The sequence below is a fragment of the Methanocalculus taiwanensis genome, assembly GCF_024372745.1.
Taxonomy (GTDB): Archaea; Halobacteriota; Methanomicrobia; order Methanomicrobiales; family Methanocorpusculaceae; genus Methanocalculus; species Methanocalculus taiwanensis.
Genome location: NZ_VOTZ01000018.1, coordinates 1 through 50,084 on the forward strand (window position 1 = coordinate 1; position 50,084 = coordinate 50,084).

Sequence of the window (50,084 nt, forward strand, 5' to 3'; positions counted from 1 at the left end):
AGGCCCGTGACGAGATGTTTGCCGGGATGAAGAATGAGGACAAGGTGCGTGACAGAACCGGTCTTGGTGCAATGGATCGCGAACTCTCGCTCTATGAGATCGCACAGATGACCCGTGCGGGAACGGCAAAGACGCTTGGTCTCTCCCACATGTATGGGTCACTGACACCCGGCCTTGAAGGCGATGTTGCTGTCTATGATTATAACCCCCAGACCGCATCAGATCCGGAATCAATTGAATCTGCGTTTGGCAATGCCGCGTTCCTCTTCAAGCAGGGTGAGCTGATCATCAATGACGGCGAGATTGTTTCCAACGGCAACAAGAGAACACTCTGGGTGAATGTGAAGACGAACGAGAATGCACAGGTCGAGCGCGATATCGCCCTGAAGTTCAACAAGTTCTACACGGTCTCACAGAAGAACTACGAGGTGTATGCACACCACTATGTGCCTAACCCGTACGTATTCGAGATCGATGCAACTGTCTGAGGTTTGGAGTTGCGATGATCCTCTCGTCTGAATGCACCAGTCCAAATGACTCGAATCTCGCGTTGAAGCTGGGGGGGGAACCCCTCCCCCTCTGCCATACCCTGAAGGAGCGGGTCATAGTCGTTGGGGTGAACTGCACCGATCCGGTTTTACGGATGCTTCTGATGCAGGAGGTACTCGCAGAGCTGTCAGAAGATTTTGGGGAAGACAAAACCTGAGAAAAAGAAGATGGGAGATGATCAGGCTACAGTGAATTTTCTGTTTGCCTCAAGGGTCTCCTGGGATATCTCGGTGACCCGTGTTACCATGCTGGCAACCTCATCGACGCTTGCTGACACCTCTTCTGTACCGGCTGCGGTATCGCCAGCTTCATGAGCAGTCCTCTCCATAAGGGCTGCCACCTCATGGATGCTTGCAGTAATCTCCTCAACAGTCGCTGCCTGCTCTTCTGTCGCACTTGCGACTTCCTCGATGCTGCGTGAAATCTTTCCGACCGAGTCGACGATCTCGTTGAAGGCAAGAATGGTCTGCTGCATCTGATTGGATCCGTCCTTGACGACAGTATTGGCTCTCTTCATTGCATTTGATGCCTTTTCTGCGCCGGCCCTGAGATTTCCGATCATCTCGGTGATATGCTCGGCAGAACTCCGGGATTCGGTTGCAAGGGCTTTGACTTCTGCGGCAACGACGGCAAATCCGCGTCCGGCATCCCCGGCGCGTGCCGCTTCGATTGCGGCATTGAGTGCAAGGAGATTTGTCTGGTTGGCCAGATCCGAAATGACACCAACGATCTTTCCAATTTCCACCATCTGGGTATTGATATCCCTGATGATCCCGTCGATCTCAGCAGTTGCAGTATTGATCTCGCTCATTCCGGCATCTGCCCGTTCTGCGACCTTTGCCCCTTCCTGCGATTTTTCGTCTGCGTTTCGTGAGAGTGCAGCAACAGATTCGGCACTCGCAGTCACCTCCTGGACAGCAGCTGAGAGATCTTCCATTGCCTGAAGGACCTGCTGGGCTGAGTGTGTGGCCTTCTCGATATGGCCGCTGACATTCCCGGTACTCTTTGCAATCTGCTGGGTTCCGGTAGAGACTTCGTCTATGCTTGTTTCAGCTTCACTGGCAGCTTCAACCAATGCCTCCATAAGCCTGTTTGTCCCTGAAATCAGGTATGAGACATCTGCTGAGACTTTGTTTAAGGCATTCTTCACGTCAACGAGGTCCCCACGGACATTCAGTTTCTCATCGATGTGAGCGGTAAAGTCACCGTCTGCAAATGCCCTTGCAACGCGAGTGATCTCTTTGACGGTATTATTGAAGACCTTCCCCATCCGGTCAAGGGATTTCCTGAACTCTTCCCATTCCCCTTTCATCTGTATATTCGTATCAAAGGTCGCTGAGAAGTCTGCATGTGCAAATGAGCCGCATACACGCATTGCCTCCTGAACGGGTTTTGTAACTGCATCGAGCATTTCGTTGAGGCCAAGAATGCATTGCTGGAAATTTCCCTTATGGCGGCTGGTATCTGCCCGGATGGTGAAGTCACCTTCTCTTAATCCCACAGTCGTGGTCTTTGCATCTTCCATCAACTGGTCAAGCGATGCCTTGAGGGTGACCAGGCTTTTATCTATTCTGGCGATTAAAGAGGCGAAATTCTTTGTGTCCTCGTCTGATGGAGTGGGTTGAAGATTAAATGAGGTGTCGCCTTCGGCAGCTTTTTTGAGGTTTGCGATCATCCGGGTGACTTCAGTAACAACAAAAGTATCCTGTTTCATCTTCCGGTTGATCTCTACTGTCATATCACGGCCGCTGCAACGGATTCCAAGAGCCCTGCCATTTGTATCTTTTGCCACAGTGCAGAGAAGTCCCACCCACCGTTCACTTCCGTTCTTATGTTTAATCCTGAATTTTGCCTCTTTCTCCTCCCGTTCACGGACAGCAAGGGCGCCTTTTACCGCATCAAGATCCTCTGATTTGATGATTCTTGTGAACAGGCTCTTATCCTTCAGAAATTCTTCACGGGAATAACCTGTGATCCGCTGGCAGGATGGTGATGCATAGAAAAAAGTTCCGTCTGACCTAAGGAGAAACTCCCAGTCATGGGTTGCCTCGAGGACCTGGCGAAAAATATCGTTTTGTTCTGGCATTGTCATGTACTCTCCAACTCCTTTACTATTGCAGGATATTGATGTTTACGCAGTTGCGAATAGCTCAAGCAATGGGTAATATTCATGGGTTTTATTTGTAATGCTATAAATGTATCCTTCTCTCTTCCGGAAAAACGATATTTACCATTTTCCTGTTAATTTGGCGTATACAGTGTCCTTTCCTCACGACTCCCAATACGGATTATAACTATATGTGAGTTCTTTCTATGCTCCATCTTTCTATGTGCTTATATTCTCGTGATTGCCCTTCTCTGTACTGCAGGGTGCATCCAGCCCGATGCTACGATTCAGCAGCCAATGCCTGATCCGGTTTTAACCCCCTCAAAAGGAACCGGTGGTTCCGGTATCTTCACTGGTCATTCCCAAACCATATATCGTCAGAGAAAAGGATCTCTCCCGCAGACACAGGCAGAGGTGAGGGATCCGGGGATTCCGTACAAAGTCCGGAGAACAACGCTCTATCAGATGAATCTAATAATAGTCGCTGTGGAATAGCCGGCTGAATCATCACAGGATCGCCAGGATCTGAAATATCCTTATAATTATGGTACAACAATTGGTATTAGTATTTAAGTGTTGCAGTGAACGAAAACCTCAAATATCTTCAGGGCTAGTATAGTCCTATACTCATCTGGAGGTGTGAGTCATGACGATCCGAATAAAACCAGCCAAACCTGTGATATCATCAGATATACGGCCATCACGGAGGGTGCGGAGGCTCATGATGAACCAGACGGACTTTCCGGTATCATCTGAAGCTGTGATGAACCTTTTTGTACTTGGTCTTTTGACAATCACGGTTTCGATCACCGGGATCACCCTGGGTGTGGTTCTGAGAATGAGCGGTTACTGATCCTGATTCTCTTTCCCCTCTAAAATCATATTCTTTATGGGCATAGATCGGGGGGAAAACCAGTTATTTTTCATTATCTATAGGATATGGATTCTTTTGCTCCAGTCAGCATTCTCCATACTTTGCCGCTTGATAGCAACGATGACCGGGTCGATATCCCGCACCGTTGTTCCCGCAAACTTCGGTCCTGCTGCCTCTGCAAGAGCATAATGGCCATCGCCCCCGGATGCAAGCCAGCTATTGACAACGACTGTATAGTTCTGCCCCTGTTTTAGCTCATCCCACCCGAAAGTTCCTAAAACCTCTATTCCGCTCACCCGTCCGCCGGGAGTCATAATCTCTGTTAGGTTCTTCCCATCGTATGTGCCGCAGAAGGGCTCTCCTTCTGTATCAATGGTAAACCGGATCCCGGATACCTGGAGGAATCCTCCGGTCGGCGGCCGCTCCCCGGCAAAACTTTCATCCCCTGGAACCCTGAGCGCCGATGCCGAGATCTCGAGTGTCTCCTGGATCTCTTTCTCCGTCATATGTACAAGGACAAGTTCGCTCCCAAACGGAAGAATCTCCTGCATCATCCCCCAGGATACCGGGCCCGCAGGAAATATCCGGTCGCCCCGGATCGATCCTCCATTTATAAACGCAATATCTGCCTCAGGGAACCAGTCACGCCATGCATCGGTGATGAGATCTCCAACCGTGGCTTCGCCCCCTCTTACAATAAGCTTCCTGGTATCCAGTGGATAGGTGATCTCCCCGATTGGTTTCTTCATCTCATTTTTATATGAGGTAATGAAGGGTGCAAGTATTGCAGAAACGGATGCATCCTTCCCGTCCGGTTTGAGTACCTCAAAACTCCACGTGATCATCTCTCTGTCTCTAAGTGTCAGCCTGAGTATCCCGAGGTTATCTCCATATTGACCTGCCTGCACAATAGGAATAATCCGGTTATCCGGGTTTGGCACTTCTTTTTGAAGAACGATATGATCATGTCCGCCGATGATCACATGAAGCCCGGCCACGTTCTCTGCCAGGCGGGTATCCTCAGCTTCTCCCATATGGGAGAGGCAGATGATTACGTCAACATCAGCCTCCTGAAGGGATTTGATTGCATCTTCTGCTGCTTCCAGAGGATCAGTGACCACAATACCGGGTCCAATCGGTGCAATTGAACTCAGTCGTGGTGTCATCAGACCGAATATGCCTATTCTGAGGTCATTCTGCTCAATGATCGTCCATGGCCTTATGGTCTGATTCAGGGTTTCATTCGAACAGATCATATTTGCTGAGACGATAGGAAACCCGGCATAACCGACGGCCCTGGCATATCCACTCTCTCCAAAGCCAAATTCGTGATTTCCAGGGCAGACTGCATCATACCCTGCTTGTGTCATACCCCGATATTCGGGTTCTCCATGAAAGAGGGAATAGATGGCACCTATCAGGTCATCGCCGCTTGACAGAAGGAGGGAGTATTCTTCTTTTGACCGTATTCTGTTCGCTGTTTCAGCAATAGCTTCCAGGCCCGGGCTATCGATGCCCTCCTCTACTCCGGGTGGAAAGATTCTGCTCTTTAGATTGGAAGTCGTCAGGATTGTGAGGTGTATCTCTCTCTCCATTGCGGGCTGAGGGAAGGTAAGTGCTGCGAAGAGAATTATTCCAATAATAATAGCGGCAATAAGCAGGGTAGAACGTGGGGACGGCATAGTGTAGGTTCAGTTCGCCCAGAGAATGGGGATGCGGGGTAACCGGTTATCTGATCACCGGATCGCAGTTCTCCTCCTCGATATCGCATTTGCCGATATACTGGAGATTGAACTTATAGAACTGGGTAAACCCACAGTTCCTGCACCGCACGGTGAAATGGTTACACCCGACAAAGAGGTCATGGATGCCTGTTGTGTGGCAGTTTCTGCATTCAGCTGTCGGCTCAAGGTTCCAGACATCATAACAGGATATCGGTGTGAATGATCCGGTAGTACCGACTTCATGTATTCGGGGGATGAAGACCCTGGTAGCGCCGCAGTTTGAACAGATGACCTGGGCCTGCTGTGGCACCACTTTTATCACCTGATCAGCATCAACATGGCAATGGTAGCAGTCTGTCTTATATTTGGTGTAAATGAAACCGGTCTTCATAAAAGAGATTGAAGACGCACAAGAAGAAAAAAGTACCCCTCCCGAAAGGGTGGGGTAAGATGGTATTTTTTAAAAGGGGTTGTATGTGGGATCTTACATCATGCCGGGCATTCCGCCCATGCCGCCCATTCCACCCATGCCGCCGCCCATTGCAGCCATCTCTTCCTCGCTTGGCATGCCGCCACCCTTTCCGGATGAGGCGATGACATCATCGATCCTGAGGATCATGACTGCAACTTCTGCTGCTGAGGAGATTGCCTGGGTCTTGACGCGGAGGGGCTCAACAACGCCTGCTGCCTTCATGTCTGCGGCTTTTGCTGCGAATACATCAAGGCCGAAGGTCTTGTTGCCCTGCTCATGTGCGGCGCGAAGGTCAACAAGCATGTCGATTGGATCAAGTCCTGCATTCTCTGCGAGGGTTCTTGGGATGATCTCAAGTGCGCTGGCAAATGCTTCGATGGCAAGCTGTGCCCGTCCACCAACGCTGGATGCGTACTCGCGGAGACGGAGCGAGAGTTCAACCTCGGGTGCGCCGCCGCCTGCAACGACCTTTTTGTCCTCGACGACAACACCGACAACGCGGAGTGCATCTTCGATGGCACGCTCAAGCTCATCAACAACATGGTCGGTTCCGCCTTTGATGATGATCGAGACTGCTTTTGGATTGTAACACTCTTCTACAAAGATCATCTCTTCGCCTGAGACCTTGCGCTCTTCGATCTTGCCTGCTTTTCCGAGCTCTTCGGTTGAGATTGCATCGATCGATGAGATAAGGGATGCGCCGGTTGCACGTGCAAGCTTCTCCATGTCGGATTTCTTGACACGGCGGACTGCAAAGATACCTGCCTTTGAAAGATAGTGCTGGGCGATGTCATCGATACCCTTCTGGCAGAAGACAACGTTTGCGCCGGATGCGATGACCTTGTTGACGATTGTCTTGATCATCTTCTCTTCTTCATCAAGGAACATCTGGAGCTGGTCAGGGCTTGTAATGCTGATCTCAGCGTCGACTTCGGTCTTCTTAAACTCGATTGCTGCGTTTAAGAGGAGAACTTTTGCGTCTTTTACGACCTTTGGCATGCCGGAGTGGACACGCTCCTTGTCGATGATCATGCCTTCGATGATCTCTGAGTCGTCTATTGAGCCGCCGACTTTCTTCTCGATCTTGACGTTCTCGGTGTCAACGGTCCCATCCTCATCGGTGACCATTGTGATTGCTTTTACAATGAGTTCGCAGAGTTTCTCTTTTGAAGATTCTGCACCCTTTCCGGTCATTGCGGTCTCGGCGATCTTGGTGAGGATGGCTGTGTCACCCGGTTTAATATCAAAGGCGATCTCCTTTAAGATCTCCTGTGCCTTCTCTGCTGCCTGGCGGTATCCCTGCGCAATCACGGTCGGGTGGACATCCTGCTCAAGGAGGTCCTCTGCCTTCTTTAGGAGTTCGCCGCCAACAACGACTGCTGTGGTGGTTCCGTCACCGACTTCGTCGTCCTGTGTCTTTGCGATCTCGACCATCATCTTTGCGGCCGGGTGCTCGATATCCATCTCTTTGAGGATTGTGACGCCGTCGTTTGTGATAACAACATCACCGATGGTGTCGACGAGCATCTTGTCCATGCCTTTTGGCCCGAGTGTTGTCCGAACTGCAGATGCCACAGCTTTTGCTGCTGCAATGTTCATACCCTGTGCATCGCGTCCCCGTGTCCGGGAACTGCCTTCTTTTAGAATGAGAATCGGTTGTCCACCAAGTTGTGCTGACATGTAGTATCACCAGTGTTTGTTGATAAAGTTGCTTTGTGGTTCTATATAAACATTATTCGGGCATCAGGTCGATGAGATCCGATCCCTGTTCCAGAGAATAGAGCTGTTCTTCACCTATAACAAGCGTTTTTCCAATCTTTCTCTCTTTATTATAGTCGGAGAGGATGCAGAGGGAACGGGCGTGTGCGATCTGGGAGAGGTTCCCGATAAGTGCCGCGCGCCTGAACGTCTTCTGGGCCGTACCAAAACAGGCGAATATTGTGTTTTTTTCGAAGAGGGCAACAAGATGGAACGGAGCACGCCTGAATGGATGGAGTTCCAGCCCCATCTCTATGAGATGTCCTGCAGGCGAGACGGCTTCGATCTCATGGGAATAGATACTCTCTGTGAGATCGTGGGGCCGGTCCTTGAAGAGATCGATCGGCTGGACGATCGCCTCGTCAAAGAGCTCTTCCAGCTTCATTGCCATCTCAAGCGTTGTTCCCATGCCGCTCTCATATTTGCTGATGGTTCTCCGGGAGACGCCAAGGATATGTGCAAGATCCCCTAGCGAGAGATTATGTCGTTCTCTCATCTCGCGGAGGCGCGTCCCGTCGATACCGACATAGAGACCACCTGGAGAGGCATAGACGAGTGGAGGCACTCCTTCAACCAGGTAATCATAAAGTGTTGATGGTGCGACCGCAAAGAGGCCATATCTGAGGTAGACGGCACTCCGTTCAAGCGGTGCATCGCGTGCCCTCTCTCCGATTATGATCGGTACTGCCTTGAGATGGTGTGCCATCGCCTCGAGATCGAATGCGATCTCTTCAGAAACCGAATCAATCTGTGAGACGATCTTGATGATCACAAGCCCTTGTTTACCTGATGCGAGAAGGTCGAAGCTCCGGGGGCGGAGCAGGCATCGTTCAGAGACATCATACCCTGCGGTAAGGAGGATACTGATCACCGTTTGTATAAGCCGCTCCTGTACCATCTCTTCTACAACCTACATGGTGAATCTAAGATAATAAAGGATCTGACGATGTCCCTTATGGGCTGGGAGAGCAGATCTGTAGATATGTGGATCGGGATCGATGATACAGACTCTCCAAAAGGCATGTGTACTACCTACCTTGGTGCTCTCCTTGCCCGCCGCCTTGAGGAGTCCGGGATGGAGATCCGATCCCTCCGGCTCATCCGGCTGAACCCCACTATCATCTGGAAGACCCGTGGGAACGCAGCAATCGCCATTGAGGCAGAGGGAGATCCGGATTATGCATTCAGAATCGCATCAGATCTCATAGAGGTGCTTGCCGATCTCTCCTGCGATAGGACCAATCCGGGTCTTGTTGTCTGTGATGGAGATCGCCCCCCAGCTGCCTTCGCAGAGGAGGCAATCACCGGTTTCTGTACAATTGAAGGTGCAATTGCAGCCTGTAAGAGTGTTGGTGCACGGTATGCACTCTGGAAGAATGGCCGTGGTATCATCGGAGCTGTTGCGGCAGTGGCAGCGGAGCTTGAAGATGCCACATCCGAGTATCTCGTCTATCGCGATCTCCGCAGGCATGAGAGCAGGCGGTATGTTGATCCGTCAAGCCTCCGGCTTGCGGAGGAGATGACGTATCCTGGAACCTGGGATACCTGTGATCCTGGGAATAAGACGATTGTCTGTGTTCCGCATACCCCGGATCCGGTTCTCTTTGGAATCCGGGGAAATGATCCAGTCCATGTTTCGCTTGCAAGGAGCCTGGTCATCTCGGAGATTCCGGTACTTGAGGCGATCTTTGAGACGAACCAGGGAACCGATGCACATCTGATCGCCGGAAAAATTCCGAACCTTGAAGAGGGGAGATCGTATATTGTTGCCGGAACTGTTGCATCCTCTCCAAAAACCGGGATCGGAGGGCATGTCGCCCTTTTGATCTCTGATCATGGTTACTACCTCACATGCATGGCATATGAGCCAACCAAGGGATTCCGTGATATCATACGGGCTCTTCTGCCGGGGGATACGGTTATTGCCTGTGGAAGTTTTAAAAACGGTTCGCTGAATCTGGAGAAGATCCAGATCATCTCATCACCCCCGTTCCGGGTTGAGGATGCCCCTCTCTGTGATATCTGCGGTAAAAAAATGACCTCGGCTGGGAAAGGTAAAGGATATAAATGCCGGGTATGCGGGGCGAGGAGCAGGGAGCCCTGTATCAGCTATCAGGAGAGAACGCTTCATCCGGGGTGGTATGAGGTTCCTCCTTCTGCAAGGCGCCATCTTGCCCGCCCCCTCTGCAGGGGAGAGCCTGTTACTCCGGGTTTTCCAGAGGATTACAGTCGGGAGGATTATATCTGATCCCGTCGACTCTTTGCTGATATGATCGATCTCTTTGCATCTGCTGAGGAGTCGGCTGCATTTACCATAGCCATGATCCGGGATCATCCGGTAAGGGTTCCTCTTTTGATGGGTATGGTTGCTATTTTCCCCCTGATGTATGGGTATACGGCACGGATTTACCGTGGCGGATCAAAACCCCCGGATCTCTCAAAGCCCCTAGAACTCCTCATTGACGGAATCAGGCTTATATTCGTTTCATTCATTTATGCCCTCCCTTTTGTCGGGGCGGTCATCATCGTCGGATCACAGGGGGATCTCCTTCTGAATCTGATCACTCATGCTGAATCCGGCCTTCTCTTCTCAGAGATCGGTGTCGTCTTCTTTCTGATCGTTGGGATCATACTCCTGTATGCTGTTGTCATACTCTTCTCGATGATCGGGGTGATCCGAACCGCCAGAACGAAGAAGATCCGCGATGCTTTTGCATTTGCTGCGATATTGGCTCATATCAGTAGGATTGGAGGCGTCTCATATCTCTCTGCGGTTGTCTTCTATACCGTCATCGCGTTCCTTGCCTCTCTCCCGGCAGGATACATGATGGAACTCTCTCTGCTTGGGTATATCCCGGCATTCTTTATCTATGCAATGGTGACGGTTTTTGCGGCACGGTACTTTACCCTCGTCTTTGAATCCGGCCTCCCCGATTCATCTGATCAATAACCCAACCACGCTTTTTGGCAACAATTCTTCAATCAGAAGCGAGGTTTCATCTCTTCAGGAATAAAAAAACAACTGCATGTCACAGGAACTTACCCTTCATTTTACTGTCCGCGAGGATGCCCAGCAATCTGTTCGCATTCTGAAGAAGTCAGGAGCATCTGCCCGGCTCACCGTTGAGATGACCCTCTCCTCTCTGGAGGTCGCTTTTGGCACAATAGATTCGTTTGGGATGTTTATTGGTTCATTATCTCATGAGAATGAGGGGGATGAAGAGGCGCTTGGGCTCGCTTCTGAGATCGTAAGGCTTGAAGAGGAAGCATTTTCCCGGATCATTTCAGCGATCAAAGAAGATGGCGGCAGCTATCTCAGGACCGCATATGAGAACCCCGATTCACTCTCTGATGAGGAACTGGCTTCCCTTACGCAGGATGCCCGCAGGGTTCTTGAGTATGTCAGAGATGGGTATGTTGAGGAGACAGATGATCGCCTTCACCTCATCAGGGAGGTCGATCCCGGGAGCCATATGGTTGCAGTGCCGATCCCGCTCCTTCTCTTCCCTGAGAAAGAGACACTGGAACGTGCAGGGTTGAGGGGTGAGCGGGTTGTTTCATCAGAGACACTCTTTTCGGTTCATCCAGGGATCGATGTGATCTTCTGTTCGGATCCAACAGATCTCATTGATTCGATCCAGGCAACCAATCCTGAAGAGGAGAGTTTTGTTGCATTTATCGAGCAGTTCTTCCTCCTGCTTACCCTGGCTGATGAGATCGTTTCGGTGATACAGAAGGGCGCAACAACGTTACTTGAGATATCCAGAAGCATCCCGGCACAAACAGTATCCATTGATGAAGAAGCCTATCCTCTCAGGTTTGATGTATCACAGGAGATGGTGCAGCAGCTGGTGGATGCGCTCAGGTCTGCGGGGAGGATCAGTGGTAAGGACGGGCGTTTGAAGGTACGGTAATAACATTTATCATCTCTCCACCCCACTTTCGGTCTGGTGAGAGCATATGGCATACCGATGGAAGAACAGAATCGAGGTTGACGAAGCGGTTGTTGTGGTGATGAATTCTCTTGAGAAGGGTCCGGATATCTCCCCATGGCTCGTCAGAACGATGAACGCTGCGATCAAAGACTCAGATCCGGCTTTTGGCACCTACTTCTTTGAGGAGATTAAAAAGCATGCGCCAGGAGCTGTCCGGTTCTTTGTGACAGAAGAATAACACGTGAGCATAAGGTGGGGGAGATTATATCTCCTCTATTCTCTTGTGATAGAATCCATAATGCATGAAGAGCTAATGGCTTAATCATGCGGGAAGCTAACCTGTATATGGTTGAGTGAGGATGCGACACGAATGTAATGATCCGGTAAGCCAGATGCATATCCGGCCGGGGATGACGGTTTCCGAGCTTGTGGATGCGATGGGTGCAGCTGGTGCATATAACGGTGGATCGCTTGCCGAAGCCGTCTCTATTACCGAGGCGATGTTCTCTGATCCAAAGGCAACCCGGTTCTTTGGCCTTGCCGGGGCGATGGTGCCTGCCGGCATGGGAGGGATCGTCTCGGACCTCCTTGAGTGCGGATACATCGACATCCTCGTCTCGACAGGAGCCAACCTGACGCATGATATCATCGAGGCGATCGGCTGCCACCATTATCATGGGACTGAGATCTGCGATGATGTGGATCTCAGGCACGAAGAGATCAACCGGATCTATGATGTCTATCTTCCGACCGAGGCGTTCGAGCGGTTTGAGGAGTTTATGCAGGATGTTTACTCCGAACTCCCCGAGGGTTCAGTCATCTCAATATCCGCTCTCCTCCGCCATATCGGGGATAGGCTGGACTCCGGGATCCTTGCAACCGCTGCCCGGAAGAATATTCCCATCTATTGCCCGGCGATCCAGGACTCGATGGTGGGACTCCAGTACTGGCTCTTCTCACAGACCGGCGGGGTTGTCATCGATGCGTTCCTGGATATGAAGGATCTGATGAACCGGTGCTTCTCTCTTGAGCGTGCAGGGGCACTCCTTGTCGGCGGGGGTGTTCCAAAGAACTTCATCTTCCAGAGCATGCTGATGACCGAGAACGGTTTCTCCTATGCAGTGCAGCTCACCGGGGATCGCCCCGATCTCGGCGGACTCTCTGGTGCGACCCTTGACGAGGCACGTTCCTGGGGCAAGATTAACGAGGAGGCACGTGCAATGACGGTCTATGGCGATGCAACGATTACGCTGCCACTGCTTATTGCCGCAACTCTTGAGAGGCTGGTAACATGAGTGCCCTGATCCTTGCTCTTGATGCCACCTCACGGAACGAGGCTCTCGCGATTGCAGAATCAACTGCCCGGTATATTGATGCGATTAAGATCGGCTACCCTCTTGTCCTTGGAGCGGGATTGTCGGTTGCCGGTGAGATTGCAGCACTCGGCGTTCCGGTGATTGCGGACTTCAAGGTTGCTGATATCCCAAATACCAACACGCTCATCTGCGATTCTGTCTTTCAGGCAGGTTGTTCTGCTGTGATCTGCCATGCGTTTCCTGGTAGTGACTCGCTTGCCGCCTGTGTCGGGTCAGCACATGATCATGGAGGAGAATGTTTTGTGGTCTGCGAGATGAGCCATCCGGGAGGGGCGGAATGGTTCTCTGGCGGGGTGGCTGAGTCGTTCTGCATGATGGCGGCTGGTGCCGGGGCAGATGGGATCATTGCACCGGCGACCCGGCCCGCACGTGTTGCGGCACTCCGGGAGCTGATTGGGACACGGAAGATCTATTCTCCCGGTGTCGGTGCCCAGGGCGCATCTCCTGAAGATGTAAAAGAGCTCGTGGATGGGATTATCGTCGGCCGTGCCATCTATGGCGCAGCCGATCCGGCGGCAGCCGCAGCAGAGTACTCCCGCCGCTGCCGATGATGAGAAATTCGTTCTGACACCGGTTTGCCGGTGGATGAAGAGCCCTATGAGTCACTCTGAGGCAGCCTGATCCTCTGATGCCTGCTTTTCTTTTTATATCAGGGGAACATTGATGCTCTCTCCGGGTGCATGGCAATTATGCGGCGATGCCCACAATGTGGAAGCAATGATCTCTTTCAGCTCGCCGGCGGGTACCTCGGTGCGGAGTACCGGTGTAAGCGGTGCGGGTACCATGGAGCATTCGTTGTCGAATCCGAAGAGGAGATGCCTCATCCAAAGGCTCCGGATACCGAATCTCGCGGCATGGATATCCCGCTCTGGGTCAGGATACTCGCGATCATCTTTCTTCTTATCATCATCTGGATCGCCCTGCCGCGGTGGTAAGCGCCTTGCATCAACCCCTATCCTTTTATTCACCTTCTGCCTAATACTGCGCATGCACGCAACTGACGAACAGAAAAAGGCGATAGAGCGTTTTTCCAGCCTTGATGATATCCCGGCTGAAGAGCGGAGATATAAATGCCACACCTGCCATCACATTGTGGATGAGGAGCCATGTCCGGTATGTGGAGAGACGAAACTCCAGCTGATGTGCCCGGTTGACCACTGCCATTGCCCACATGATATCGTTGAATCTCTTGAATACTGCCCGCTCTGTGGTGCTCCGATCTGCCCCGAATGCGGATCACACGATGTCTCGCAGATCTCCCGTATCACCGGCTACCTCTCCGATGTCACCGGCTGGAATGCTGCAAAACAGCAGGAACTTAAAGATCGAGCCCATTACGATATTGGATGAGATACTATCTCCGTGATGGCACCCTTGTTGTACGGGGGAATTTCGATGGCCTCAGTTCAGGGGTCGGTGGCGGTTATGCCCGGGTGACGACACTCCTGAACCATACGGTGCCATATGGGTATGATGCATCCGAGCCCAAGCGGACGCTTGGTCTGGTTGCTGCATCGCTTGGGCTTGGGGACTCTTTTTTCGGGCTGATGACGGCAGTGCCGATGCAGCATCTGGTGGTGCTCCGATATGATTTTCTGACCCTCTTCATCACCGCAGGAACAACACACCCGACACCTGATGGCCCAGGCACCATCAATATCATTATCACGAGTATCGAAGGCTTCTCGCAATCAGCCCTTGCCGGGGCATTCATCACCGCCACCGAGGCAAAAGTGCTCGCACTCCGGGACCGGGATCGATCCTATACCGGGACAACATCGGATGCAATAATTGTTGCATCGGAAGGTGGGATGGAACACCAGTATGCCGGTCCTGTCTCTGAAGCAGGCCGCCGGATTATGAGCTGTGTCCGGCACGGGGTTGCAGTTGCACTTGATCGTTATGAAGGGAGAGTACCATCAGATAAGCCGGCCTTCATCATTTACAGCCGGTTTAATGGTGGGGGCTGGGTAGAATGGACGCCCGTAAACTGCCCGTATTATCCCTGCCATTTCAAAGGTCAGCGATGTGATTTCTGTTACTGCCCACTGTACCCTTGCGGAGATGAATCACTTGGTGGCTGGGTGGAGAGTTCATCTGGGGGGAGGGTGTGGGCATGTACTGATTGTACATTAAATCATGATCCGGAGGTTGTCCGGCATCTGAAAAGAAATCCTGAGGCGACCCTGAGTGAACTGAAGGCCGTCTCAATGAAAAAATAACGTTATTCGACTGCTATTCCGAGGGCAGCGGCAAGCTCTTCCAGCGGGATGCCATGAACCATTGCAGCTTCGCGGACGGTTTCATTATGTGCGATGGCGCACCCGAGGCACCCCATGCCAAAGTTCTGGAGGATACCTGCTGATTCGGGTTTCTCCTTAATGAGTTCCATTATCGTTGAATCGAGGGTGATCGACATAGGGAAAATATTAACCTGTGAGCTATTTATCTTTATTCTCCCCAACACTTTCACCCTCCGGTCAGATCTATTATAACCCCTGCCTGCAGATGCATTGTTGGAGATCATTATGGATACCCACGAGATAACAGCAAGAATCTCCCAAAAACTGAAAGCACAGGAGATTGTAGCAGATTCAGAGCGTATTGAAGCAAAGATTAACCGCCTCGTTATGGAATTCGGGGTGCCGCCAGCTGAGGCTGAACGGACCATCCTTTTGGATATCCTGAAAGAGCATGGCAAACAGATGCCAAAGCCCGCAGCTTCCTCTTCTGCGGATATGGTTGCCATAGCCGATATCGCACCCGGTGAATGGGTGACGATCGAGGGTAAGGTTGTCTCGGTCACCGATCCGCCATCGCCGGCGGTTGCCCAGAAAGGAGTAATTGCTGATGATTCAGGCGCCATCAGTTTTGTAATCTTTGCAAAAGGTGCGCCTGCCCTCCTCAGACAGGGTGAATGGTACAGGCTGGAGTCTGCCGTCGTCGATGAGTTTCGCGGCCTTGCGAACCTCAAGATCCATTCGGGAACGGTCGTCACTCCGATCAACGAAGACCGTCCTCTGGCTCCTGTCGTGACCAGGATTGCAGATCTCACGCCTGGTATTGCCTCTATAAGAGCCAAGGTAACCCAGAACTGGGATGTCAGGCATGATCGCATGCAGCAGACCGGGCTTCTTGGAGATGAGAGCGGAACTGTGAAGTTCACTGTCTGGAAAGGGGGATCAGATCAAAAGCTTGCAACAGAGCAGGCTTATCTAATAGGGTTTGCCTCTGTTGAGGAGTATAATGGCCGCCTCTCAGTGATTATCGATCCTGCATCCTGTTCTTTCCTGGAAGACGATGATATCGAGGCCAGAACAGGAAGTGCCGGTTCGATGGAGGAGGCGCTCCCCCGTATGGAGGTGAAGGTTGTCTCTCTTGAAGCATCTGCCTCTGATGCTATTGCCGCCCAGGGTATCATAGCAACTGCTGATGGAGAATATCCATTTACTCTCTGGGCTAATGCCGATATTTTGCCTCCTGAACAGGGACTGTGCTATGCGATTGAGGGTGCGAAGATGGGTTCGTTCCGCGGCGCATCCAGGATCTCTATAGGGGAAGGTGCACTGATCACACCGATTGAGGATCGTTTCTTTCCGCCCCCTCCACTGACAACAGTCGCTGATCTCTCACCCGGGATAGCCTCTGTACGGGTTAAACTTGTCCAGGAGTGGGAAAGCCGGAGTGACCGGATGCTCCAGACCGGCCTTATCGGCGATGAGACCGGTGTTGTGAAATTTATCCTCTGGAACACTGGGGGTGCCTGCAAACTAGAGGAGAATACCGTCTATAACTTCTTCTATGTTATCGTTGACGAGTATAACGGGCGTTTATCAGTCAACCTGACGCACGCGACAGCTCTTCCTGAAGAGGAGGGCGATATTGAGGTTGCCCGTGACGGGACAACGATCACTGGCGCACTCGTTCATATAGCCTCCGGATCAGGAATTGTGAAACGATGTCCCGAAGAAGGATGCAACCGCGTCCTCTCCCGCCAGAACTTCTGTCCTATCCATGAATTCAAGCCTGATTTCAAGTATGACCTTCGAATCAGGGGATCACTGGATGACGGGCATATCGCACGGAATATTCTGATTCCGCGTGAAGTGGTTGAATCCCTCTTCCAGATGACTCTTGCCGAGGCACAGGAGATTGCCGAGAACCAGCCGCTTGGAGCAGATGAAGTGATCCGTCAGCTCACCGAGCGGGCGCTCGGGCGATACCTGAAGGTCACCGCACGCCAGTTTGAAGATCTCTTCATCGCCAACCATGCCGACTGGCTCACCCCTGACATGAGCAGGCATACTGCCCTTCTGAACCGTGCAGGAGGCGATTTTTAAATGACACAGCCACGTACACAGAGTTATATTCGTGAACCTGCAAAACGGGTCTTTGCATCAGAGCTCCGTGATGCCCGGTATTCTTTCCGGGAAGGCGATGACGAGAAGAGCCCGACCTATATCCTCCTTCCGACAGGTGAGCGGTCAAACCGGATCTTTATCGTCGGTTCGCTCACCCAGAAGGAGAAACGGGGTGAACAGCACAGCATGTACCTGGCACGGGTTGCAGATCCAACCGGCACTTTCTTTGTCAGTGCGGGATCATACCAGCCTGAGGCAATGCAGCAGATCGCAAAGCTCGAACCGCCTGCCTTTGTTGCAGTAGTCGGGAAGCCGAATGCATACGAAACGCCTGACGGCAATGTCCTCATCTCGGTCCGGGCCGAGACAGTGACGGCAGTTGACCGGGAGATCCGGGATCTCTGGGTGCTCGATTGTGCAGAGGCAACGCTTGACCGGATTGATGCGTTCGAGAACAGCCCTGATGCCGAAGCAGCACGCCGGGAATACAACCCGAACCTTGAATCCTATAAAAAGATTGTATATGATGCCTTAGCGGCGATCAGACAATAAATTCTCTTTTTTCCACTCGTTCCACGCCTCGATGATCTCGTCACCGGTAACAAACGGGAACCCATGTTCATCTCCATATGCCCGTGCTTTCTCTTTTTCAAGGGCGTATCCGGTTTCGTCATCGAGCATCTCGCAGACGGTGACTGCCGGAGTCACCCCGGCCATAATGGCGAGGGCGATCGAGAGCTCGGTCTGGCCCTGCCGCTGGTCAAGGAGGGTGTCTGCGGCACGGAGTAGCGCCGAGTGGCCAGGGGTGCGGAACTCCCTTCCAAATGGTGGAAGCCCGCCGCCGTTCATGGCAGCATGGACATGCTCGGCAACCTTTGTGATCGTCAGGGCACGGTCGTGGTCGGTGATGCCGGTGAAGGTCTCGCGGTGGTTCACCCAGAGCGAGAATGAAGAATGGTTCTTCCGGTCATAGGGAACATCTCCCTCCTTCTCGCCGAGCTCGCCGCACCGGGAGAAGACATCGGTTGCAAATGGAAGACCGAGTGTCTTTGCCGCGTCAGGATGGACTGCGGTGCAGATCAGGCCGCCCCCATCCTTTCTCATCCTGAGAATATCCTGCGGTGTTACGGCATCAGATCTGATCGTAAGATCGGTCTCGCGTTCCCGGTTGTCAAAGTCGTAGATGAGGATGAATCTCCCCTCCCTGAGTGCATTGATAGCGTTGTTAATCATATCCGATCTCCACCTCGATTATATCGTTATCTTCCAGCCCGAGTTCTTCCCTGAGCGGAACACCGGCAATAAGCTCGACGATATCCTCAGGGTAATGGGTTCTGCCCGGTACAATCAGGGCACAGGGGATCCCCTGGATCCGGCAGGAAAGGCAGCGTGCCTCTCCAAACGTCCTGTGTTCGTCTGAGAAGCCAGGTATTGTTGTCCATTCAAGTGAATCAAGTTTTTTTCGTACCGGAACACTCTGCTGTATCAGCCTGAGGTTCAGGGTGCCGGGGTATGGCTCGAATCCGCAGTTGATCCGGAACTGATTTTTGTAATGGTCAAGGGACATATAGTAGCGCCCCTCGCCGAGCCCTGAGATAACCGCTCCTTTCAGGATGAAATGCCCTCCGGTTCGTGAGAAGATCCGGCAGTATTCAGCATGTTCACGCCTGAGGATCTCCTCCCCGCCTTTTGTCACCTCAACCGACTGGCCAGAGGGATCAACGTTCCTCGTAATCAGGTGGGCTGAATCTAGTGATTTCAGGCGGCGGGATATCGTCTGGGGGCTAGTCCCGAGTGTGGTGCTGAGGCTCTGGGTTGATACCCTGACCGGTCCGCGGCACCCCCCGAGAAGAGCAATTGCTTTTAGTACAGGAAGATCCCCTGCATCAGGCATCTGCATGATCATCAAATTTGGGAGGCTCCCTATTTATGGCTATCGAAACCGGTGAGGATCAGTGGGCGTGCCGGCGTCCGCCTCATCGGGATCACCTCAGCCCCTTCAAGGTTTCCTGCAGCCCAGAGGTAACGCTCACGCACAGATGCCGGGAGATCTATCTCCGGGATCGGGATAAACCCAAACTCTGAGTAGAATTTTTTAAGGTGCTGTACCGCATACATTGTGAGCTCCTCGTTATAGCAGGCCTCAACAAGTGCTCCCACCACCTGCCTTGAGAATCCCCGTCCACGGTGTGTTTCGGGGGTATAGACCGCATCCACCTCAAACCCGTCGGGATGCCGTCTGCACCGGGCAAGGGAGATGATCAGCTCCCCGTCAAAAGCAGCAAATACCCGGTCGGTCTGGGGATCGCCTTTTGTTTCATGGTAATCGATCCAGACCGAATCCGCCTCTGAAAACTCTCCTGATCGGAGTTCCCGGATCTCTATCCTGCCGCGAATCTGTTGTGGAATGAATACCGGGATGCCCGTAGTGAGAATGGTCTTCTGCTCAGCTGCGGATAATCTTCTTGGTATCATGATGAGTGAAGGATTCCGTGTGGATCCGACCCCGGCAAGCATTGCAAGTGGCTCCCCTGCTATCTTCTCTGTCGAGATTGTTGCAAGAGGGGCATGGAGTAAAATCTCTGGATCATCTTCCCCCTCGGTGAGGAGGTGCACTTCTTGGGCACTCACCTGATCGAGGAATGCTGTGATCTGCTGTTTTGATTGCCGATCCTGAGGAACCCAGATGAGGAGATGGTCTGTGATCTGACGTGTATCCTCCCGCATCTCCTGTGGCACGAGGAGGAGATCTGCCACAATTGCCGGGTCTCTCTCCCCGATGACAAGGGTTGCTTTTGACTCAGCTGCAAGCATTCCCGGCTCTGCCTCTCCCATGGCCCTGACCCGGATACCGGGGAGATCAAGTGTTTGCCCGCCCGGTACAATCACCTCGCGGGCACCGGGAATTCTCGATACCAGTGATTGGACTTTCGGTTTATCAGGGTCGTCTATCAGCAGAATGCGTCGTGGATCCATGGTCTGTCTTCCTCCAATCAGGTGATCCTGTATCCTTCGGGTGGGATATGGATCACAAACCGTGCTCCTGCTCCCTCTTCACCCTCCTCATGGATCGTGATCCCGGTGATTGCAAGGATCTCCCGAGCCAGAAAGAGTCCATGGCCTGATCGTTCCGATCCCTCAGAGAAGAGCATTTCCTTTGCAGCATCCGGGATACCGGATCCGTTATCTTCAAAGATGAGTTGTAATCCGCCATCCTGGATCTGGTAGGTGACAATCAATGCAGTTGCTCCGGCTGCAGCGGCATTCTCTATCAGGTGCGTGAATGCGGCTGAAAGATGCGGATCAGCGAAGATCTCAACCCGTTCGCTCCAGGCATGGACTGTCATTCCGCCTGCATCAAGACGGCTTAATAGATCGAAAACCGTCTCCTGCACCGGCATCCATACCGGCGGCCGGGATCCAATCTCGCGGAAATCCCGTGATATTGCGATCTGCCGCCTGATCCCGTCTGCTGCTTTCTCTATCTCTTCGAGGAAGGTGAGCATTGCTGGATCATCAAATCTGATGCTTCCAATGGTGAGATGGCGGTACAGCTCTTCCAGCCGTTCTGAAAGGCCATGCCGTATGATCCCACTTAGTGCGGCAAGCTGCCGGTTTGAATTCTGGAGGGCGGATCTCGTCCTCACCTCTTCTGTGACATCACGTATTGATTCAACAGCCCCGACGATCTCTCTATTGGAATCATAGAGTGGCGTTGCAGCGATTTTCAGGTAGGCGCCTTTTCCCTCCTTCAATGCCGGGGCAATGACGAGAGCCTCCATCATATTCCCATCTCTCCTGAGATCCTGATATCCCGACTCAGCATCTGCATCCGGGTGCATTGTATAATCGATCAGGATAGGGCGCCTCTCACCATAGAATGGAACCGCATACGCATAGTCGCCTTTTCCGATCATCTTCATCTTCGGGATGCCTGTCATCTCCTCAATTGCACGGTTCCAGGCGATAACAATTCCATTTTTGTCGGCTGCAAAGGTGGCATCGGGAAGAAATTCGATCAGGTCATAGAGTTTCTGCTCAGACTGCCTCATGCGGATTGCAAGCAGCGATATGATTGCGCCGATAATGACATACACCATTCCCCTGGCGATAATGGATGCGGTTGTGAAGAGATCCTGTGGGATCAGCAGGTATGCCGAGATACAGTAGGAAAGAGCAATCAGAACCGCAACCAGCGGGCCACGCCGTGGATACCAGTAACCCGCGATAATGATCGGAAAATAGATCAGGTGTGGGAAAACGGTGGTAATACCCAGGAAAAGTCCTGTAATATTGGATGAAAGAGCCAGGATTGCTGCTGCACTGACTAAGATGATCCGGCGCCGCTCGATTGGATCGGAGAGGAGTGGATGATTGAGTGCTGCCATATAATACCCATTTACCGTGAACTCATCTGAAATACTCCATCAGGACAGTGGATCTCAAAGCGGCCGCCCTGTCGTGGATCTCCCGTTTCTTTCAGTTCGATGCCCGTGATTGCCAGTGCTTCCCGGGCGAGGAAGAGAAAATAGCCTTTTCCCGGGCTCTGTTCATGCGAGAAGAGCGTCTCTTTTAAAGGTGCCGGAATTCCGATTCCATCATCCTCTATTATGATGATTATGCTGCCTTTCCGTTCGTCACAGGTGATCGAGACTCTCTCAGCACGTCTTCTGATGGAATCGGTAATGATTGCCGTAATCGCCCCGGCTGCATAGTATCCTGCAAGCCTCATCGCCTCGTTCACCGGTTCGGTGATCCGCTCAAGGGTCTTATTAAAACCGGCAATGATCCTCCTGTAACTACCGTGGAATGCTTTTTCATCGCCCCGGATCTTCAGATCCCCTGCCCATGCTGCTTCGGTCATCCTGAGTGTCTCTTTATGGAGGTGGTCAAGCGATTCCATCATCATGCGGATCGCGGGCCGGATCTCGTCGCGGTCATCCTGGATCTCGATCTCCTCGACATACTCCCCGTTTGCGAGACGCTTGATGTTTCCAACGATATTTATCTGGAGGTTTTCAGCAAATTCATCCATCGTTTCTGCCATAATACCGATTTCGTCTTTTCTCCTGAGATTCAGCCTGGCAGAGAGATGGCCGCTCCTGAGCTCCTTGATCATCAGCACAACCTGCTGGAGCGGTTCTGAGATAGATCTTCCAAAGAGAATGGCGACAACTGCTCCGACAATGATTGAAGACAGAATGACGATGACAAGGGTATCCCTGATTGTATTGATGGGTCCTGTGAAATCTGAGAGATCCGCCCGGGAGACGATATACCAGTCGAGGGGTTCGAAATAGGTATAGACATCAACATAATCCATGTTGTCCGCCTGATGGTACAGCACCCCTTCCCCTCCGGATTTGATTGATTTGAAGAATTCCTGATCTGCCCAGTTCTCCCCTTCCTGCGTCGGATGGACCACAACGTTGCCGTTTCCGTCCATGACATACATATATCCGTTCTGGCCTATCACCGTCTGGCGGATACTGTTCTTGACGACATCGAGGGTCTGCTTCTCTTCGGTTCCGACAAAGAGGATGCCGATAACGTTCCCAAATCTGTCTTTGATCGGCTCATATGCAGTGACATACTGTATCCCGAACAGGTCGCGTGATCCATAAAAAGTCCTGTCTCCGACAACCGAGTATTCATAGACATCCATGGTGAGCCATGTCCCGACTGCCCGTCCCCCCTCCTCATTTTTAACATTGGTGGCTATCCGGACGGCATGGTCGTCATAGACCTGGAAGACCGTTGCCGCACCGCCGACAAGCGCCTGCACGCGGTCAACGATCTCGAAGTTGTCATTGACAACGTATTTACTGCCGTCTTCGCCGACGAGCGTCATCTGCCCGTTAATGATCTCGGGTGTACCGTGCTGGTAGAACTGCTGGCGCAGGACATTTAAATCACTATCCACCTTGCTTCTTGTCAGGGTATAGACATCATTTGTCCACCCTTTCATGTCTGTTCCCTGTGTCTGCAGGAGTGTCTCGATCTGCTGGGTGATGACGCCCGTTGAACTGGTGTATGAAACCACGCCGACAAGCGATGTCGGAATGATCGCAAGGAGAAGGCAGATCACCAGGATCTTTGTTCCAACTTTCATATCTGAGAAGAACCGTATCATGCTATACCTCCCGGATCACTGTTCCGGGTATGTGTTAATCTGAATGTTTGCTGTATTATCCTGTTCGTTGACAACCATCGACTCGTCAGTAAGGAGGGCTTTTCCGTCAATGACGATCAGATCGCCTGTTATACCGATTAGGTGGCTTTTGGGGATTTTTGTCTCGGTTGTTGGTGGTGAGAAAGGTTTTTTCAGGTGTGATGTCCCCCTGATCCGATCGACAAGCAGGCCGAATATCATCCTGCCGTCTGAGAGGATGATCACCCGGTTGAAGTCAGTCAATCCAGTTTCAGGCATCCGGAAGAACTTCCTGAGATCAACAAGGGAGATGATCCTTCCCCTGACAACCGATATCCCGGTGATGAATGGGGGGATTCCGGGAACCGGGGTAATGTCTCCGGTCAGTATCACCTCCCGGACATACTGCATCTCGATAGCATACTCGACATACCCCAGAGAGAACCTGAGTATCTCCGGATAGGTGATCTGTTCATCCGCCTCATCAGGTGGAGCAATTGCCTGTGCGCGGTGCTCGAGGATCGTCTGTGTCTCTCTGTCTGCCGGGACCTGGATTGAACATGAGAGCGGCACAAGAGAGAGTTCATCGATGATGATTGTTTCATCCTCTGCAATTGTCGTGCCTGTACTTTCACCCGGAACCGTAGGTTTTACTGCCTTTATTCCTTCGATTGCATCGGCACAGAGGGCGATTGCCCCCTCTTTCATGGAGGTGATGATCAGGCAGTCTGATGCCTTGATCATCCGCGGAGTTCCGGGATTGAGATCAAGTGCGAACACAGGGATCTGCCTCCCATGAAAATTGATCACTCCTCCGGCCTCTTCATCAATGGTGACCATCTTTATGGTGGATCTGATGATGCTAAGCGGGAGGGCATACTTGTTCCCCTGTTCACAGAAGCGGATATGGTCTGTCATGGCAGATAAAAAGGTATCTTGTCTGAGGAAGAGATAACTGTTGTGGGATATGTTTCAAGGGTGATAACATCCCCGGGGAGATTTTCTGTTTGTAACCGGATAATTTTCCCGGATATCCGGACTTCGTGAAATGTCGAACTTTTGTTCGTTAGATATATCTATAACAAAACCATAGCAATACAGGTGAAATCCGGACATCGCCAGCAGCTTGCAGAAAAGATTGCGGGGGAGATCACGCTCTCGGATATGCCCGGCAAGGCACTGAAGAAATGGCGGACATGCTTCAAAATTTCGCCGGGAATCCTTGCCGAGCATCTAGGCTTCTCTCCTTCGGTGATCAGCGATTATGAGAGCGGAAGGCGCAAAAGCCCTGGCACCGCAGTCGTCGGAAAGATTGTTGACAGCCTCTTTGCAATCGATGAGTCAAATGGCGGATCATGTGTTGAGAAGTACTCAAAGATGCTCTTCTCCAATCTCGATGAGGATGTCATCTATGATCTCCATGACTTCTCCGATGCGGTCCCGATGGTTGAAATCGCTGATCTGATCAACGGCCGTATCATCTGCGGGGATGCCGATCACAGTGTTGTCGGCTATACAGTTGTCAACAGCGTAAACGCGATCCTGACCCTCTCTCCAAATGAGTTCAACAGGATCTACGGATGGAGCACGGAGCGGGCCTTAATCTTCACGGATGTGTCAAGTGGAAAATCACCGATGGTTGCGATCCGCGTCACACCGTTCAAGCCCCCCTGTGTGATTCTCCAGGGAATAAGCCATGACATGGTGCATCCCCTTGTAAAAAAGCTGGCTGAGCGTGACCGGATCTGTGTCTTCTCGACAGAAGATTCGGTAAAGGAAATCATAACAAAACTGAGGAAACAGAAATGGTAGGCATAATCACCTACGGGGCATATATTCCCCGGTTTCGGGTAAAAGTCGAGGAGATTGCCCGCGTATGGGGTGCAAATCCAGCCGAGATCTCAGGAGGCCTCGGGGTCTTTGAGAAGTCGGTTCCGGATCTCGATGAGAACACGGCAACAATCTCGGTTGAGGCGGCTCGTTCTGCACTTGCACGCAGGAAAATTAATCCTGATGATATCGGGGCGGTCTATGTCGGATCCGAATCTCACCCTTATGCGGTAAAACCAACAGCGGTGACCGTTGGTGAAGCCATCGGAGCAACGCCTGTCATGACGGCGGCTGACTACGAGTTCGCCTGCAAAGCTGGAACTGCGGCAATACAAACCTGCATGGGTCTTGTCGGATCTGGTATGATACGGTACGGCCTTGCAATAGGAGCGGATATTGCACAGGGCGCACCCGGAGATGCACTGGAATATACCGCAGCTGCCGGTGGAGCTGCATTCCTTATTGGTAACGACGATCCGATCGCAGAGATCAATGCCACCCATTCGTATACGAGCGATACCCCTGATTTCTGGCGACGCGAAGGGCAGGACTATCCCCGGCATGGTGGCCGCTTCTCAGGCGATCCCGGGTACTTCAAGCATGTACTCGGTGCAAGCCGCCTCCTCTTTGAGAAGGAAGGCACATGTCCTGCAGAATATGATTATGCCATCTTCCACCAGCCGAATGCGAAGTTCCCAACCCGTGCAGCCCAGATCCTCGGGTTTAAAAAGGAGCAGTACCTGCCGGGGCTTGTTGTCCCGACTGTTGGAAACACATACTCCGGCGCATCTCCGGTCGGACTGGCGGCAACACTGGATATTGCGCAACCCGGAGATCGGATCTTTGTCTGTAGCTACGGCTCGGGCTCGGGATCAGATGCCTTTGATATCACAGTGACAGATGCAATGAATACGGCAATAGATCGTTCGAAGGCCCCTAGTGTTGTGGAGCTTCAGAAGAATATCAGGTATCTCGATTATGCATTGTATGCCAGACACAAAGGGAAGATAGTGATGCAAGAATGAGAGATGTGGCAGTAATCGGAATCGGCTGCACGAAGTTTGGCGAGCGCTGGGATACCTCGTTCCGCGAACTCTTTGTTGAGGCAGGGACCCTCGCAATCGAGGATGCCGGGATTGATGGCGAATCAATCGATGCACTGTATGTCGGCAATATGAGTGCAGGCAGATTTGTTGAACAGGAGCATATCGGGGCATTAATCGCAGATTATGCCGGACTTACCCGTGCAGGCCATACTCCGGCGACACGGGTCGAGGCCGCATGTGCTTCAGGAGGGCTCGCCTTCCGGCAGGCTGTTCTTGCGGTTGCATCAGGGATGGAAGACATAGTCGTTGCTGCGGGTGTTGAGAAGATGACCGATGCAGGAGACTCGACCGATGTCCTTGCAGCAGCCGCTGATCGCGAATGGGAAGGGTTTGCAGGGGCAACGTTCCCAGGGCTGTATGCGATGATTGCAACCGATTATATGCACCGCTATCCCCTCACGCGGGAACAGCTTGCGAGTGTTGCGGTCAAGAACCATTACCATGGGTCGATGAATCCGATCTCGCAGTTCCAGAATGAGATTACCATCGATACCGTCCTCAGATCAACACTCGTTGCTGATCCGCTCAGGCTCTTTGACTGCTCCCCGGTCTCTGACGGAAGTGCGGCGGTTGTTGTTGCACCGCTTGAAATGGCGCGCGAATTTACTGATGCCCCGGTTGCCGTGATCGGCACCGCACAGGCGAGCGACACAATTGCCCTCCATGACAGGCGGGATATCTCGACCCTTGATGCATCGGTTGCCGCCGGGAAACGGGTCTTTGAACGGGCACGTGTTGATCGGAAGGATATCGATCTCATTGAAGTCCACGACTGCTTCACGATAGCGGAGATCTGTGCTGTTGAAGATCTCGGCTTTGTGAAGAAAGGCGAGGCAGGTATGCTCTATGAAGAGGGGCAGACGTATATCGGCGGTGATCTGCCGGTGAATACCTCAGGCGGTCTGAAAGCGTGTGGACATCCGGTTGGTGCGACAGGGCTGAAACAGGTCTGGGAGGTTGTCACCCAGCTTCGTGGAGAGGCCGGGAAGCGGCAGGTTGACGGAGCTGAGATCGGGATGACCCAGAATGTCGGCGGTTCCGGCGCTACAGTCGTCTGCCATCTCCTGAGGAGGGTGTAAAGAATGACAGTAGCACGTTTCTGGAGGAAGATCCCCCAGAGATATAACCTGATTGGAACGAGATGCGAGACCTGCGGAACGGTCTTCTTCCCGCCCCGCTCTCTCTGCCCGGATTGCCGGAGGGACGGCAGAATCGTTGATCATCACTGTTCCGGCCGGGGGAAAGTTATTACCTATACGGTGATCAGAACGGCAAGCGACCAGTTTTCGAACCAGACACCGTATGTTCTTGCAATCATCGAGCTGGAAGACGGGTGCCGTCTCACCTCGCAGGTGATCTGTGCTCCCTCTGAGATATCCTTTGGGATGCCGGTAAAATCGGTCTTTCGGGTGATTGCTGAAGACGGGCCTTCGGGTATTATTCATTACGGGACAAAATTCGTCCCGGCTTAATCCTTTTTTATATCATAGACCGCATGCCATTTCCCTGCTGAATACGACCTGAGGTACCGCTCGGTTATGGTACTCTCCAGAATGATCGATCTGATCTGATCAATATATTCTCCCTCCTGCTCCTGAAGTGCATAGAGGTGGATGGTGGCCCCAGGTTTTGTTATCTGATCGGCGATTGGGAGAAAATCTATTGCAATCAGGGGGAGGTTCATCAGGACGCGATCAAATGTATCCGGGAAGAGCTCTCCAAGATGGCTGGCGTCTCCGAGCATCGGGAGGACATTTCCGGTATTGTTTGCCAAAAGATTCTCCCGCAGGAGGTGGATTGCGGCAGGATTCTTGTCGCAGGCAAGGATCCATGATGCCCTGTCCGAAAGGGCGATCGGAAACGGCCCCACGCCGCAGAACATATCGCAGATAACTTCGCCCTCAGCTATGTATGAATGAATCCGCTGTCTTTCGGTGGCGAGGCGGGATGAGAAATATGCGAGGGAGAGATCAATTATGAGCCGGTGGCCATATTCCGAGATGGTCGTACGGGTGGTGGGAATACCTGCCAGGGTGGTGAATGACTTTGTCCGGAATTCTCCCTTGACTGCACCTTCAGAACAGAGTACCGTATGGGTGGATGGACGTCCTTTCAGGATCTCTTCTGCTCCTGATACATCATTCTCCTGCATAATTGCGATCCCACCGACCTGTTCGTGCCTGGGCAGGGTAGGAGGTACCTGAATCTCCTCAAAGAGGGCGCGCTCTGTTCCGGGCGGCGAACCCGTAACCGGGATTAAAAGATCTGATCCCTCAGCTCTTGGATGAAGCGTGCGATCCAGTGCATCGCCTGCGATCAGCTCCTGCCGTCTTCTCTCACCTTCAACTTTTTGTACCCTGACGGCCCATCCCTCGATCATCAGTACAGGATGGTGCGGGTACTTCTTATTGGTGTCTGGTTAATCACTCTGTATGGGAAAGGGTGTGCCGGAGATACTCCGGGATGTAGCTCATGGCGTGCGGATGACGGAACAGGATGCGGCTGTCCTCCTTTCTGCAACCGGCAGGGATCTGCTCAGGATCGCACAAGCCGCTGATGAAGCACGGGAGATTGCTGTTGGGGATGCTGTAACGTTTGTCAGGAACCAGAATATCAATGTGACGAATATCTGTATAAATTCCTGCGGTTTTTGTGGTTTTTCGAGAAAGCCGGGAGATCCGGATGCATATGAGCATTCGCTTGAGATTGTCCGGTTGAAGGCCGAAGAAGCGCAAAAGAAGCATCATATCACCGAGATCTGTTCAGTCTCCGGTCTTCACCCCGCCTATGATGCCGACCAGTATGCCGGGATAATTACAGCAATCCGGGACGGTGCTCCGGGCGTCCATATTCATGCAGGAAACCCGATGGAGGTGGCATATGCGGCCCGCCAGAGCGGTATTCCGACCGAATATGTCTTAAAAGAGCTGAAAGAATCAGGCCTTTCTTCTCTCTGCGGAACTGCCGCTGAGATCCTGGTTGATTCTGTCCGTGACAGGATCTGTCCTGGCAAGATACCAACTGCCGAATGGGTGCGTATCATCTCCGAAGCCCATAGGATGGGTATTCCGACGACGGCAACTATCATGTACGGGCATATTGAATCAGATGCCGATCGCGCCCGCCATCTCGCTATTATAAGGGATATACAGGATGAAACGTCTGGTTTCACCGAGTTTGTACCGCTGTCATTCATCCACCAGCAGACCCCGATCTACAAGAAGGGGCTTGCGCGTGCCGGTGCCACCGGCAGGGAAGATATCCTGATGCATGCGGTATCACGGTTATTTCTTGATAATATCAAAAATATCCAGGTTTCATGGGTGAAGCTTGGGCAGAAGATGGCGCAGCTTCTGCTCCTTGCCGGTGCGAACGATCTCGGAGGGACGGTGTATGAGGAGTCGATCTCAAAGAGTGCCGGGGCTGTCCAGACAGATTTCCTCGATCCGTCCGTGATGCGGCGGATGGCAGAAGATCTCGGCCGTCCTTTGAGGGAGCGGACAACGCTGTATCAGCTGATCTGATAAGCTATATAGGAACCGGCGTTCTTTAACTTTTTATTATGGGATATGCAACCTGTGTATACTGTGGCAGGTATCTTTCAGCTGCCGGAACCGATCCAAAGGGTTCTTCCACAGCGGGTGCTGAAAGGGGAAAAAAACTTCCGGTATGTCTGGATTGCAGGCGGAGTAAACGAGATCGTCCCCTCACCCTGTGGCTTCGGATGCTGAAGAAGAAGGATCGGATGCGGTGGGAGAGGATAGTGAAGTACCATTCCCGAAAGATGGGGGGGCAGATCACATTGGAAGTGAAGCGGGTTGAGCGGGAACGGTGATCTCTTCCTTTATGTCTCCTCTTCAAAAGCTACATTGCCCTGGATGAGAAAGACTGATCATGGATCAGTATCGATCGGATCTGAGGGAAGGACGCCTGAAGCTGTACGCTCTTGAGAAGGTGCTTCCACCAGACGACGCAGTAACACTCCGAAGGGAGTATATTGAGGAGGAGACGGGATCTGATCTCTCTCCTCTGTCATCATATTCGATCCCGATTGACCGAATTGTTGCAAGGAACTGTGAAAATATGATCGGCTGTGTGCAGGTGCCGGTCGGGGTGGCGGGACCGGTTCCGGTGAAGGGGGAGTATGCTGATACGATTGTGTGGCTCCCGCTTGCAACAACCGAGGGGGCGCTGGTTGCCTCGGTGAACCGGGGCTGTTCTGCGATTGCAAAAGCAGGGGGGGCAGAAGTCCGGATCCTCCGTGACGGGATGACCCGTGCTCCGGTCTTTGCTGCTGGATCTGTTGCTCATGCCCATGAGGTGGCGGCGTTTGCCGAAGATCACCTGATGGAGATCCAGGAGATTGCAGAATCGACAACCTCACATGGCGAGCTGATCGGGCTTGTCCCCTATATCGTCGGAACCAGCGTCTTCCTGAGGTTTGAGTTTGATACCAAAGATGCGATGGGGATGAATATGGTGACGATCGCATCGCAGAAGGCAGCAGACTACATCGCAGAGGAGACCGGTGCCCGGCTGGTTGCACTCTCCGGGAATATGTGTGCTGACAAAAAACCTGCTGCGATCAATCTCGTTGAAGGGCGGGGTAAGACCGTGACAGCCGGGGTCTTCCTTCCCGATGCCCTCTGCAAAGAGGTGTTCAAGTGCGATTCTGCATCACTTGCCGAGGTGAATATGCGGAAGAATCTGGTCGGCTCAGCCCGTGCGGGGGCACTTGGGTTCAATGCCCATGCAGCAAATATCATCGCCGCTCTCTATATCGCCTGCGGCCAGGATCCGGCTCATGTGGTGGAGGGCTCGTCCTGCATTACAACAGCTGACCTGATGGAGGGCGGTGTCTATGTGGCGGTGACGCTTCCCGCAGTGCAGGTAGGAACCGTCGGCGGCGGCACCGGCATTGCAACCCAGGCCGCCTGCCTCTCTCTTCTCAGGGTCGCAGGCAGCGGGGATCCGCCCGGTGCCAATGCAAAGGCTTTTGCCGAGATTGTGGCGGCTGGTGTGCTTGCAGGTGAGCTTTCGCTTCTCGGGGCACTGGCGGCACAGCATCTCGCACGGGCGCATAAGGAGCTTGGGAGAGGGTGAATAAAGTTATACATCTCTATTCTCCCCAATATCCCTGAATCTCCCAGGAATGGTGATCACACCTATCAATGTGATACACATTGATAGAAACTGATAGATCCCTCCCCTCTTCCCCTCTCCAAACCTTTATCGTAACCAAATCGCATTGAAAGAGCTATGAAGAACGGAGGCAATGCGTCTTCGGTACAGGCACTTGAATCTGCCCTCCTCAGTTCAGATTCCAAAGGAGCCAGGGAGATACTGGTGGGATCATGCAACCCTGCTGATCCATATGCCTGCATCTCCACCCTGATTGAGCCTGCACTCAGGTCAATTGGAGAGCAATGGGCTCTGGGGGATGCCGCCCTCTCCCAGATCTACGTGAGCGGCAGGATCTGCGAGGAATATATCCGCAGCCTGCCGCTTCCCATGTCAGGGATACGGGAAGATCAGCCAAGGATCGCGATTGCCGTTCTGGAGGATTTTCATACCCTCGGCAAGGAGACCGTCCTTGCTGCCCTCCATGCCTCTGGTTATTGCGTGGAGGACTATGGTGCCGGGATTACTGTTCCCGAGCTCCTCGAACTGGTAAAGCGGGATGGAATAGAGGTGCTCTTTGTTTCCACCCTGATGCTCCGTGCAGCACTTGAGGTGCGGCACCTGATGGATGGAATCCATGAGGATGGAATACCCGTCCGGGTGATCGTCGGCGGTGCTCCCTTCCTCTTTGATGATCTGCTCTGGAAAGAGGTCGGGGCGGATGCCTTTGCCCATGATGCGGCAGAAGCTGTCGGTCTTCTGGAAGGAGGGGTTAAATGAGCGGAGATGAGATGACCCCGCTTGAGCGGACACTCACTGCTCTCTCCCATAAAGAGCCGGATCGGGTACCGCTCTTTTTAAACCTCACGATGCACGGGGCCCGTGAGCTTGGGTTATCAATCCGTGATTATTATCAGAAGGTGGAACATGTGGTCAAAGGCCAGGAGCTTCTTATGAAGAAGTATGGCAACGACTGCCTGACCGGCTTCTGTTACGGGGCAGCAGAAGTTGAGGCGTTTGGGGGGAGTGTCCGGTTCTTTGAGAACGGTCCGCCAAATGCCGGAGCCCCGCCCATCCGGGATCTCAGGATGATTAGCTCTCTTGATGTGCCTGATCCGGCAGACTGCCCTCCGCTTCAACGCATGCTCGTGGCAACCCGGATCCTGGCAGAACGGTATGGCGATTCTGTTCCGGTTGCCGGTGTTGCGATCTCCCCGTTTTCGCTTCCTGTCATGCAGCTTGGCTTCTCACGGTATCTTGATCTCCTCCTCAGGGATGATCCCCTCTTCCGGGACCTGATGGAGGTGAATTGCAATTTCTGTACCACATGGGCGAACCTCCAGATTGAAGCCGGTGCAACCGCGGTCGTCTACTTTGATCCGGTCACCTCTCCGACGATTATTCCTCCTGATATTGCGAGAAAGACAGGATGTCGGATCGCCCGCGAGGTCATTCGGACGATCAAGGGTGGGGTTGCTTATCACCTTGCTTCAGGCCGCTGCCTTGCGATTGCTGAAGATCTGATAGATTCCGGAGCAGTTGCCCTTGGTGTTTCGGCACTCGAAGATCTCAGTCTTTTAAAGGATACATTTGCCGGGAAGATGGCACTTATCGGAAATCTGGATGGCGTATCGATGAGGCGATGGTCCGGGAAGGAGGCAGAAGCCCGGGTCCGGGAGGCTGTGTCAAAGGCTGGTCCCGGTGGAGGCTTCATTCTCTCTGATAATCACGGGGAAATTCCCTGGCAGGTTGGGGATTCTGTCATCATGACAATTGCTGACGCCGCCAGAACATATGGGAGATACCCGATCGCATGAAGGAGAAGGACGGCCTTGTTGGCATCCTTGCCTGCAGGAACCTTGATGATGAGGTTCGGTCTGCCCTTCGGGGCTCAGCGTATGAGAATATCAGGGCGATCTTCTTTGATCCTCATTGCAGCCTGCCGCTCCCTGAGTGGAACAAAGCGTTTGGAGAGGCATATGCGAATCTCTCAGCAGAAGTCGATCAGGTCTGTGTCCTGAGCTGCGGCTGCTCTTTTCCTGTGCCTGAGATCGGTTTCTCTGCCCATCTCAGATCTCCGGAAATGTTCCTTTCGAAACATGAACTCCGTTCACTCTCCGGGCCGGGTGTTTATATGATCTCCTCGGGGTTTGCAGGGAGGTATCGCTCATCATTCCCCTGCCAGATATCCTCTCCGGGTGAAGAAAAACATCTCCCCGATACAGGGATTTCACGGATCGTTCATCTCAGGACCCGTGATAATGGTACCGCCGATACCGGTGCCAGGGAGCTGGCGGATCGGCTCTCTGTGTCCCTCGCCATTGTGCCTGTTGATCTGGATCTCTTCTCAGCCAGGCTCCGGGAGACACTCGCCTCGCTTGAGTTGGTTGCCCTCAGGGAAAGGAAAATGGGGCAATTGAAAGGACTTGAGGAGCAGGTTGCGGATTACACGATGGCATTTGATCTTCTGAAGGATATTGCAGCCGCAGCCACTGAAAAAGAGGTGATCAGACGGATCGATCACCTCTTCAGACTCCTCTTCTCACCCTCTGTCATCAAACATTCTGATACTCTTTACGAAGAAGGGGCATCGGGTCTTCTTTTGCCGGTTGCATATGGAGGTGAGGTGCTCCTTTGGTTCCAGATTGATCACTTCGCACATCCCGAGTTTCTCGATGGATACAGGAATACTGCTGACGTCCTCCTTCCGGTTCTTGGCCTTGCGATTAAAAATGCCCGGACATACCAGCGGCTCCTTGATGCAAACGCAGAGAAGGATCAGGAGATTTCCGCAAGAAAAGAGGTTCAGGAAGCCCTTTCCCTGGCAAATAAGAAGCTCAACATTCTCACAGCGATCACACGACATGATATACTCAATGATATTATGGTTGCTTCCGCATACATTGATCTCGCCTCGGATTTTCCTATGTCTGACGAGGTGAAGACCTATTTCAGGCAGCTCGATGATCGGGTGTGTGCAATCCAGCATAAGATTGAGTTTACCCGTGACTATCAGGATATGGGTGTACAATTACCTTCGTGGCAGGATATTGGGTTATATATTGATTCCATAGCCCCGGATATCCTGAAGGTGTCGTCTCTTCGTCTTGAGAATGAACTGTCTGGTCTGGAAATTTTTGCGGATCCGATGCTCGACAAGGTGGTACATAACCTCTGCCAGAATGCCGTTTTCCATGCAGCTTCTGCAAGTAATCTCCGGTTTCGGGCTCTGGAGGATTCCGGTGATCTCGTGATTTGTGTTTCCGATGACGGACCAGGGGTTCCGGATAACAAGAAGGAATCAATATTCAGGCCGGCATTTGGAAGAGGTCATGGTTTTGGCCTCTACCTGGTATCAGAAATTCTCTCGATCACCGGAATCACCATTGCTGAAACAGGGATAGCCGGTACAGGGGCTGAGTTTCGTATAAGAGTGCCTTCCGGCCGCTGGAGGAGGGGAAGGATGCCTCCTGCTGACTTTTAAATCATCCGGTTATCATCCGGAGGATGCGGCGAAGAATGTACGGGGTGACAAGTGTCATAATAAGTGGTGCGATCCCCCCTTGTTTTGTCTCTGCTCTCTGCTCTCTTCCCTTCATGATTTTATTCGCCATAAAGGCGCCGATTCCCATTCCTCCCAGGAATGTGAAGAAGAGGGCAGGAATCGGGTGCCTTCTGACGCAAGATAGGTGATCCCGGGAGGCGCCCTTCTGTTTCTTTATTATCCTGGTTTTGTCTTTCATACCGGCTTACCTGAGTTTTGCTGCGATCAGGCCGACCAGAAACCCTGCCCCCGCAGCGATGGTGATCGAGGCGATCGGGTGATCGGCAACGAAACTCTCGACAGTCTCGACCTTCTCCTGCATCACCTCGGCTTCTTTCTCTGCGAGGGTTTTTATCGTCTCTTCAGCATCATGAATCACCGCTTTGACAGTCTCCTGTACTTCTGCGGTATCCGGCACCTTCTCAGGGAGGAGGCTCTGCAGGGTTTCTTCCATATCCTTCACAAGAGCTTCCAGTTCCTCGCCCTCAATTTTGCTCCGGGCATTCTTCAGCTTTTTTGCCGCCTCTTCCATGGCTGCTGCAGCTTCTTTCTTCAGTTCTTCAAACTCTTTCTGGGCTTTCTCTTCCATTTCTGTTGCCGTTTCAGCAACCTTCTCTTCTGCTTCCTTTTTCGTGGTCATGATAGCCTCTCCTCAAACGGCATGGAATTCATGCCTTTCAACAGGTGTCTGTAGAAACTCGAAGTATAAATATGTCTGCATGGAAGAGATCTGGCATCTGGTTATATCAGAACGACCCGTTCCCGTTCTTCTTCCCGGTCAGATACCCAATGGCGCATCGGATCACTTCGGGATTTTTTGGCAGGCTGCTGTGGCAGAACTGGTGTGGACAGTTTAAAAAGAGCGAGGAATCCAGTGGAATGATCTCCGGTTGGATACCTGGCATGATCGAGTCCGAATGTGGGATCACCCCGTCTCCATCCCATGTTGTATCCCACGATCCATCTTCGTTAAAGATCCATGTCCTGCCGCCGAGTATCGGAAAAAATGTTTCTGTCCGGGTTATGTTCCGGCTGAGTATACACCGGTACCGGATATCGTCCCTCAGTCCGGCAGATCTCAATGTCGCCATGGTGATACTGCCGGGGCGGACTTCCTGTACAAGGCTGTCATCTTCAGGTTCGTAGCCGTGAGGAACAAATATGCCTTCAAGCAATCGGATCATCTCCTCCCCGTAGGCCGGATCACAGAAAAGTTCAGCCATTGATGAGCCATTATTCGGTGGTCCGATTCCGATGAACTGCCTCACCTGCTCAGCTTTTTCCTTTCCATCCTGGACCTCGAGGAGGAAGCGGGTGATATGGGTCCCCATGGAATGAGTGATGATATCTATCTTTCCACGGTATCGGTTCTTCCTCCGCATATCCTCGATGAAATCATGGAGATCCTCTGCTACTGATACCGGATGAGGATCGGGATTTTCCGCATAGCTGAAGTTCCATACAGGTATTCCTGCAGCTTCGAGTCCGGCAATCATCCTCTTCCAGATTCCGGGATGGCTGTTCCATCCATGGATCAGGAGAACCGGGTGGGGGGTATCGTGCATGGACTATCAAACCCTCTTTCGTCCGTACACAAGCGCCCCATCTTTTGGGCAGACTTCGATGCAACGTCGGCAGAGGTAGCATTCACCTTTATTGTCACCTGCTTTTGCCTCGTTTGTCGGGCATGCTCTCTCGCATCTCCCGCATTCAATGCAGGCATCTGTTCTCCTGATTCTATAGATGGCCGGCAACGTGCCTATCTGGAGGATTGCCCCCATCGGGCAGATGATTCTGCAGAACGGGCGATAGATCGGGATTGCTATGAGAAGGATTACGATAAAGACTAGAGTCCCTGTCGAGAACGTGAGCTTAAAGAAGTCCGGGAAGCCGAAATAATCGAGGAGTGCAATACCAAACAGAAATGGTCCTCCAATTATAGCAACAAGGAAGAGGGCACGTATCACACTCAGAATGCCTTTCTGTTGTACGAGAATCTTTTTTGTCGGGATAGTGTAGGCAGCTTCCTGTACAGCTCCGATCGGGCAGAGGTACCCGCAGAACTGGCGGCCAAAGAGCGCAGCAAGGAGTGTTAAAATGCCCAGTCCGATTATGCCTGAAAAGAGTATTGTGCCGATATGCTGTCCGTCTGCAAGGCGCTCGATTAACGACTGGAACTGATGTGGGATCATCGGAGAGAAGGTGGCAAATCCGAGAATGATGGTGATGATGAGAAGCAGGTACCGCATTCTCGCAGAGAATCGTCCGCTTGTCCAGAGGTAAGCCGAGACAATTGAGAGGGTGACCGCGTATACCAGACCGATGAGGAGCAGCGGATCGAAATTGGCACCATACATAGTAATAATTCATCGATGAAAGACGAAATAGATTTGGTCTGGGATCATTTTATATCAGTGAGATCATTTGGTAGAGGTGATTTCAAAGGGATCAGTCAGCTCTATAGCTACATGGCTTGTGTTCTGGGAGTGGTGTGATAGACGTCATTGGGTAGGGATTGCCCCTGGTGCCAATCCTCTTATACCCGTGCGATACACTACCATGCATGCCGGATGTGAAAAGAGATGAGGTTGGGAGGAGGGTATTCCAGCTCAAGCAGCAGCAGAGTGTCGATGGAGCAATGGCAATCATGCGCACTGCACAGGGAAGAAAATGGAATGACATCTCCGAGGAGGACGTCGGGTCGCTGCGCCTGATGATTGAGGAACTCTGGTTAGAGGTTGATCGGGAGACCTGGAAACGCTACTCCTTCTCCCGGCTGACATTGAATGATATCCTGTCGATTGTTCGAATGGGCTATTCCGTGAAGAATGGTACGCTCCCAAAGAAAGAGGCACTGAATCAACTTAGTGAGATATGTGGGCGTACAACATCAGATGCCTGATATATTCTATTAAAAACGTCAAATAATCTTGCGCAAAGAAATTTAGAATCGAATCTCTACTTTTTTGAAAAAAATACGTTTTCGTGGATTTCAATTGCGCGTTCTATTTCGCACTTTCCGCTTTATGTTGGATTTTTAAAACAAGGTTTGCTCTTCAGAATGGCTTTTCAGGGAAGTTATAAATACTTACATTGCCATTACACCTTTGATTTCCGATGGCTGTTGCCGCCGGAAAATGGAGGTAACCATCACGATAAAACTCCCACTCAGCCCGATTCGACCCTGATTTTCGGAGGGCAAAGAGCTGCCTGCCAGCATCCGGTTTTCAGGGGTTAGAGGGCAGGGTTGCATTGGGTGGGTAAGAACCGAGTCCGCCTGACCGGAGGCGGCAATCCCGGCTCTCAGCTGGTGTCAGGTCGGGTAGACACGACTCAATTAAAAAAATGGTGAGGTATGGTATCGGAACAATCGCTATTGCAGGCAATCCGGAAGAAAGAACTCGAGATGAATGTTCAAATCGAGCAGGCGCGATCTGATGCAGCAGTCCTGATCGAAGATGCTAAAAAAGAGGCCGAAGCGATTATTGGAAGATCTATCGATGAAGGCGAAGAGGAAGGCAGGAATTACTTTGAAAAGGAAATCGAGGTGATAAACAAAGATATTGCTGATATCAGGAATTGGAGGCGGGAAGAGGAGATAACAATCCGGACGAAATGGGAGAAAAATGTACCAAAAGCGGTTGATACAATTATTGAACATGTAGGGGCAGGGTCGTAGGCGATGCTTCAGAGGATGGTTAAAGTTCAGGTCATTGGTCCGATAAAGGATCTCGATTCTATTGTTGATACTCTCTACCAGGCTGGAACCATCCATCTGGAGGATGCCTCACGGAGCCATGATCAGGGGGGGATCATTCTTCAAAAAGTCGTAGCAAAAGAAGCGGATGCGATCGCTGCAAGCCTCTCAAAGATCGAAGGAATTGCGCTTCTTCTCCCAAAACAACCTCCGGATATAAACCGTCAAAAGAAAATTATTCAAACCCTGGGCAAAGAGGGTCAGGAATCAGTACTTGGCCGGGCACAGGTGGTCATAGATGAACTTGAGGCGACAACACGAAATCTCATCACCCGAAAGACCGATCTGGAGTTTACTATTGCTAACCTCTCACGGTACCAGACTGTCATTGAGAAGATCCTGCCGATCGAAGGTCAGATTCCTGTTCTCGAAGGATTTGAGATCACGATCATCCTGATTCAGGGAGAGTTTGAAGGAATCCTTGAGGTGATCAAGGAGAAACTAACCCTGATCACAAAGAACCAGTGCGAGTTAATCTCAGCTCCTATCGATGAAGAGAATATCGCAACAGTCGTCGTCTTTAATAGAAAATATTCGGCTGAAGTCCATAGTCTTCTTTATTCACAGAATGTTAACGAACTCAGGCTTCCTCCTGAATACTTAAACCGTCCGCTGAATGAGATCCTTGTTCTCAATGAAGAGAGAAGAGTTGCAGCGATGAAAGAAGTTCAGGAGATCGAAAAGGAACTCATGGAGCTCTCCCGAAGCTGGCAGGATGAGGTTGCTGCACTTGCCCGCTTCTTAAAAGATAGGCATGAAGAGATCAAGGTCTTCAACAAATTCGGGCAGACCGACTACACTTTTGTGATGCTCGGCTGGATTCCAAAGAAATTTCTGGCCTCCACAAAGCAGGCGCTGTATGAGTTATATGGTAATTCGGTCGTTATTAATGAGCTGCAAGCAACCCCCGAGATGATGGATGAAGCCCCGACATTCTATGATAACCCTGCGATTCTCAAGCCATTTGAATATCTCCTGAGCGTCATCTCTCATCCGAAGTACCGCGAGATCGATCCCACTCCAATCTTTGCCGTCTTCTTCCCGCTCTTCTTCGGGCTGATCGTTGGGGATATTGCGTATGGTTTTATTATTCTGGGATTGGCGCTTGTGCTTAAGAAGATGTTTGGCGAACGGTTCGACTGGATACGCCCTCTCATGAACCTGATGATCATCGCCTCGTTTCCAACGATCATATTCGGCTTTATATTCGGGGAGTTCTTCGGAGATTTTGGAGAGCATATGGGCTGGTTGCACCCGCTTGAGATTATGGGTGTCACCTGGCACCGGCTTGATGCCCTGATCCCGATGCTCGTTCTGTCAATTGCAATCGGGGTATTTCATATCATCTTTGGTCTCTGCCTTGGTATCATCAACCAGTGGACCAAGATGCGATGTACGAAGTACGTCTGCGAATGCAGGAAACATATATGTGAAAAAGCAGGGATGATCATTGTCATCTTCAGCATCCTTATCCTTCTTGGGGCAACGATACAGATTGTTCCGGAAATTCTGATGTATCCGGGGCTTGTGATGCTGACGATAGCCCTTGCCTTAATCATCTATGGCGGGGGGGTGATCGCCAGTATTGAAGTCATCAGTATCATCTCCAATGTCCTCTCCTATGCACGTATTATGGCAATAGGAACTGCATCAGTGATTCTTGCACTGATCGCCAACCAGGTTGGAGGGATGATGGAAGTGGCTGTGGTCGGGGTGATTGTCGCTGCATTAATTCACCTGATGAATGTCCTGTTGAAGATGTTTGTTGCGTCACTCCATTCATTCAGGCTTCATATTGTTGAGTTTGCCCCCAAGTTCTCTGAAGGTGGAGGAAAAGTGTATAGTCCCTTTGGGAAGGGCGGCCGGGGTTGATTCCATGATATGAAGGGATTGTTCAGTGGTAGTGAGATACATGGCAGATGCACCACCCAGTCTGGTGATATCCCTCGTATGTGATCAGATCCCATATACGTTGTTGGTGCAGAAAATGAGTTGATATGTTGAATAAACGCACATCCGGGTAAATTGAGGAGTTGAGAGGAACTATGGACTTTGGTATGCCAATCGGGGCTGGCATTGCATTTGGTCTTGGGGCACTTGGTGCTGGGATCGCAATGTCGAGGATCGGTGCAGCAGGAGCAGGGACAGTTGCTGAAAAGCCTGAGCTTTTCGGCTATATGCTTATATTGCTTGCAATTCCTGAGACACTTGCTATCTTTGGGTTCGTCATTGCTGCAATGATCCTGATCATGTAATCCGGCACGAGAAGCAGATCCACAAAAGGCCCCGGGCAACCGGAGTCATCGGGGATTGTTCTCCTGCAGGAAAATCAAAAATTATTGAATGATGGATGGAGTGGCAGATGACTGAAGAACTGATACAGGCAGTCGAGGAATCAGCTCAGGAGGAGATCCAGAGCATCCGGGAGCATGCAGCAGAACAGGCACGCCGTATTGTTGAGGAAGCGCAAGCAGAAGGTCTGAAATTGAAACAGCATTATCCCGAGTACTGGAAGAATTTGGCTGCTGTTGAGCGGACAGCTATTGTTGCAGCACGAGAAAAAGCCAGACTTGAACTATTGCAGATAAAGGAAGAGATCTTTGAGGAGACATTTTGTCGGGCCGAAGAAGAACTTGTAGCATTCAGGGATCGGCCCCATTATGAAGATTTCCTGAAATTCAGCATCCTTGAGGCACTGGCAGAGCTGGATGGCGCATCTGCGCATCTCCATGTTGATTGCCGGGATGAAGCACTCTGCACGGGAATACTCAAAGATCTGAACCAACGCCATACAATCGTTGCCGACATCGAGTCTATGGGTGGTGTCATTGCCAGTACAACCGATGAATCAGTCATAGCGAAGAATACCATAGAAACCCGTTTAAAGAGATCGAGGGAAGTGCTCAGGAAAGAGATCTTTTCGATCCTGGATGGAGGATGAGGTTTCATGGATGAGATGGATTACTCACATGCAAATGCCCGGCTCAGGGCTATGAAGAGCCGACTCCTTGGCCAACAGGCACTTGATGAACTTATAAATAAACCAGATATTGATGCCCTCATTACTGCGCTTGAAGAAACAGCATATAGAACCGAGCTCCAGAAGGCAGGCATCGAGCATACCGGAATAATCCGGATTGAGACAGCATTGCGTCGGGATCTCGTCTACACATTCAGGAAGATCCTTCGTTTCTTCCGGGAAGAGGAAGAGAAGATATCTATCAGGATTATCTTAAACCGCTGGGATCTGCAGAATATCAAGACGATACTGCGTGGAAAAAAGATCAATGCACATCATGATGAAATTCAGGAGAACCTTGTTCCTGCCGGAGAGCTGGATTATGCTGCCCTGATTGAGCTCTCCCAGCAGCCTGATATCAGGGCTGTCATCGATCTTCTGGCTACCTGGAGGATCGAGTATGCACGTCCCCTCACCCGGAAGTTACAGGAGTATCTCGAGAGGCGGGATCTTGCGATCCTCGAATTTGCCCTTGACCGCTTTTACTTTGAGAATGCCCGCTCAGCCTTAACAGGGGACGACAATTACAGCAAGGGTATTGTCCTGGATCTCCTGAAAACAGAGATCGATGTTGCGAATATCAGAATGGTATTGCGGGTGGTCAGGGACAAAATATATGTTGAAGAGCCAGGCGATTACCTGATTAAAGGAGGAAAATATCTCTCATTCGATCAGCTCGTCCAGATGCTGGCTGCACGATCCATTGAAGATATCGTAAAGGAGCTGATCCAGACACCATATGCATTTCTTGCAGGGGTGGGCAGGGAAGATCTCGTCTTCGAGCGGATCTCTGTTCTTGAACGTGAACTCGAACGGTTTATGATAAAAAAAGGATGTAGCAGCTTCCTTAAGGATCCGCTGAGTATTGCCATCCCGGTCGGGTATATCTGGGCTAAGCAGAATGAAGTGACGAATATACGGATTATTGCCCGATCGATAATGGGCCTGGTTCCTGAGGCGGACATGAGGAGAGTGATGACGTATGTATAAATGTATGGTGGTCACCGATCCTGAAACTGCCCCCGGATTCCGTATGGCAGGTGTTGAAGTGATCGAGCTTGAAACCCCCGATGAGGCTGAAAAACTCGTCATAAAGCTGCTCCATCGCGATGATACCGGAGTTATTGCGATGAATGAAGATTTCATCGAGAAACTTGATCACAGGATTATGGAACGGATAGAACGGTCGTATCGGCCGATCATCATTCCGATCCCTTCAGCGAAGAAACAATCGGATAGGGAGAACTATATCGATCGTCTTCTGAGGAGAGCGATTGGCTATAATATTGTTGTGAGGCGATGATCGTGACGACAGGCAATATTTCACGAATTTCCGGACCGGTTGTAACCGCTGAGGGGCTGAGAGGATCGATGATGTATGAGGTGGTCAGGGTTGGGACTGATGCATTATTTGGTGAGATCATCCGGCTGGATAAGGATGAGGCGGTTATTCAGGTATATGAGGATACATCCGGACTGATGGTGGGTGAGAAGGTAGAGAGCACAGGAACACAGTTCTCTGTCGCACTTGGTCCCGGCCTTCTTTCATCAATCTATGATGGTATCCAGCGTCCTCTGCCGACCCTCTTCAAGATGAGCGGCGATTTCATATCCCGTGGAGTATTTCCCCCGGGCCTTGATCTCTCCAGAAAATGGAGTTTTACTCCCGCGGTTTCTGTGGGAGACACTGTGAAGGAGGGCGATCTGATCGGTTTTGTTCCAGAGTTCCATATCGAGCACCGGATTATGGTTCCACCATCTGTATCCGGGAAGATCAAAGAGATATATGAAGGTGACTTTTCGGTGACAGATCCGATCTGCACACTTGATGATGGAACCTGTATTGCGATGATGCAGCTCTGGCCGGCCCGGAAACCCCGGCCATATCAGAAGAAGATGGATCCGGATACGCTCCTCATCACCGGGCAGCGGATCTTTGATTGTATGTTCCCTGTTGCCAAAGGCGGGACTGCAATGATTCCTGGAGGTTTTGGTACCGGGAAGACGGTTGCGGAACAGACCCTTGCTAAATGGTCAGATACACAGATCGTCGTCTATATCGGATGCGGGGAACGGGGTAACGAGATGACTGATGTGTTGTATGAGTTCCCCGAACTGATTGATCCCCGTACCGGCCTGCCCCTTATCGAGAGAACGGTTCTAATCGCCAATACATCGAATATGCCGGTTGCCGCCCGTGAAGCATCGATTTATACCGGTATCACGATAGCCGAGTATTACCGGGATATGGGCTATGATGTCGCATTGATGGCAGATTCGACATCACGATGGGGAGAAGCCCTCCGTGAGATTTCAGGGAGGCTTGAAGAGATGCCCGGCGAAGAGGGTTATCCCGCATATCTTGCCACCCGGCTTGCTGCATTCTATGAACGGGCCGGCCGTGTTGTCTGCTATGGGGATGATGAGCGGATCGGCTCAATCACCATCATCGGGGCGGTCTCCCCCCCTGGCGGTGACTTCTCTGAGCCGATCACCCAGAATACGCTTCGCGTTGCCGGGACATTCTGGGCGCTTGATACTGCTCTTGCATACCGGCGGCATTTCCCCTCTGTCAACTGGATCAAAAGCTATTCTCTCTACCTTGAGAGTCTGGAGGACTGGTATGGGAAGGAGGTTGCAGAGGACTGGAAGGATCTTCGGGAGGAGGCGATCTATCTCCTCCAGAAGGAGGTCGAACTGCAGGAGATCGTCCAGCTCGTCGGTCCTGATGCTCTCCCTGACAGCGAGAAGCTCATCCTTGAGATCTCCCGGATGATTCGGGAGGATTTCCTTCAGCAGAGTGCTTTTCATGAGATCGATTCGTTCTGTTCGCTTGATAAGCAGTACTGGATGCTGAAGGTGATTCTTAGCTTCCATGAAATTGCAAAGAGGGCGATGAACAGAGGTATTGGGATCGACTCGATCATGCAGCTGCCGGTGAAGAGATCGATCGGGCGTATGAAGGAGCTCCGGAATGCCGAAATGGTCAAAGGGCATATCGACACCATTGCCAGTGATTTTACATCCCTCATGGAGGAGGACTAAATGACAGCTGTCCTTGTTAGTCGGGAATATAAGACGATCAGCAATGTGGCAGGTCCCCTGATATTCATCAGTAATGCAAAGCACGTCTCATATGATGAGATTGTCAGGATCTATCTGCCAAATGGCGAGGAGAGATCCGGGCGGGTTCTTGAGATCTCAAGGGATATAGCGGTTGTCCAGGTGTTTGAGGGAACAACCGGGATAGATAATAGATCAACAAGGGTGGCGTTTACCGGCAGGCCTCTCATGATGAAGCTCTCCCCCGATATCCTGGGTCGAACCTTCAACGGGATCGGCAAGCCCCGTGACGGGGGTCCGGATATCATCGAGGAGATGGAGGTTGATGTGAATGGAATGCCGATCAACCCCGTTGCACGGGATAAGCCCGAGGATTTTATCCAGACAGGGATGTCCGCAATTGATGGCCTGAATACGCTTGTGAGGGGCCAGAAACTTCCGATATTTTCCGGAGCCGGTCTTCCTGCAAACAAGCTTGCTGCCCAGATCGGCAGGCAGGCAAGGGTCCTTGGAGAGGGAGAGCAGTTCTCGGTGGTCTTTGCTGCAATGGGGATCACCTTCAGGGAAGCCTCCTTCTTCACCAGATCGTTTGAGAAATCAGGGGCTCTTGGGAGGGTGGTCTTCTTCATGAACTTAACCGATGATCCGACCATCGAACGCCTGACAACGCCGCGATGTGCCCTTACGGTTGCAGAATATCTTGCTTATTCCCTCAACCACCATGTGCTGGTGATCCTTACGGATATGATCAACTATTGCGAGGCTCTCAGGGAGATTTCAACTGCCCGCGAGGAGGTTCCGGGGAGACGGGGATATCCGGGGTACATGTATACTGATCTCTCGACGATCTATGAGCGTGCCGGGAAGATCAAAGGGAAGAGAGGTTCAATCACCCAGATCCCCATCCTGACGATGCCAGATGACGACATCACTCATCCTGTTCCCGATCTGACCGGATATATCACCGAAGGACAGATTGTGCTGTCACGGGATCTCTTCAGGAGAGGTGGAGATCCTCCGATTGATGTGCTTCCCTGCTTATCAAGACTGATGAACTCCGGTATCGGCGAGGGGAAGACGAGGGAAGATCACAGGAATGTTGCCGATCAGCTTTATGCGTCCTATGCCTATGGGCGTGATCTCAGGCGTCTGGTGGCGATCGTTGGTGAGGAGGCACTGACCGAACTGGACAGGAAGTACCTCAAGCTTGCAGATGAGTTTGAAAAAACGTTCATATCACAGGCCGATGAGAACCGCGGGATTGAAAGGACCCTTGAAATTGGCTGGAACCTTCTTGCCATGCTTCCTGAAGAGGAGCTCAAACGGATCGATGTGGGCTATATTGAGAAATATCATCCCGGATACCAGGAGGCGTGAGGAGTGGAGCAGGCCAAGCCGACACGAATGGAGCTTATCAGGGTGAAAAACCAGATCAAGCTTGCAGAACAGGGAAAAGATCTCCTCCGGCAGAAGATGGATGCCCTGATTCAGGAATTCTTTCTGATCATGAGAGATGTGTCGGATTCCCGCTTTGAGCTTGAGGCGATTGATGCCTCTGCACGCCATTCACTCCATCTTGCTGTGGCAGTTGACGATTCCGTTGCTGTCCGTTCTGCTGCCCTTGCTACACGCAGGGGCGTATATCTCGATATTTCTGGTAAGAATATCATGGGTGTGCCGGTGCCCGTCCTCGAAAAGAAGGTGATCTCAAAAGGGACGTTTGAGAGGGGCTATAGTGTGCTTGGTGTCTCCGGCAGAATCGATGAGGTTGCCGAGAAGTTTGAACGTGAACTGGATTTAATCATCGCTCTTGCCGAGACCGAGACATCACTCAGGAGGCTTGGGGAGGAGATCCAGATGAACCGGAGGAGAGTGAATGCCCTTGAGCAGGTTGTGATACCTGAACTCAAAGAGATGGCAAAGGAGATCAAGATCGCCATAGAAGAGCGTGAACGTGAAGATCTCTTCCGTTTAAAGAAAGTAAAGAAGATAATAAACCGCAGGAAAGAGGCAGAGAAGGCAGAAGCATAAGAGCCAGCTTAACTCCCCGGTTCTCTATGCCTCTCTATTCAGAGCCCGTGCTGGTTCCGCAACACAGATGTGATGCCATATGAGGGGTTACAGGGTTTTGGTTTCCTCCCTTTTGGCCGCTTGAGGGCTTCATCGATCCGATCCCGGCATCGGGCAAGTGCCTGAGTCCTCAGTTTGTCGATGGTGCTTGATGCCTTGTCTGAACACCCACCGGACGATCGTTCATTCATAGCGGTCACCTCCTTATGTTTGCCATCACTGGCTATGGTGTAATAGCGCTTGGTGTATTTATATTTAATTTATCCTGTAAAAATTAAATGATTCTGAATTGCCCATACCCTGTCAATGGTGGCAAAAAAAACGGTGCCGTGGTTTCAATAGTCGATTCTCTCGTCTCCTGATGCAACGTTTCCTATCCTCTTCCCGCAATGCTTATCATCTCCTGTGATAATGCGAGAACAATGTATCATCATGCTCAAATTCCCCAGCCCAGAATGGTCAGGCCTGGCGATCTCGCCGCGACATTCTCATTAAAGGATCAATCGGATGAGACCTTCAGCCTCCTTGAACACCATCATAAACGGGTTCTTCTTTCATTCCATCCGCTCGCATGGACAGATAAATGTGCGGTCCAGATGCTCTCGCTTGAAGAGAATCGAGAAACATTCTCATCCCACAATACGGTTGCCGTTGGGATCAGTGTTGATTCTGTCCCCTGTAAGAGGGCATGGGCAAAGAGCCTTGGAATTACCAGTACTCCCCTTCTTTGTGATTTCTGGCCGCATGGTTTTGTTTCAAGGCTTTACGGGCTCTTCCGGGAGGGAAATGGATTCTGTGAGCGGGCAAATGTCATTGTAGATGTGGATCAGGCTGTCATATTCAGCAAGGTCTATCCTGTGCATAGTGTCCCTGATATTGGAGAGATCATTGCGTTCCTGGAATCTGATTAAAGGTTCCAACTCTCTTCAGGGGTCATCAGAAACACTATAACCCCATACACCTGACTCAGTATATCATGTTCTCAAAATTGCGTGCCTTCCTCGGCCGCCCGGATGAGCCCCCTGAAGCGGAGGTGATCCGATTCTTAAGCCTTCCTTCCTGGCTTGATGAACGGGAGAATGAGGTTGTCTCCCGGATTGCAGAGAAGTTCAAGGCTCCGATGGCAGAGTTTGAAATTGCGCTTGCAACTCTGGAGGATCTCATCCCTGTATTTGAGGAAGAGCCTGCGGGCCTTGAAGATGAGATCATGCTCCATCCGAAGGTAAAGTCTGTCTTAAAGACCGCCCGGCCCCAGACCGTCCGTTCACTCCGACAGGCAATCGAGAAAAAGCCCTCCGGTGATCCTGAGGCATACTATGGGGTCTCTACGGATATTCTCAAAGGAGTGATTGCAGCTGCAAAAGGGCCTGGAAAATATCTCCATCTTGTCTATAAAGAGGAGATGCCTCAGATGCGCCGGATCATCAAAGAGATGGGGCGGGCAGTAAACGATATGACGGCTGCCCTGGCTGCCGGGACAAAGGAGAAAGATCAGATAAAAGAAATCAGATCCCGGTACCAGAGGCTTGAAGAGATTGGTCGGCTTGTGGGGGAGGCAGAGGATCGGTCACAGTCCGGTCAGGAGAGGGAAGCATCCATTATCAAGGATATTGAGAGTGCTGAAGAGGAACTCGCAGGCATCAGCACTGTTGCTGTGAAGGAGAAGGTCTCCTCTGCAAAACGGGATCTTGAGGTTGCACTTCAGAGCTATGCACAGGTGAGAGCCCCTGCTGCGGGTGTGATCCGGCGGGCAGAAAAACTCCTGAAACATCATAAGTCCCCGATTGATACCCTCAAACCACTTCTGGATCTCTTGGAAAGACAGGTGCCGTATAAAGAATGTGCAATTGATTTCGAACCGGCACTTGGGACGATCAGATCCCTGATCACATCAGGTGAACTCCAGTTGAAGAACCGGGAGGAGCAGCAGCTCTTTGGTGATGGAAACCTTCCGGTGATGATGAAGATGGTGTCTGATGAGTACTGGCGCCTTGAAGCTGAGCTTTGCCGGGTGCAGGAAGAAGCAGATTCGGATCCTGTTGTAATTGAAGAGAAACGGCTTCTAATGGAACTGGATCGAATGAAGAAAGAAGCAACTGGAGCCGGTTCAGCTGCTTCATCCGCAGAAGAGGAGAGAGGCAGGCTTCTGGAAGAGCAGGCCCGGCTGTGTGATGAGTTGCAGGAGATTCTTGGCAATTTTGGTAATTTTACCTGTGATCTCAGCTAATCTGCCCGAAAATAGATCTTGATCGTTTGTATCATCTCTTCCGGTTGCCGGGTGCCAAGGAGCACCCTCTCCCCGGATATTTTTCTGAACCGGATCACCTGATTACCGCTGACGATATAGGTGATCCCCTCCCCTCTACAATAGCGTATTCCCCACCCTCCGCAGTCGCGGATCGGGCGGATTGTGATCAGATCGGCTGCTGCCAGATCGCTCCAGGGGATGATCCGTTCTTTTCGAACGATAGGAGGCATCCGGTAGCTGATCCCGTCAACCGATACGTGCGTCTCCAGCCTGAGTACCGCAAAGAAGAGGGGGAGGAGCACACCGAAAGCGAGGAGGATAAGGATCTGGACCGGCCCTGTTGCTGGTTCTGTCATAAGGACGCTGTACCAGGTGATGATGGCAACCCCGGCAATAAGTGCGATGATCCATGGCTGCCGGAAATACTGGATTTCATGATACTCGAGGCTCATGGGTGATAGCTCCTGTCTGTAGATGGCAATATGTTAATTATCTGTAAGAATGTATGGGTATCTGTCTGATGATCCTGCAGCTTACACCATTTGCGATTATCTATCTTGTAACAATAGCAATCGGCTTGTATCTCTTCCATCTGGCAAAAGATATTCCGTTTACACCGGGAAGAAAACTGGTCAGGCTGGTCATCGTCGGAACAATTATCTTAAATGGCATGTATGTGCTTCAGCTGCTCGTGATTGATCCCGGAGTATTCCTGATCTCAATCCTTATCGGGATTATGGGCATATACATGATAATCTCGGCACTTCTCCTCTTCGCACTCTCCTATACCGGGCGTGAGCAATATGTAAACCCCCGGGCATTCGTCCTTCTGATGGTTCCCCCTCTCCTGATTCTATCAGCGGTTGCCACAAACCAGTACTTCTCTTTGTTCGTAACTGGTCAGCTATACCTGTAAGCCACAGTGGGCATGAAGGGTTCTCTCCTGAATGCTCCTTTGATGGCGGCAAGTACTGACCCCTCATTCTTCTTCACAGTTGAGATATACCCTCTTACCCGGC

At 51.6% G+C, this 50,084-nt stretch carries 56 protein-coding genes; 37 read left to right on the plus strand and 19 right to left on the minus strand.

The window, feature by feature from the left end:
• Together FTO68_RS08535 and FTO68_RS08540 are read left to right on the plus strand one after the other, a co-directional pair.
• A partial coding sequence (locus FTO68_RS08535) for an amidohydrolase family protein (RefSeq protein ID WP_255332973.1) occupies positions 1-488 on the plus strand: 488 nt, incomplete at its 5' end.
• 14 nt (positions 489-502) lie between these two features.
• Complete coding sequence (locus FTO68_RS08540) at positions 503-706, plus strand: hypothetical protein (RefSeq protein ID WP_255332974.1); 204 nt, start codon at positions 503-505, stop codon at positions 704-706.
• A 21-nt stretch (positions 707-727) separates the two neighbouring features.
• Here FTO68_RS08540 and FTO68_RS08545 read toward each other — a convergent pair whose 3' ends face one another.
• Positions 728-2,641, minus strand: a complete 1,914-nt coding sequence (locus FTO68_RS08545) for a methyl-accepting chemotaxis protein (RefSeq protein WP_255332975.1) — start codon at positions 2,639-2,641, stop codon at positions 728-730.
• A gap of 661 nt (positions 2,642-3,302) precedes the next feature.
• Between FTO68_RS08545 and FTO68_RS08550 the strand changes: the two genes are divergently transcribed.
• Complete coding sequence (locus FTO68_RS08550; RefSeq protein ID WP_255332976.1) at positions 3,303-3,509, plus strand: hypothetical protein; 207 nt, start codon at positions 3,303-3,305, stop codon at positions 3,507-3,509.
• Positions 3,510-3,586: 77 nt separating this feature from the next.
• Here the strand turns inward: FTO68_RS08550 and FTO68_RS08555 are convergent, their stop codons facing one another.
• The 4 genes from FTO68_RS08555 to FTO68_RS08570 all read right to left on the minus strand — a co-directional run bounded on the left by FTO68_RS08555 (position 3,587) and on the right by FTO68_RS08570 (position 8,382).
• A complete protein-coding gene (locus tag FTO68_RS08555; RefSeq protein ID WP_255332977.1) occupies positions 3,587-5,212 on the minus strand; it encodes a bifunctional metallophosphatase/5'-nucleotidase in 1,626 nt (541 codons plus the stop codon).
• A gap of 46 nt (positions 5,213-5,258) precedes the next feature.
• Positions 5,259-5,645 (minus strand): hypothetical protein, encoded by a 387-nt coding sequence (locus FTO68_RS08560; RefSeq protein ID WP_255332978.1) that lies wholly within the window; start codon positions 5,643-5,645, stop codon positions 5,259-5,261.
• 93 nt (positions 5,646-5,738) lie between these two features.
• Positions 5,739-7,406, minus strand: a complete 1,668-nt coding sequence (gene thsA, locus FTO68_RS08565) for a thermosome subunit alpha (RefSeq protein ID WP_255332979.1) — start codon at positions 7,404-7,406, stop codon at positions 5,739-5,741.
• A 52-nt stretch (positions 7,407-7,458) separates the two neighbouring features.
• Positions 7,459-8,382, minus strand: a complete 924-nt coding sequence (locus FTO68_RS08570; RefSeq protein WP_255332980.1) for a transcriptional regulator — start codon at positions 8,380-8,382, stop codon at positions 7,459-7,461.
• 84 nt (positions 8,383-8,466) lie between these two features.
• Between FTO68_RS08570 and FTO68_RS08575 the strand changes: the two genes are divergently transcribed.
• The 9 genes from FTO68_RS08575 (at position 8,467) to FTO68_RS08615 (ending at position 15,017) form a co-directional block, all read left to right on the plus strand.
• The gene (locus FTO68_RS08575) at positions 8,467-9,732 is read left to right on the plus strand and encodes a tRNA(Ile)(2)-agmatinylcytidine synthase (RefSeq protein WP_255332981.1); all 1,266 of its coding nucleotides are present in this window, start codon (positions 8,467-8,469) and stop codon (positions 9,730-9,732) included.
• A gap of 21 nt (positions 9,733-9,753) precedes the next feature.
• Positions 9,754-10,434: a DUF4013 domain-containing protein gene (locus tag FTO68_RS08580; RefSeq protein WP_255332982.1), complete on the plus strand. Its 681-nt coding sequence runs from the start codon at positions 9,754-9,756 to the stop codon at positions 10,432-10,434.
• A gap of 76 nt (positions 10,435-10,510) precedes the next feature.
• Entirely contained in the window at positions 10,511-11,398 is an 888-nt protein-coding gene (locus FTO68_RS08585) for a hypothetical protein (protein ID WP_255332983.1), read from the plus strand.
• 46 nt (positions 11,399-11,444) lie between these two features.
• Entirely contained in the window at positions 11,445-11,657 is a 213-nt protein-coding gene (locus FTO68_RS08590) for a hypothetical protein (protein ID WP_255332984.1), read from the plus strand.
• 121 nt (positions 11,658-11,778) lie between these two features.
• Positions 11,779-12,714, plus strand: a complete 936-nt coding sequence (locus FTO68_RS08595; protein WP_255332985.1) for a deoxyhypusine synthase — start codon at positions 11,779-11,781, stop codon at positions 12,712-12,714.
• A complete protein-coding gene (pyrF, locus tag FTO68_RS08600) occupies positions 12,711-13,346 on the plus strand; it encodes an orotidine-5'-phosphate decarboxylase (protein WP_255332986.1) in 636 nt (211 codons plus the stop codon). Before FTO68_RS08595 ends, pyrF begins: the two co-directional genes overlap by 4 nt.
• Before the next feature lie 129 nt (positions 13,347-13,475).
• Positions 13,476-13,730, plus strand: coding sequence for a hypothetical protein (locus tag FTO68_RS08605; protein WP_255332987.1), 255 nt, complete (start codon positions 13,476-13,478; stop codon positions 13,728-13,730).
• A gap of 52 nt (positions 13,731-13,782) precedes the next feature.
• Entirely contained in the window at positions 13,783-14,145 is a 363-nt protein-coding gene (gene nrdD, locus FTO68_RS08610) for an anaerobic ribonucleoside-triphosphate reductase (protein ID WP_255332988.1), read from the plus strand.
• Entirely contained in the window at positions 14,142-15,017 is an 876-nt protein-coding gene (locus tag FTO68_RS08615; RefSeq protein WP_255332989.1) for an adenosylcobinamide amidohydrolase, read from the plus strand. Before nrdD ends, FTO68_RS08615 begins: the two co-directional genes overlap by 4 nt.
• A 2-nt stretch (positions 15,018-15,019) precedes the next feature.
• On the opposite strand, the gene FTO68_RS08620 is transcribed toward FTO68_RS08615, so the two are convergent.
• On the minus strand, positions 15,020-15,214 hold the full coding sequence (locus FTO68_RS08620; RefSeq protein ID WP_255332990.1) for a DUF1858 domain-containing protein: 195 nt from the start codon (positions 15,212-15,214) through the stop codon (positions 15,020-15,022).
• Positions 15,215-15,323: 109 nt separating this feature from the next.
• Here FTO68_RS08620 and FTO68_RS08625 point away from each other — a divergent pair, with 109 nt between their 5' ends.
• Both FTO68_RS08625 and FTO68_RS08630 read left to right on the plus strand, forming a co-directional pair.
• A complete protein-coding gene (locus FTO68_RS08625; RefSeq protein ID WP_255332991.1) occupies positions 15,324-17,135 on the plus strand; it encodes a hypothetical protein in 1,812 nt (603 codons plus the stop codon).
• Positions 17,136-17,708, plus strand: coding sequence for an RPA family protein (locus tag FTO68_RS08630; protein WP_255332992.1), 573 nt, complete (start codon positions 17,136-17,138; stop codon positions 17,706-17,708).
• On the opposite strand, the gene ribB is transcribed toward FTO68_RS08630, so the two are convergent.
• The 6 genes from ribB to FTO68_RS08660 are packed head-to-tail and all read right to left on the minus strand — an operon-like array spanning position 17,688 to position 24,225.
• On the minus strand, positions 17,688-18,389 hold the full coding sequence (gene ribB, locus FTO68_RS08635) for a 3,4-dihydroxy-2-butanone-4-phosphate synthase (protein WP_255332993.1): 702 nt from the start codon (positions 18,387-18,389) through the stop codon (positions 17,688-17,690). The genes FTO68_RS08630 and ribB overlap by 21 nt on opposite strands.
• Positions 18,382-19,056: a DUF120 domain-containing protein gene (locus FTO68_RS08640; RefSeq protein WP_368659890.1), complete on the minus strand. Its 675-nt coding sequence runs from the start codon at positions 19,054-19,056 to the stop codon at positions 18,382-18,384. Before FTO68_RS08640 ends, ribB begins: the two co-directional genes overlap by 8 nt.
• 23 nt (positions 19,057-19,079) lie before the next feature.
• Complete coding sequence (locus FTO68_RS08645; protein WP_255332994.1) at positions 19,080-20,132, minus strand: GNAT family N-acetyltransferase; 1,053 nt, start codon at positions 20,130-20,132, stop codon at positions 19,080-19,082.
• 17 nt (positions 20,133-20,149) lie between these two features.
• Complete coding sequence (locus FTO68_RS08650; RefSeq protein ID WP_255332995.1) at positions 20,150-21,544, minus strand: PAS domain S-box protein; 1,395 nt, start codon at positions 21,542-21,544, stop codon at positions 20,150-20,152.
• Between the two features lie 11 nt (positions 21,545-21,555).
• On the minus strand, positions 21,556-23,289 hold the full coding sequence (locus FTO68_RS08655) for a Cache 3/Cache 2 fusion domain-containing protein (RefSeq protein WP_255332996.1): 1,734 nt from the start codon (positions 23,287-23,289) through the stop codon (positions 21,556-21,558).
• Between the two features lie 15 nt (positions 23,290-23,304).
• Positions 23,305-24,225 carry a chemotaxis protein CheW gene (locus tag FTO68_RS08660; RefSeq protein ID WP_255332997.1) on the minus strand — a complete coding sequence of 307 codons (921 nt, stop codon included), beginning with the start codon at positions 24,223-24,225 and terminating at the stop codon, positions 23,305-23,307.
• A gap of 183 nt (positions 24,226-24,408) precedes the next feature.
• On the opposite strand from FTO68_RS08660, the gene FTO68_RS08665 reads away from it, so the two are divergent.
• The 4 genes from FTO68_RS08665 to FTO68_RS08680 are packed head-to-tail and all read left to right on the plus strand — an operon-like array spanning position 24,409 to position 27,715.
• Positions 24,409-25,119 (plus strand): transcriptional regulator, encoded by a 711-nt coding sequence (locus FTO68_RS08665; protein ID WP_255332998.1) that lies wholly within the window; start codon positions 24,409-24,411, stop codon positions 25,117-25,119.
• On the plus strand, positions 25,113-26,162 hold the full coding sequence (locus tag FTO68_RS08670) for a hydroxymethylglutaryl-CoA synthase (protein ID WP_255332999.1): 1,050 nt from the start codon (positions 25,113-25,115) through the stop codon (positions 26,160-26,162). The genes FTO68_RS08665 and FTO68_RS08670 overlap by 7 nt, the downstream gene beginning before the upstream one ends.
• Entirely contained in the window at positions 26,159-27,322 is a 1,164-nt protein-coding gene (locus FTO68_RS08675; protein WP_255333000.1) for an acetyl-CoA acetyltransferase, read from the plus strand. The genes FTO68_RS08670 and FTO68_RS08675 overlap by 4 nt, the downstream gene beginning before the upstream one ends.
• Before the next feature lie 3 nt (positions 27,323-27,325).
• A complete protein-coding gene (locus tag FTO68_RS08680) occupies positions 27,326-27,715 on the plus strand; it encodes a Zn-ribbon domain-containing OB-fold protein (protein WP_255333001.1) in 390 nt (129 codons plus the stop codon).
• Here the strand turns inward: FTO68_RS08680 and FTO68_RS08685 are convergent.
• On the minus strand, positions 27,712-28,623 hold the full coding sequence (locus tag FTO68_RS08685; RefSeq protein WP_255333002.1) for a class I SAM-dependent methyltransferase: 912 nt from the start codon (positions 28,621-28,623) through the stop codon (positions 27,712-27,714). The two genes, FTO68_RS08680 and FTO68_RS08685, sit on opposite strands and share 4 nt — an antisense overlap.
• A 52-nt stretch (positions 28,624-28,675) precedes the next feature.
• Here FTO68_RS08685 and cofH point away from each other — a divergent pair, with 52 nt between their 5' ends.
• The 6 genes from cofH (at position 28,676) to FTO68_RS08715 (ending at position 34,848) form a co-directional block, all read left to right on the plus strand.
• Entirely contained in the window at positions 28,676-29,767 is a 1,092-nt protein-coding gene (cofH, locus tag FTO68_RS08690; RefSeq protein WP_255333003.1) for a 5-amino-6-(D-ribitylamino)uracil--L-tyrosine 4-hydroxyphenyl transferase CofH, read from the plus strand.
• A gap of 38 nt (positions 29,768-29,805) precedes the next feature.
• Entirely contained in the window at positions 29,806-30,078 is a 273-nt protein-coding gene (locus FTO68_RS08695) for a hypothetical protein (protein ID WP_255333004.1), read from the plus strand.
• Positions 30,079-30,137: 59 nt separating this feature from the next.
• The gene (gene hmgA, locus FTO68_RS08700; protein ID WP_255333005.1) at positions 30,138-31,346 is read left to right on the plus strand and encodes a hydroxymethylglutaryl-CoA reductase (NADPH); all 1,209 of its coding nucleotides are present in this window, start codon (positions 30,138-30,140) and stop codon (positions 31,344-31,346) included.
• Between the two features lie 156 nt (positions 31,347-31,502).
• Positions 31,503-32,144 (plus strand): cobalamin B12-binding domain-containing protein, encoded by a 642-nt coding sequence (locus FTO68_RS08705; protein ID WP_255333006.1) that lies wholly within the window; start codon positions 31,503-31,505, stop codon positions 32,142-32,144.
• Entirely contained in the window at positions 32,141-33,181 is a 1,041-nt protein-coding gene (locus tag FTO68_RS08710) for a uroporphyrinogen decarboxylase family protein (RefSeq protein WP_255333007.1), read from the plus strand. The genes FTO68_RS08705 and FTO68_RS08710 overlap by 4 nt, the downstream gene beginning before the upstream one ends.
• On the plus strand, positions 33,178-34,848 hold the full coding sequence (locus FTO68_RS08715) for a sensor histidine kinase (RefSeq protein WP_255333008.1): 1,671 nt from the start codon (positions 33,178-33,180) through the stop codon (positions 34,846-34,848). Before FTO68_RS08710 ends, FTO68_RS08715 begins: the two co-directional genes overlap by 4 nt.
• 1 nt (position 34,849) lies before the next feature.
• On the opposite strand, the gene FTO68_RS08720 is transcribed toward FTO68_RS08715, so the two are convergent.
• The 4 genes from FTO68_RS08720 to FTO68_RS08735 form a co-directional block, all read right to left on the minus strand.
• Positions 34,850-35,107 carry a hypothetical protein gene (locus FTO68_RS08720; protein ID WP_255333009.1) on the minus strand — a complete coding sequence of 86 codons (258 nt, stop codon included), beginning with the start codon at positions 35,105-35,107 and terminating at the stop codon, positions 34,850-34,852.
• Between the two features lie 6 nt (positions 35,108-35,113).
• Positions 35,114-35,548, minus strand: a complete 435-nt coding sequence (locus FTO68_RS08725) for an ElaB/YgaM/YqjD family protein (RefSeq protein ID WP_255333010.1) — start codon at positions 35,546-35,548, stop codon at positions 35,114-35,116.
• 106 nt (positions 35,549-35,654) lie between these two features.
• Complete coding sequence (locus FTO68_RS08730) at positions 35,655-36,473, minus strand: esterase/lipase family protein (protein ID WP_255333011.1); 819 nt, start codon at positions 36,471-36,473, stop codon at positions 35,655-35,657.
• Positions 36,474-36,479: 6 nt separating this feature from the next.
• Positions 36,480-37,265 (minus strand): 4Fe-4S binding protein, encoded by a 786-nt coding sequence (locus FTO68_RS08735; RefSeq protein WP_255333012.1) that lies wholly within the window; start codon positions 37,263-37,265, stop codon positions 36,480-36,482.
• Between the two features lie 206 nt (positions 37,266-37,471).
• Here FTO68_RS08735 and FTO68_RS08740 point away from each other — a divergent pair, with 206 nt between their 5' ends.
• The 10 genes from FTO68_RS08740 (at position 37,472) to FTO68_RS08785 (ending at position 46,778) form a co-directional block, all read left to right on the plus strand.
• Positions 37,472-37,810 (plus strand): hypothetical protein, encoded by a 339-nt coding sequence (locus FTO68_RS08740; protein WP_255333013.1) that lies wholly within the window; start codon positions 37,472-37,474, stop codon positions 37,808-37,810.
• 453 nt (positions 37,811-38,263) lie between these two features.
• The gene (locus tag FTO68_RS08745; RefSeq protein WP_255333014.1) at positions 38,264-38,587 is read left to right on the plus strand and encodes a V-type ATPase subunit subunit G family protein; all 324 of its coding nucleotides are present in this window, start codon (positions 38,264-38,266) and stop codon (positions 38,585-38,587) included.
• A 15-nt stretch (positions 38,588-38,602) separates the two neighbouring features.
• Complete coding sequence (locus tag FTO68_RS08750; protein WP_255333015.1) at positions 38,603-40,537, plus strand: V-type ATP synthase subunit I; 1,935 nt, start codon at positions 38,603-38,605, stop codon at positions 40,535-40,537.
• A gap of 173 nt (positions 40,538-40,710) precedes the next feature.
• Positions 40,711-40,920, plus strand: coding sequence for an ATP synthase subunit C-like protein (locus tag FTO68_RS08755; protein ID WP_255333016.1), 210 nt, complete (start codon positions 40,711-40,713; stop codon positions 40,918-40,920).
• A 107-nt stretch (positions 40,921-41,027) separates the two neighbouring features.
• Positions 41,028-41,606 (plus strand): V-type ATP synthase subunit E, encoded by a 579-nt coding sequence (locus tag FTO68_RS08760; RefSeq protein WP_255333017.1) that lies wholly within the window; start codon positions 41,028-41,030, stop codon positions 41,604-41,606.
• Between the two features lie 6 nt (positions 41,607-41,612).
• Positions 41,613-42,674: a V-type ATPase subunit gene (locus tag FTO68_RS08765; RefSeq protein ID WP_255333018.1), complete on the plus strand. Its 1,062-nt coding sequence runs from the start codon at positions 41,613-41,615 to the stop codon at positions 42,672-42,674.
• Positions 42,667-42,987 (plus strand): V-type ATP synthase subunit F, encoded by a 321-nt coding sequence (locus FTO68_RS08770; RefSeq protein WP_255333019.1) that lies wholly within the window; start codon positions 42,667-42,669, stop codon positions 42,985-42,987. Before FTO68_RS08765 ends, FTO68_RS08770 begins: the two co-directional genes overlap by 8 nt.
• On the plus strand, positions 42,984-44,729 hold the full coding sequence (locus FTO68_RS08775) for a V-type ATP synthase subunit A (protein WP_255333020.1): 1,746 nt from the start codon (positions 42,984-42,986) through the stop codon (positions 44,727-44,729). Before FTO68_RS08770 ends, FTO68_RS08775 begins: the two co-directional genes overlap by 4 nt.
• Entirely contained in the window at positions 44,730-46,124 is a 1,395-nt protein-coding gene (locus FTO68_RS08780) for a V-type ATP synthase subunit B (protein WP_255333021.1), read from the plus strand.
• A 3-nt stretch (positions 46,125-46,127) separates the two neighbouring features.
• Positions 46,128-46,778 (plus strand): V-type ATP synthase subunit D, encoded by a 651-nt coding sequence (locus tag FTO68_RS08785; RefSeq protein ID WP_255333022.1) that lies wholly within the window; start codon positions 46,128-46,130, stop codon positions 46,776-46,778.
• 38 nt (positions 46,779-46,816) lie between these two features.
• Here FTO68_RS08785 and FTO68_RS08790 read toward each other — a convergent pair whose 3' ends face one another.
• On the minus strand, positions 46,817-47,008 hold the full coding sequence (locus FTO68_RS08790) for a hypothetical protein (RefSeq protein WP_255333023.1): 192 nt from the start codon (positions 47,006-47,008) through the stop codon (positions 46,817-46,819).
• Between the two features lie 231 nt (positions 47,009-47,239).
• Between FTO68_RS08790 and FTO68_RS08795 the strand changes: the two genes are divergently transcribed.
• Positions 47,240-47,728 carry a redoxin domain-containing protein gene (locus FTO68_RS08795; RefSeq protein WP_255333024.1) on the plus strand — a complete coding sequence of 163 codons (489 nt, stop codon included), beginning with the start codon at positions 47,240-47,242 and terminating at the stop codon, positions 47,726-47,728.
• Between the two features lie 65 nt (positions 47,729-47,793).
• Complete coding sequence (locus FTO68_RS08800) at positions 47,794-49,044, plus strand: hypothetical protein (protein WP_255333025.1); 1,251 nt, start codon at positions 47,794-47,796, stop codon at positions 49,042-49,044.
• On the opposite strand, the gene FTO68_RS08805 is transcribed toward FTO68_RS08800, so the two are convergent.
• The gene (locus FTO68_RS08805; protein WP_255333026.1) at positions 49,041-49,517 is read right to left on the minus strand and encodes a hypothetical protein; all 477 of its coding nucleotides are present in this window, start codon (positions 49,515-49,517) and stop codon (positions 49,041-49,043) included. The genes FTO68_RS08800 and FTO68_RS08805 overlap by 4 nt on opposite strands.
• Before the next feature lie 68 nt (positions 49,518-49,585).
• Between FTO68_RS08805 and FTO68_RS08810 the strand changes: the two genes are divergently transcribed.
• Positions 49,586-49,981 carry a histidine kinase N-terminal 7TM domain-containing protein gene (locus tag FTO68_RS08810; protein ID WP_255333027.1) on the plus strand — a complete coding sequence of 132 codons (396 nt, stop codon included), beginning with the start codon at positions 49,586-49,588 and terminating at the stop codon, positions 49,979-49,981.
• Positions 49,982-50,084: the final 103 nt, after the last annotated feature.

Coding starts and splice junctions, on each gene's coding strand:
- FTO68_RS08800 (WP_255333025.1), top strand. CDS start 47,794: ATGTTCTCAAAATTGCGTGCCTTCCTCGGCCGCCCGGATGAGCCCCCT.
- FTO68_RS08640 (WP_368659890.1), bottom strand. CDS start 19,056: ATGCAGATGCCTGATGCAGGGGATCTTCCTGTACTAAAAGCAATTGCT.
- FTO68_RS08575 (WP_255332981.1), top strand. CDS start 8,467: ATGTGGATCGGGATCGATGATACAGACTCTCCAAAAGGCATGTGTACT.
- FTO68_RS08645 (WP_255332994.1), bottom strand. CDS start 20,132: ATGGATCCACGACGCATTCTGCTGATAGACGACCCTGATAAACCGAAA.
- cofH (WP_255333003.1), top strand. CDS start 28,676: ATGGGAAAGGGTGTGCCGGAGATACTCCGGGATGTAGCTCATGGCGTG.
- FTO68_RS08705 (WP_255333006.1), top strand. CDS start 31,503: ATGAAGAACGGAGGCAATGCGTCTTCGGTACAGGCACTTGAATCTGCC.
- pyrF (WP_255332986.1), top strand. CDS start 12,711: ATGAGTGCCCTGATCCTTGCTCTTGATGCCACCTCACGGAACGAGGCT.
- ribB (WP_255332993.1), bottom strand. CDS start 18,389: ATGATTAACAACGCTATCAATGCACTCAGGGAGGGGAGATTCATCCTC.
- FTO68_RS08585 (WP_255332983.1), top strand. CDS start 10,511: ATGTCACAGGAACTTACCCTTCATTTTACTGTCCGCGAGGATGCCCAG.
- nrdD (WP_255332988.1), top strand. CDS start 13,783: ATGCACGCAACTGACGAACAGAAAAAGGCGATAGAGCGTTTTTCCAGC.
- FTO68_RS08725 (WP_255333010.1), bottom strand. CDS start 35,548: ATGACCACGAAAAAGGAAGCAGAAGAGAAGGTTGCTGAAACGGCAACA.
- thsA (WP_255332979.1), bottom strand. CDS start 7,406: ATGTCAGCACAACTTGGTGGACAACCGATTCTCATTCTAAAAGAAGGC.
- FTO68_RS08760 (WP_255333017.1), top strand. CDS start 41,028: ATGACTGAAGAACTGATACAGGCAGTCGAGGAATCAGCTCAGGAGGAG.
- FTO68_RS08730 (WP_255333011.1), bottom strand. CDS start 36,473: ATGCACGATACCCCCCACCCGGTTCTCCTGATCCATGGATGGAACAGC.
- FTO68_RS08765 (WP_255333018.1), top strand. CDS start 41,613: ATGGATGAGATGGATTACTCACATGCAAATGCCCGGCTCAGGGCTATG.
- FTO68_RS08735 (WP_255333012.1), bottom strand. CDS start 37,265: ATGTATGGTGCCAATTTCGATCCGCTGCTCCTCATCGGTCTGGTATAC.
- FTO68_RS08660 (WP_255332997.1), bottom strand. CDS start 24,225: ATGACAGACCATATCCGCTTCTGTGAACAGGGGAACAAGTATGCCCTC.
- FTO68_RS08570 (WP_255332980.1), bottom strand. CDS start 8,382: ATGGTACAGGAGCGGCTTATACAAACGGTGATCAGTATCCTCCTTACC.
- FTO68_RS08620 (WP_255332990.1), bottom strand. CDS start 15,214: ATGTCGATCACCCTCGATTCAACGATAATGGAACTCATTAAGGAGAAA.
- FTO68_RS08655 (WP_255332996.1), bottom strand. CDS start 23,289: ATGATACGGTTCTTCTCAGATATGAAAGTTGGAACAAAGATCCTGGTG.
- FTO68_RS08580 (WP_255332982.1), top strand. CDS start 9,754: ATGATCGATCTCTTTGCATCTGCTGAGGAGTCGGCTGCATTTACCATA.
- FTO68_RS08695 (WP_255333004.1), top strand. CDS start 29,806: ATGGGATATGCAACCTGTGTATACTGTGGCAGGTATCTTTCAGCTGCC.
- FTO68_RS08675 (WP_255333000.1), top strand. CDS start 26,159: ATGAGAGATGTGGCAGTAATCGGAATCGGCTGCACGAAGTTTGGCGAG.
- FTO68_RS08685 (WP_255333002.1), bottom strand. CDS start 28,623: ATGATCGAGGGATGGGCCGTCAGGGTACAAAAAGTTGAAGGTGAGAGA.
- FTO68_RS08805 (WP_255333026.1), bottom strand. CDS start 49,517: ATGAGCCTCGAGTATCATGAAATCCAGTATTTCCGGCAGCCATGGATC.
- FTO68_RS08555 (WP_255332977.1), bottom strand. CDS start 5,212: ATGCCGTCCCCACGTTCTACCCTGCTTATTGCCGCTATTATTATTGGA.
- hmgA (WP_255333005.1), top strand. CDS start 30,138: ATGGATCAGTATCGATCGGATCTGAGGGAAGGACGCCTGAAGCTGTAC.
- FTO68_RS08615 (WP_255332989.1), top strand. CDS start 14,142: ATGAGATACTATCTCCGTGATGGCACCCTTGTTGTACGGGGGAATTTC.
- FTO68_RS08605 (WP_255332987.1), top strand. CDS start 13,476: ATGGCAATTATGCGGCGATGCCCACAATGTGGAAGCAATGATCTCTTT.
- FTO68_RS08795 (WP_255333024.1), top strand. CDS start 47,240: ATGTATCATCATGCTCAAATTCCCCAGCCCAGAATGGTCAGGCCTGGC.
- FTO68_RS08540 (WP_255332974.1), top strand. CDS start 503: ATGATCCTCTCGTCTGAATGCACCAGTCCAAATGACTCGAATCTCGCG.
- FTO68_RS08545 (WP_255332975.1), bottom strand. CDS start 2,641: ATGACAATGCCAGAACAAAACGATATTTTTCGCCAGGTCCTCGAGGCA.
- FTO68_RS08625 (WP_255332991.1), top strand. CDS start 15,324: ATGGATACCCACGAGATAACAGCAAGAATCTCCCAAAAACTGAAAGCA.
- FTO68_RS08595 (WP_255332985.1), top strand. CDS start 11,779: ATGCGACACGAATGTAATGATCCGGTAAGCCAGATGCATATCCGGCCG.
- FTO68_RS08650 (WP_255332995.1), bottom strand. CDS start 21,544: ATGGCAGCACTCAATCATCCACTCCTCTCCGATCCAATCGAGCGGCGC.
- FTO68_RS08755 (WP_255333016.1), top strand. CDS start 40,711: ATGGACTTTGGTATGCCAATCGGGGCTGGCATTGCATTTGGTCTTGGG.
- FTO68_RS08740 (WP_255333013.1), top strand. CDS start 37,472: ATGCCGGATGTGAAAAGAGATGAGGTTGGGAGGAGGGTATTCCAGCTC.
- FTO68_RS08810 (WP_255333027.1), top strand. CDS start 49,586: ATGATCCTGCAGCTTACACCATTTGCGATTATCTATCTTGTAACAATA.
- FTO68_RS08720 (WP_255333009.1), bottom strand. CDS start 35,107: ATGAAAGACAAAACCAGGATAATAAAGAAACAGAAGGGCGCCTCCCGG.
- FTO68_RS08745 (WP_255333014.1), top strand. CDS start 38,264: ATGGTATCGGAACAATCGCTATTGCAGGCAATCCGGAAGAAAGAACTC.
- FTO68_RS08560 (WP_255332978.1), bottom strand. CDS start 5,645: ATGAAGACCGGTTTCATTTACACCAAATATAAGACAGACTGCTACCAT.
- FTO68_RS08680 (WP_255333001.1), top strand. CDS start 27,326: ATGACAGTAGCACGTTTCTGGAGGAAGATCCCCCAGAGATATAACCTG.
- FTO68_RS08770 (WP_255333019.1), top strand. CDS start 42,667: ATGTATAAATGTATGGTGGTCACCGATCCTGAAACTGCCCCCGGATTC.
- FTO68_RS08780 (WP_255333021.1), top strand. CDS start 44,730: ATGACAGCTGTCCTTGTTAGTCGGGAATATAAGACGATCAGCAATGTG.
- FTO68_RS08775 (WP_255333020.1), top strand. CDS start 42,984: ATGATCGTGACGACAGGCAATATTTCACGAATTTCCGGACCGGTTGTA.
- FTO68_RS08630 (WP_255332992.1), top strand. CDS start 17,136: ATGACACAGCCACGTACACAGAGTTATATTCGTGAACCTGCAAAACGG.
- FTO68_RS08750 (WP_255333015.1), top strand. CDS start 38,603: ATGGTTAAAGTTCAGGTCATTGGTCCGATAAAGGATCTCGATTCTATT.
- FTO68_RS08550 (WP_255332976.1), top strand. CDS start 3,303: ATGACGATCCGAATAAAACCAGCCAAACCTGTGATATCATCAGATATA.
- FTO68_RS08715 (WP_255333008.1), top strand. CDS start 33,178: ATGAAGGAGAAGGACGGCCTTGTTGGCATCCTTGCCTGCAGGAACCTT.
- FTO68_RS08790 (WP_255333023.1), bottom strand. CDS start 47,008: ATGAATGAACGATCGTCCGGTGGGTGTTCAGACAAGGCATCAAGCACC.
- FTO68_RS08590 (WP_255332984.1), top strand. CDS start 11,445: ATGGCATACCGATGGAAGAACAGAATCGAGGTTGACGAAGCGGTTGTT.
- FTO68_RS08670 (WP_255332999.1), top strand. CDS start 25,113: ATGGTAGGCATAATCACCTACGGGGCATATATTCCCCGGTTTCGGGTA.
- FTO68_RS08710 (WP_255333007.1), top strand. CDS start 32,141: ATGAGCGGAGATGAGATGACCCCGCTTGAGCGGACACTCACTGCTCTC.